We start from the raw sequence: 57,671 nt of genomic DNA, 5'->3' as shown, positions 1-57,671 counted from the left end.
CCGGCTGGTGCGGGTGGTCTCGACCCACACGGGCTGGCCCGGACTGGAACAGCAGATCCTGCAAGCGCCGCTGGCCTTTCTGGAACTGGGGCGTATGCCGGTGGACAGTTTCGATGCCTACGCCGTGACCGGCTATTTCGGCTATGAGATCGGCGGCGTCGAGATGGCACAGCGGATGGACGGCTGGCTGGACACCGCCGAAAAGATGGCCCGCGAGGCTGGAGAGGCAGAGGGGTTACAGCGCGTCGCCCTGCGCGAATACGTCCGTGAGCGGCGGTTTGACGGGGCGATTGCCCCGGTGGCGCAGGCGCTGTCGGACGGATCGGTGCGGCAGATCGTGACAGAGGTCTTTCCCTATCATGCGGGTGTGGCGCGCAAGAACAATCTGCGCCTGATCATGTACGAAGGCGGCACGCATCTTGTCGGCCACGGCGCGCGGGTCAACGATGAACGGCTGACCCATTTCTTCAACGCGTTCAGCTACACGCCCGAGATGGCCAAGCTGTATGAGCAGTTGTTGGCCGGATGGGTCGATGCAGGGGGCGTGTTGTTCAACGCCTTTGTGGACGTGGCCCCGGCGACCATGTGGGGCAGTTGGGGGGCCAAGCGGTATCTGGAGGATGAGAACCCCCGCTGGGACATGCTGATGGCCTTCAACGCCTCCGGCCCGAACGGGTGGGAACGGCGAGAGGCGCAGGCCTTTGATAACGGTATCCGGGTGCTGGATGGCGCGGGCCGCGTCGAGGGTACGCCGCAGGAGGATTACATCGTTACCGGCGATGGCGACGACGTGCTGGTCTCTGGCGGCGGCGCGGATGTGCTGGTCGGTGGACCGGGCCGGGATGTGGCGGTGCTGCCCGGAGCGCGGGACGCCTATGAAATCACGCAAGACAACGGTCGTCTGGTGGCCACCGGGCCGGATGGCACGGTGCGGATGACCGGGATAGAGGGGCTGATCTTTGCGGACGCCCCAGCGCTAGAGATCCCGACCGAGGGGCTTTGACCGGGGTTTGACGGGCGGGGGGCGGCGCGGGCTCAGGCGTCCGGGCCACGGTCCTTCAGACGCTCGATTTCCTCGACCAGTACCTCGGCCCCCAGCGAGGCGCGGAAATTCTCGACCACATGCGCGCGGCCTGCCTCGGACAGGCGCAGCAGGGCGTCCGGATCGTTCACCAGCGAACGGATCGTGCGGGTCAGTTGGCCGGGGTTCTTCGGCTCGACCAGATAGCCGGTAGAGCCGTCGGTGATCAGTTCGGCCACGCCGCCCGCGTCGGTGCCGATGGTCGGCACCCCCATTGCCATCGCCTCCATATAGGCGACGCCCAGCGGCTCATGCCATGAGGCCAGCACAAACAGATGCGCCTCTTCCAGCTTGGCCTTGACCGCGCCCGCGTCGATTGCGCCCAGCAATTTCACGTGATCCTGAAGGCGCAGCCGTTTCAGCGTGTCCTCTAGTTCCGCGCGATAGCCGGTGCCGCCTGCGTCGTCCTCTCCGGCGATTTCCAACCGCACGTCGACGCCCTGATCCAGCAATTGCCGGGTGGCGGCCATTAGATCCTGATGGCCCTTGACCACGTTCAGCCGCCCGCAGCTGAACAGGCGGATCGGGCGGCCATGTTCGGGCGGCACATAGGGCGCGGACCGTTTGAGCGCCTCTGTATCGACCCCCATCGGTCGGATCACGCGGCGGTCCGGCAGATAGCCGGCAATGCTCTGCTCGATCTCGTTCAGGATCTTGCGGGTGATGATGGTGGCAAAGCTGGCATGCCGCCACTTGACCCGCTGACCGGGTCCGTAATCCGACAGCGGTCCGTGCAGGGTCAGCGAATAGGTCGGCCCGCCCATGAGGTGGCAAAAGGTGGCGATCAGCGCCGCACGGCCGCAGGAATGGGCGTGGATGTGGTCCAGTCCGCGCGCCGCCGCCTCTTGCCGCAGCCGTTCGGCGGCGGCCAGCGTGACTAGCGCGTCCTTGGCGAAACCGGGCCCCTCGCGCAGCATCCACAGCGGCAGGCCCTTGGCCGACATCTTGCCCAGTGCGATGGCGGCGGGGATCGGATCGACCTTGCCCAGATAGGTGGTCCGGGCAATCGCCTCATTCGACCAGTCATGTGAAATCAGCTTGCGCGGGGGTTTGCGGGTCGAAAAAACGTGAACCTCATGACCCATCGCTTCCAGCGCCTGAATTTCGCGCCAGAAGAAAATATGTGTCTGTCCCGGGAATTGCGGGACGATATACCCGATACGCAAGCCTTGCGTCACCTGTTAGTCCTTGAGATGGCAGCCGCACCGCCGCTGGGGCGTTGGTCTCTTACAAACCTAAGTGATTCCACGCTTTGGCCACAGTTCCAGAGCAGTTTCCAGTGCGGGGCATGGTGTATTTTTTCAAGGTGTGGCCGCATGGGTACGGGTGTGGGCAAGAGATATGGATCAAGACTATCATTCGCGTGGCGCGGCGCTCTGTGTGATTGTGCCAGCCAGCAACGAGGCGGCGCTGATCGGTGGCTGCCTAGAGGCGTTACTGGCCTCTCGCGACTCTGGCCCTGTCGAGGTGATCGTGGTGGCCAATGGCTGCAAGGATGACACCGCATCGGTGGCGCGGTCCTACGCCGGACACGCCGCCGAACGGGGCTGGCATCTACAGGTGATCGACCGGGCGGAAGGTGGCAAGCCCGGTGCCCTGAACGCCGGGGATGCGGCGGCGCGGGCGGCGACCCGCGTCTATCTGGACGCCGATGTGACGGTGACGCCCGACCTGCTGGCGCAATTGGCCAAGGCGCTGGCTGTGCCGACCCCGCGTTATGCCAGCGGTCAGGTCGAGATCGCGGCCGCAACCCCGGTCAGCCGCGCCTATGCGCGGATTTGGCGGCGGGTGCCCTTCATGCGCGACGTAGTGCCGGGATGTGGCCTGTTTGCCGTGAACGCGGCGGGCCGCGCGCGCTGGGACCGCTTCCCCAAGATCATTTCGGACGACATCTATGTCCGTCTGCACTTTCGCCCCGAAGAACGCATTGGGGTGCCCGCCAGCTATCGCTGGCCGATTGCCGAAGGGGCGCGCAATCTGATCAAGGTGCGGCGGCGGCAGAACGCGGGCGTCGATGAAATTGCCGCGCTCTACCCGGACCTGATGCGCAACGATGACAAGCCGGACTTTCCGTTGCGCCGCAAGCTGCGTCTTGCCTTGGCCGACCCGCTGGGTTTTCTCGTCTACTCGGGCGTTGCGCTGGCGGTAAGACTGACGCCGCGCCGTCAACAGGATTGGAGCCGTGGGCGATGACCTCTCTTGCCGCGCTCCGAGGTGGGTCGATCACTGCGCGCGCCATGCGCTCATCCCTGCTTACGATGGGCAGTTTCGGGTTTGGCCAAGTGCTGCGGCTGGCCTCCAACCTGATCCTGACCCGCCTGCTGTTCCCAGAGGCCTTTGGCCTGATGGCGCTGGTCATGGTGTTCCTGATGGGTCTGGGACAGTTTTCCGACGTCGGTGTGACCCCGTCGATCATGCAATCCAAACGCGGCGACGACCAAAGGTTCCTCGACACCGCCTGGACCATTCAGGCATTTCGCGGCGTCGGGTTGTGGCTGGTGGCCTGCGGGTTGGCATGGCCGATGGCGCTGATTTACGACCAGCCCCTGCTCACGCAGATCCTGCCGGTTTCGGCGCTGACCTTGCTGATCACCGGCTTTCGCCCGACCCGGATGATCACCGCCAACCGGCATCTGATGCTGGGCCGGGTGACGATCCTCGACATCGGGACGCAGATGGCCGGTGTCGTGGCCGCCGTCCTTCTGGCGTGGTGGTGGGGGTCGGTCTGGGCGCTTGTGGTCTCTGGCGTGATCGGCGCCCTGATAGAGGTCGCGCTGAACTGGCGTTTTCTGCCCGGTCCGGGCAACCGCCTGCATTGGGAAAAGGCGGCTGCGAAAGAGTTGATCGGCTTTGGCAAATGGGTGTTTCTGGCCACGGTCTGCGGGTTCTTCTTTACCCAGGCCGACAAGATGCTGATTGGCAAGTTCATCGCGCTGGATGCCTTTGGCGTCTACAACATCGGGTTCTTCTGGGCGTCTTTTCCGCTGATGCTGGGCAATCTGGTGACGCATAAGATCCTGATCCCCGTCTACCGTGAGACGCCGCCGACCCAGAGCCGCGACAATTTCCTGAAGCTGCGCAAGATGCGGTTTGCGGTGTCTGCCCTGTTGATCGGGTTTGTGGCGGTCTTTGCACTGCTGGGAGTCTGGCTGGTCGAGGCGCTGTATGATGCCCGCTATGCGCAGGCCGGGGCGGTGGCCGTGGTGCTGGCCTGTGCGCAGATCCCGATGCTGATCGTGATGACCTATGATCAGGCGGCGCTCGCGGCGGGGGATTCGCGGCGGTATTTCTATCTGGCTTTTGCGCGGGCCGTTCTGATGGTCGGATGTGTTCTGATCGGATTGCAGATCGCAGGATTGATCGGCGCGTTGATCGGTCAGGCCGTGGCCTTTACGCTGGCCTATCCGGTGGTCGTCTGGCTGGCCCGGCGCATGGGGGCATGGGACGGGCTGCACGATGCGCTGTTTGCCGGGGTAGGTCTGGGACTGACCGCGCTGGCGATCTGGCTGAACTGGGAGCCGATTCTGCGCTTGTCCCAACAGGGCGGTTAGGCCCAAAATTCCCCGTTTGGAAACAATTCCGAAAGGATAGACAGATTGTCCGGACGTCTGGATGAATATCCTCATACCTTGTCCCAATTGGGGCAGAAACGGGCGAAAACACCTAAAAATTGCCGCAATCTCCGGGCAAATGTGACGGTGGGTGGCGGCGCAAACGCATTCGGAGTCAGAGATGACCGATGACGAAGCCCGCATTGGTGAAAACGATATCGCCATCGTGGGGATGGCGGCGCATTTGCCGGGGGCTGCGGATATCGCGGCCTACTGGCGGCATCTGCGCGACGGCGTGTCGTCGATCCGGCGTCTGAGCGAGGACGATCTGCGCGCGGCGGGCGAAGACCCCGGCCTGATGCGACATCGCGACTACGTGCCTTTCGCTGCCCCGCTGGAGGATTTTGACCACTTCGATGCCGAGTTCTTTGGGTTCTCTCCCAAAGAGGCGGCGATCATGGACCCGCAGCACCGGCAGTTTCTGGAATGCGCGTGGGAGGCGCTGGAAAACGCCGGTCATGTGCCCGACAGCTTTGACGGGCAGGTCGGTGTGTTTGCCGGTTGCGGGATGGGGTCGTATTTTTATTTCAACGTCTGCTCGAACCCCGATCTGGTTGAGAATACCGGCATGTTCCTGTTGCGCCACACCGGCAACGACAAGGATTTCATGACCACGCGGCTGAGCCATGTGCTGGATTTGCACGGGCCGTCGATCAACCTGCAAACCGCCTGTTCCACCTCGCTGGTCGCAACGCATTATGCCGCGCAGGCGCTGCTGAACGGCGAATGCGACATGGCGATTGCGGGTGGTGTGACCATCGAACTGCCGCAGGGGCGCGGGTATCTCTACAAAGAGAATGAAATCCTGTCGCCGGACGGCCAATGCCACGCCTTTGACCATCGCGCCGAAGGCACGGTGTTCGGGTCCGGCGCGGGGGTTGTGGTGCTGCGGCGGCTGGCGGACGCCATGGCCGATGGCGATCACATCTGGGCCGTCATCAAGGGCAGCGCGGTCAACAACGACGGCGCGCAAAAGGCCGGATACCTCGCGCCCAGCGTCGAGGGGCAGGCCATCGCCGTGGCAGAGGCGCAGGCGATTGCGGGCGTGACGGCGGACACCGTCGATTATGTCGAATGTCACGGCACCGGCACCTATCTGGGTGACCCGATCGAGGTGGCCGCGCTAACCCAGGCCTTTGCCGAGACTAGCACCGCCGTCGGCCATTGCCGCATCGGGTCGGTCAAGACCAATATCGGCCATCTGGATACGGCGGCGGGTGTCGCCTCGCTGATCAAGGCCTCGCTTGCCCTGCACAACCGCCAGATGCCGCCGTCATTGGGGTATGAAGCACCGAACCCGGCCATCGACTTTGACGGCTCTCCCTTTGCGGTGAACGACCGGCTGCGCGACTGGCCCCGCAGCGACCATCCGCGCCGGGCCGGGGTGAACTCTTTGGGCGTGGGCGGGACCAACGCGCATGTGGTTCTCGAAGAGGCGCCAGAGCGCGCGTCCAGCGCCGAGTCGGACTGGCCGTTCCAGATCCTGACGGTCTCTGCGCGCAGCAAACCGGCGCTGGATGGCAATGCCGAGCGGTTGGCCGCGCACCTGCGGGCGCACCCGGAACAGGATCTGGCGGATGTCGCATGGACCCTGAAAGAAGGACGGCGCGCGTTTGAAAAACGCCGTGTCGTCGTGGCGGGGTCGCACACAGAGGCGGCGCGCCTGCTGGACGGGGCCGAGGCGCGGCGGGTGTTCGACCACGTTGCGCTGGACCGGCCCGAGGTTGTCTTCATGTTTCCCGGTGGCGGCGCGCAGTACGCGGGCATGGCGCGCGATCTGTATGAGACAGAGCCGGTCTTTGCCGAATGGATGGACCGGGGGCTGGATCACCTTGAGCGGATCTCTGGCGGCACGGTCGAAGGGGGTATTTCAGCAAAGAAGAAGCCGGGGGTTCGCGCCCTCTGGCTGCCCGAGCGCGGGGCCGAGGCGGCGGCGGATGCAGCCCTTTTAACGCCGTCGCTGCAACTGCCGCTGATCATGATTTGCGAATATGCGCTGGCGCAGTTGTGGATGAGCTGGGGCATTCAGCCCGCCGCGTTGACCGGGCATTCGATGGGCGAGAACACCGCCGCCTGCGTGGCGGGTGTGATCGGCTTTGAGGATTGCATCGGCTTGGTGTATCTGCGCGGACGTCTGTTCGACACGGTGCCTCCGGGCGGGATGCTGTCGGTCGGTTTGCCAGCGGATGACCTGCGGCCCTTGCTGGGCGATGAGCTGGATCTGGGGGCGGTGAACGGGCCAGACCTGTCGGTGGCCTCTGGCCCGCAGGCGGCGCTGGATGTCTTGCAGGCAGAGTTGGAGCGGCGCGAGGTGCACTGCACCCGGATCGGGATCGACATCGCGGCGCATAGCCGGATGCTGGAGCCGATCCTTGCCGAATTCGGCCAGTACCTCCGGTCGATAGACCTGCACGCGCCGCACCTTCCCCTGACATCGAACCGCACTGGCGCGGTGATGACAGCGGAACAGGCGACGGACCCCGACTATTGGGTGGCGCACCTGCGCGGCACGGTGCTGTTCGCCGATTGCGTCGGGGCCTTGGCCACGGAAAACCGGGTCTTCCTTGAGGTCGGGCCGGGCAAGGCGTTGTCCTCTCTGGCGCGGCAGCACGCTGATGTTTCCGGCAATCAGGTGCTGTCGTCGCTGCGCCATCCCGATGAAGAGATCGCCGACGACCGGCATATGTTTGAGGTGCTGGGGCGGCTGTCCGCGCTGGGCGTGCAGATCGATTGGGATCAGATCTGGGGCGACGCGCGGCGCAATCGCGTGGTTCTGCCGACCTATGCCTTTCAGCGCAGCCCGTATTTCATCGCGCCGGGCAAGGCCGCGACAGACAGCGCGCCCAGTTTCCTGATGCGCAATGACGACCTGTCCGAATGGGGCTGGCAGTCGGTCTGGCGGCCCCGGTCCGCCCCGGTCGAGGTTGATGTGGTGGAGGGTCTGGACGACGCCGCGCCTCAGGTCTGGCTGATGTTCATGGATGAGGCCGGTGTGGCGAAACGCGCGGCGGCGCGGTTGCGCGGGGCTGCTCACACGGTGGTCGAGGTGCGCCCCGGCGATGCTTTTGCGCGCAGGGGTGAGGGCTATGTGCTGGCACCCGAACGCGGGCGCGAAGGCTATGACCTGTTGTTGCAGGACCTTGTTGCGCGCGGCATTGTCCCCACCCGGATCGGCCATTTCTGGCTGCTGACAGAGGGGGAGGGGCACCGCCCCGGTTCCTCCTTTTTCCACCGGGTGCAGGAGCAGGGGTTCTATGCCCTGATGTTCCTTGCACAGGCGTTGGAGGCTGAGGGACTGCCACGTCCGCTGCACCTGACGGTTGTCACCAATGGGGCCGCGCAGTTGCGGGATGAACCCCTGCCCTATCCCGAAAAGGCGACCATCGCGGGACCGGCGCGGGTGATCCCGCGCGAACTGCCGGGGGTGAGCGTCTCGACGCTGGACGTTGTTCTGCCCGGTCCGGTCGAGGCGTCCCTGTGGACGCGGGCCAAGGCGCAGGCGGCGCGCGAGGGCGCGATGGATGCGTTTTCATCGCGCGTGCTGGAGGAACTGCTGAGTGACCCCGGCGACCGGATCGCGGCGCTTCGCGGGGACCGGCGGTTTGAATGCGCGATGAAACCCGTCGCCCTGCCAGAGGTGCCGGCCACAGCAAACGGCGGGGTCATCCTGATCACCGGCGGGTTTGGCGGTATCGGGCTGACATTGGCGCGGGACTTTGCCATGCAGGGCGCAAAGCTGGTCCTTTTGGCCCGCAAAACGCTGCCTGACCGTTCGGAATGGCCCGACTACCTGCGCCGCCATGCGCCGCAGGACCGGATGGCACGGCGGATCAAATCGGTTCAGGCCCTGGAAGCGGCCGGGGCCGAGGTCATGGTTCTGGCGGCAGACGTCTGCAACCTTGGACAGATGCAGCAGGTGCGGCGCGCGGTCGAGGACCGGTGCGGCCCGATCACCGGCGTGATCCACGGCGCGGGTGTCATCGACGATGCGCCCTTGTTGTCCAAGACGCCCGCCAGTGTCGAGGATGTCTTTACGCCCAAGATCCACGGCGCGCAGGTATTGGCAGAGGTGTTCCCCGATGGCGCCCTGGAGTGGATGGCATTGTTCAGTTCCTCCTCCACCGTTACGGCCCCTGCCGGACAGGTGGACTACGTGGCCGCCAATGAATTCCTGAACGCCTTTGCCCGTGCCCGCACCGGCAAGACACGGGTTGTGGCGATCAACTGGGGGATCTGGAACGAGGTCGGCATGGCCGCCGAGGCGGTTGCCGCGCGCACTGGCGACCTGCCGAAACCGCCGGTGACCCCGGTGGTGCAGGAGATGTTGGCAGAGGCCACATTTGACGACCACGGCAACCGCATCTTTGGCGCGCGCTATTCCACCGACGACTGGTTCATCGACCAGCACCGCACCAAGGCGGGCGATGCGCTGTTGCCGGGCACCGGCTATCTGTCGCTTGCGGCGCAGGCGCTGCGCGCGCATGGCGAAAGCGGCCCGTTCGAGATCCGCGACCTGTCCTTCCTGCGCCCCCTGCGCGTGGCCGAGGGTGGCGCGCGGGATGTGCGGCTACGGCTGACGCGCTCTGACGAGGGCTATGGTTTTGACGTGCTGGCGGATGCCACGCTGAATGGTCGCCACGGCTTTGCCCTGACGGCGCAGGGCGCGCTGTCGCTGATGCCGATGGCGCGGCCCGCGCGGCTGGATCTGGATGCGATCCGGGCGCGATGCCCGGCCCATGTGGACGGCAACGGGGCCAAGCTGACCTCGGCCCAAGAGGTGCATCTGGCGTTTGGTGGCAGCTGGAAGGTGCTGGATGCCCGCGCGCTGGGAAAGGGGGAAGGGATTGCCGATCTGTCGCTGCCCGCGAATGCCTCTGCGCCCGAGACTCCGCTGCATCCGGCGCTGATGGATATAGCCACCGGATGGGCGATGGAGCTGATCGAAGGTTATCAGCCGACGCATCTGTGGGTGCCGGTGCGCTATGGTCTCGTGCGGGTACATGGGGCGCTGCCGGATCGCGTTGTGTCCTGGGTCCGCAATGCCGCCGAAAACCGCGCCGACCGTGAGACGGCGAGCTTTGACATCACGCTGTGCGACGCCGCAGGACAGGTGCTTGTCGAGGTCACGGGCTTTACCATCCGCAAACTGGCCACGGCGAATGTGCTGAAGGCCGCCCCGCCACTGACGGCTGCCGAACTGGAACTGGATGACACCGACAAACCGCATCCCCTGTCCGCCGCCGAAGAGCGTCTGGCCCATAACCTGAGCCAGGGCATCCTGCCCGACGAAGGGGTTGAGGCCTTTCATCGCGCTCTGGCGCTGGGCGCGCGGCAGGTGGTGGTGTCGTCGATGGATCTGGACGCGTTGACGCGGCAGGCGGCGGCCTCTGTCGCCGAGGCGACAGGCGGGCAGACCTTTGACCGGCCGCAACTGGACAGCGACTATGTCGCCCCCGAGGGGGAGATAGAACAGCGGCTGGCCGGTTTCTGGGAGGATCTCTTGGGCGTGCAGAACGTCGGGGCGGAAGACAGCTTTTTTGACCTTGGCGGGCACTCTCTGATTGCGGTGCGCCTGTTTGCGATGGTGAAAAAGGCGTTCCGCGTTGATTTCCCGATCTCTGTCCTGTTCGAGGCCCCGACCATCCGCACTTGCGCGTCCCTGATCGAGGCGCAGATTGGCCCCGTGACCGCAGAACCGGGCGCGCAACCGGTGCCAGAGCGGCGCTTTACCCATCTTGTGCCGATGCATGACGGCGACGGTGGCGCGCGGCGGCCATTCTTCCTGATCGCGGGGATGTTTGGCAACGTGCTGAACCTGCGTCATCTCGCGCATCTGTTGGGCGCAGACCGGCCGTTTTACGGTCTTCAGGCGCGTGGCTTGTATGGCGGCGAGGCCCCGCACGACAGCATCGAAGAGGCGGCGCGCGACTACATTGCCGAAATGCGGCAGGTGCAGCCGCAGGGCCCCTACATGCTGGGCGGGTTCTCTGGCGGGGGCATCACCGCCTATGAGGTCGCCCGCCAGCTAGAGGTTATGGGCGAAGAGGTCTCGCTTGTGGTCTTGCTGGACACGCCATTGCCGCAGCGGCGGGCTTTGTCCCGGCGCGACCGGCTGATCATCCAATGGCATCAGGCGCGCGAAACGGGGCCGCTGTATCCCTTCATCTGGCTGAAGAACCGCATCAAATGGGAGATCGCCAAACGGCGGCAGATCGCGGCCACCGGACCCGAACTCGGTTTCCACAACGCCGAGATCGAGGCGGCGTTCTACCGTGCCATCGCAGGGTACACCCTGCGGCCTTGGGATGGGCGCGTGGTGCTGTGCCGTCCGCCGCTGGTGGGCAAATGGACGGTCTCGAACGGTGCGCTGGTGAACTCGGAACGGACCTACGTGACCCATGACAACGACTGGGGCCGGATGGTGCCGGGGGTCGAGGTGCATGAGGTGCCCGGCGACCATGACAGCATGGTGCTGGAGCCGAACGTGCGGGTGCTGGCCGCGCTCATGCGTGAGGCGATTGAGGGCGCAGAGGCCGCGTCCAGCGGCAATGGCGAAGTGGTGGCCTTTCCCAGCCACGCGGCGGAGTGACGGCGATGGCGCGGGTTCTGGTGGTATCGCTGAACTACAAGACCGCAGAGATGACGCTGCGGTCGGTTCGCGCCGCGCTGCGTGCGATGGACGGGATGGATGCGGAACTGGTGATCGTCGACAACGCCTCTGGTGATGGCTCGTATCAGCGGATCAGGCAGGCCGTGGCGTCCGAGGATTGGGCGCAGGGCGCACCGATCCGGGTGGTGCAATCGGGGGAAAACGGCGGGTTCGGCGCGGGCAACAATGTCGGCATTCGGGCGACGATGGCAGACGGAAGCGCGCCGGATTATGTCTACCTGCTCAACTCCGATGCCTTTCCCGCGCCCGATGCGATCCGGCGGTTGCATGACCATCTGGAAACCCACCCAGAGGCGGCCTTTGCGGGCAGCTATATCCACGGCGAAGAGGGCGACGCGCATGTGACGGCGTTCCGGTTCCCGTCGATCTGGTCGGAACTTGAGGGGGCAATGCGGTTCGGCCCGGTGTCACGCCTGCTAAAGGGCAAATCGGTGCCCATCGGCGTGCCGGAGGCGACTCAGCGGGTCGATTGGCTGGCGGGCGCGTCGATCATGATGCGGCAGGACGTGCTGGACCGGATCGGCCTCTTTGATGAAGGCTTTTTCCTCTATTTTGAGGAAACGGACCTCTGCCTGCGTGCTGCGCGGGCGGGGTTCGAGACGCATTATGTGCGCGAAAGCGCGGTGGCTCACATCGGGTCGGTCTCAACCGGCATGAAGAAATGGACGCGCATTCCGGGGTTCTGGCTGGACAGCCGCTGGCACTATTTCTCCAAGAATCACGGTCGGGCCTATGCCGTCTTGGCGACCCTGATGCACGCGCTTGGCGGGGCGTTCTGGCGGCTGCGGGTCTTGCTGCAAGGCAAGGCACCGGCGGACCCGCCGCATTTTCTGCGTGATTTGCTGGTACATGACATCAAGGCACTGTTCCGGCCCCCGCCGGGAAAGCGCAAAGCGGCCCCACAGGCGGTGCGGGTCGCGGCTGAACTGGAAGCGGAGTAAGCAAGATGGGATTTTCCTGCGTCGTCTGGGGCAATGAATCGCTGCTGGTGCAATGCGCCGAGATGGCGCGCGCCCGTGGCAACACCATCCTTGCGGTTGTGACCGACAGCGCCGATGTGCGTCTCTGGGCCGAGGGCGCAGGCCTGCGGGTCGAGGCACCGGGGCGCGAACTGGCGGCGCGGCTGCCGGGTGGCTTTGACTGGCTTTTGTCCATCGCGAACCTGTCGATCATTCCCGGTGATGTGCTGGCGCTGCCCGCCAAGGGTGCAGTGAATTTCCACGACGGACCCCTGCCGCGCCACGCCGGGTTGAATGCCCCGGTCTGGGCGCTGATCGACGGAGAGGCACGGCACGGCGTCACCTGGCACCTGATCGAGGGCGGCGTCGATGAGGGCGACATTCTGGAACAGGTCGGGTTCGACGTGACGGCGCAGGACACCGCGCTGACCCTGAACACCAAGGCCTATGAGGCGGCGATGGAGTCGTTTCCGGCGCTGCTGGATCAACTGGAAAGCGGTCACTTGCGCCGGGTGAAACAGGACCTGACGCTGCGCAGTTATCATGCCTTGGCCAAGCGACCATCGGGGTCTGGGCTGCTGGATTTCACCTGTCCGGCGGTTGAGTTGGAGCGTCTGGTGCGTGCGCTGGATCACGGACCCTATTGGAACCCGCTGTGCGCGGCAAAGATCTCCGCGCGGGGGGCCGTCTGGCGGGTCGGCCATGCGCGCCTGACAGAGGCGCACGCCGCGTCCGGCGCAGTTTTGGAGGTTGGCGCGGATCACCTGACGGTCGCCTGCGGCGCACACGCGCTGGTGCTGTCGGGGCTGACGCGCATCTGCGGCGCGCCGGTGGCTGCGGATCAGATCGCGGCCACGGGCGAGGTGTTGGACCTGCCAGATGCCGACACCCGCGCACTGATCGACGCGGAGATAGCCAAGGTTGCCAAGCATGAACGACGGATGCGCGCCGCCATGGCGGCGCTGCACCCCATCGAACTATCCGGGGTACAGGCGGGGGAATGCGCGCTTCAATCACGCACGCTGCATCTGCCGCGTGGCGATGACGGAATCGCTTTGGTCGCGCGCTGGGCAGAGCGGTTGGCGGGGCAGGGGGCCGACCTTGCATGGGCCGATGGCACGCTGGCAAAAATGGCCTCTCGCGGATTGACCCTGCCTTGGGCACCGCTGTCCGCGCCGATGCCGGTGGCGGCGGATCTCTTTGTGCGCGCACCAGAGTTGACCTGGCCCGAGGTGCCTCAGATCGGCGTGGCCGTGGACGGGGCCGGTCATGTGCCGGGAACCGTGGTGACGGTGATCTTTGGCGAGGACGTGCAGTTCAGCTATGACACCGGGCCGCTGTCGCCCGCGATGGCGGAACTTTTGGCCGCGCGGCTGGAACTGATGGCCGTCGCGCCGGAACAGATACTGCCGGACGATGAACGGGACATGGTTCTGAACCGTTGGAACGCCACGGCGGTCGAGCATGACCAAGCCCAGACCATGCACCGCGCCTTTGAACGCCAAGTGGCGATGACCCCCGAGGCTGTGGCGCTGATCTTTGAGAACCAGAGCCTCACCTACGCCGAGTTGAACGCCCGCGCCAACCGTGCCGCGCATCTGCTGCGGGACATGGGTGTGACAAAGGGGCAGGTGGTGGGCCTGTGCTGTCGCCGCTCGGTCGATCTGATGGTCGGCGCGCTGGCAATCCTCAAGGCCGGTGGGGCCTATCTGCCGATGGACCCCAGCTATCCGGCGGACCGCTTGCAGCATTTTGTCGAGGACAGCGGCGCGTCGGTGATCGTGACGCAGGCGGCGGTGGACCCCGCGCTGCCGCGCCATGATGCGCAACTGCTGGTGCTGGACGCAGAGCCGCGCCTGACAGCCCAGCCAGACGAAAACCTGCCCGACACCAGCGACCCCGAAGACCTTGCCTACCTGATCTATACCAGCGGATCGACCGGCAAGCCCAAGGGCGTGATGGTCGAGCATCGCAATGTCTGCAATTTTTACACCGGGATGGACGCCCATATTCCGCACGATGGCGGGACGTGGCTGGCGGTGACCTCGCTGTCGTTCGATATTTCTGTGCTGGAACTGTTCTGGACCACCGCGCGCGGGCTGACCGTGGTGCTGACGGGCGATGAGGACCGGGGCCTGATTTCCAACGGGCCGATGCCGAGCGGCAACGGTATGGAATTCTCGCTGTATTACTGGGGCAATGACGACGGCGCGGGGCGCGACAAATATGCACTGCTGCTGGAGGGCGCGCAATTTGCCGATGAGAACGGCTTTGTCGCGGTCTGGACACCTGAGAGGCACTTTCACGCCTTTGGTGGCCCCTATCCAAACCCCTCGGTGACCGGCGCGGCGGTGGCTGGCGTGACCAAGAACATCGGCGTTCGGGGCGGGTCCGTGGTTGCACCGCTGCACCACCCGGCGCGCATCGCCGAGGAATGGGCGGTGATCGACAACCTGACAAACGGGCGCGCGGGCATGGCGATTGCCAGCGGCTGGCAGCCGGACGATTTTGTCCTGCGCCCCGAAAACACCCCGCCCGAGAATAAGCCCGCCATGATGCGCGACCTTGAGATCGTGCGAAAGCTGTGGCGCGGCGAGGCGGTTGCGTTCCCCCGTCAGGATGGCACCTTGCATGAGGTGGTGACACAGCCGCGCCCGGTGTCCAGGGAACTGCCCGTTTGGGTCACGACCGCTGGCAACCCCAAGACGTGGCAAGAGGCAGGCAGCGCCGGGTGCAACGTGCTGACCCACCTGCTGGGCCAGACGGTCGAAGAGGTTGGCGAGAAGATCAAGCTGTACCACGCCGCGCTGCGTGAGGCGGGCCATGATCCGGCCGATTTCACTGTCACCCTGATGCTGCACACCTTCCTGAGCGACAGCCGCGACCACGCCCGCGAAATCGCCCGCGAACCGATGAAGGACTACCTGCGCTCTGCCGCCGGACTGATCAAGCAATACGCCTGGGCCTTTCCAGCGTTCAAACGGCCCGAGGGTGCCTCGAACGCCTTTGACCTGCAACTGGACGGGCTGGAGCCGGATGAGCTGGAGGCCATCCTCGACTTCGCGTTTGAGCGGTATTTCAACGACAGCGGGCTGTTCGGTACGGTTGAGGACGCACTGAAGCGAACCGAAGACGTGCAGGCCATCGGTGTAACGGAAATCGCCTGCCTGATTGACTATGGCATCGACCGGGAAACGGTCATGGCCGGACTGCGGCCCTTGGCCGAGGTGGTTTCCCAGACCAGTGGCGCACCGGAGCTGGCGCAGGACGATTTCAGCATCGCGGCGCAGATTGTCCGTCACGGGGTGACGCATCTGCAATGCACGCCGTCGATGGCGCGCATGATCGCGATGAACGACGAGGCCCGCTTTGCGCTGAAGGGTGTACACCATGTGTACCTAGGAGGAGAGCCGCTGCCCGGTGCCTTGGTCGAGGATTTTGCCCGGATCACTGACGCCACCGTGACCAACATGTATGGCCCGACAGAAACGACGATCTGGTCGTCCTGCACGCGGGCCGCACCGGGTGAGGCGGTGGTCAACATCGGGATGCCGCTGGCGAACCAGCAGCTTTACGTTCTGGACGCGGACCGGCAACCGGTCGGCGTGGGGCAAGAAGGCGAGTTGTGGATCGGCGGTCAGGGTGTCACGCGCGGCTATTGGCAGCGCCCGGACCTGACGGCAGATAAATTCACCGACAACCCGTTCCATCCGGGCCGGATGTACAGCACCGGCGATCTGGTGCGGCGGCGCGTGGACGGGGCGATCGACTTTGTGGGCCGGGTGGATCATCAGGTCAAACTGCGCGGCCACCGGATCGAACTGGGCGAGATCGAAGCCTGCCTTGGGGCGCTTGCGGGCGTTGTGCAGGGTGTGGTGATCGCGCGCGAGGATGTGCCGGGCGACGTGCGGCTGGTGGGGTACTACACCGGCGCGGTGCAGCCAGAGGCGGCGCTCAAATCCGCAATGGCGCGTGATCTGCCGGGGTTCATGGTGCCGGGGCGGTTTGTGCATCTGGACGCCTTCCCGCTGACCCCCAACAAAAAGGTGGACCGCAAGGCGCTGCCTGCGCCGCAAGCGGTGCAGGTGGACCCCGTGGCTGTTCCGGTGGTCGCATCCGCGGGCACCGGGGGTGCGCAACAGGTCGAGGCCGCGATTGCCGCAATCTGGCAACGCACGCTGGGGGTCAGCGCCACCGGGCGCGACAATTTCTTTGACCTTGGCGGGCATTCGCTGCTGGCCGTTCAGGCGCACCGCGCGATCCGCGAAGAACTGGGGGCGGCGAAACTGTCGATCACCGATATCTTCCGCTTCCCGGTGCTGGCGGATCTGGCTGGGCGGGTCGCCGCGCTGGTCGATGGGCCGGTGGCGACGGTCCCTGCCGTGGCGGCCCCTGTTGAGCCCTCCACCCGCGCCCAGTCCCGCAGCGATGCCATGGCGCGCCGCCGCGAAATGCGCGCACGGCGCAGGGCCTGACGTGATGCGGGCCGCGCAGCTTGATCTGTTGATCCGCCGGATCGGTCCGCCCCGAGCGATGGCTTGGGGCGTGGCGGACATTGGCGAAGAGGACCTTTTCCCCGAAGAAGCCGCCGCGATGACCCGCGCGCGCCCCGCCCGCGTGGCAGAGTTCGCCGGCGGGCGTCTGGCAGCCCGCCGGGCCATGGCGCGTCTGGGTCTGGACCGCGCGCCGATCCCGATGGGGGCGGACCGAGCGCCGATCTGGCCCGATGGAATCGTCGGCAGCATCAGCCACGCGCAGGGGCTGTGCCTTGCGGTTGTGGCGCGGGTGCAGGATTTTCTCAGCCTTGGCATAGACGTCGAAGGCGACGCGCCTTTGGCCGCAGACCTGATCCCCGAGATTTGCCTGCCCGAAGAACTGGCACCGCTGCCAAAGTCCGCCCGCCCGGCCCTTGCCAAGCGATTGTTTTCCGCCAAGGAAGCCGCCTACAAGGCGCATTACCCCTTGGCGAGCCATGTCTTTGGGTTTCACGGGTTGGCGGTCGACCTGACCGAGGGCCGCGCGCGGTTCACCGACCACCCAGAAGTCGCCGCAATTCCGCCCGAATCGCGTACCGATTTGCCGATGCGGCAGGCGGTCGGCGGCGGGTTGATCCTGTCGCTTAGTGCCTCACCGGTGCGCCCCCTCCCCCTGTAAGCCGCAAACTTGCCACAATTGCCCGGTGCACACCTGTATCCTGCTGAGAATAAGGCAAAAATATGTCCTTGGTTCGCAACTGGGACACGCATTGTTTCCAGCATTTACGCGGCAAGCACGTGGCAAAATTTAGGCAACTTCGTTAGATTGAGGCCAGAAGATGGCGCTGGTTGCCCGAGGGGTCCGATGTGTCGTCTCCGCGCCGGGGGCGGTTTTGCGGGAGATTTGATATGACGCAGTTTCAGTCGATTGGCGAAGTTTTCGCGGCGCTTCGGCGTCGGGCGCTTTTGATCCTTGTGGTGACTTTTCTGGGGTGCCTTGCCTCGCTGTATTACGCGCTGGGCCAGTCCAAGGTCTATGAGGCCACAGCCGTTGTGCAGATCGAGGACGCGCAGGTGCCGGACCAACTGGCCGGGGCGCTGGCCACCAACACCGACGCCGCCCGCCGTATCCGGCTGATCGAGCAACGGCTGATGGCGCGCGACAACCTTGTGCGGGTGATGGAAAAACACACCCTGTTTGCCGACAATCCGGCGATGACCATGACAGAGCGTGTGGGATGGATGCGCGACGCCGTGCGCATTCAGCAACTTGTCAGTCAGGCGCAGACCTTTGCTCCGGGCGGCAACGCGCCCTCGGGTCTGATGATCACCGTGCAACTGGACGATCCGCAAAAGGCGGCGGATGTGGCCAACGATCTGATGCAGCTTGTGATTGACCAGTCGCGCACGCGCAGCGTCAGCCGCGCACGCGACACTTTTGACTTTTTCGCCGCCGAAGACCTGCGCGTCGGGGCAGAGATCGAGGCGCTGGAAGGCCGCATTGCCGAGTTCAAGCGCAACAATGCCGAACAACTGCCCTCTGGTGTGGCGGACCTGCGCACGCAGCTTGCCACGTTGCGGGCCACCGATCTGGATCTGGACCAACAGATCCTGACCATCGAAACCTCCAGCGACCGGACGCGGGATGATGTGCGGCGGCGGCAGATTGGGGCCTTGCAGGAGCAAAAGGCGCTGATCGCCTCACGTATCACTGAGATCGAGACGCTGATTCAGGGCGCGCCAGAGGTCGAGCGAGAGTTCAATCGGCTGGAACGCGAAATGACCAAGCTGCAAGAGCAGTATGAGGTGATCACCCGGCGCAAGGCCGAGGCGGAGCTGGGTCAGATGCTGGAGGACCGTCAGGCGACCGACCGGTTCGAGGCGCTGGAGACAGCCCTGCCGCCGGAATTCTCGGTTTCGCGCAGCCGCAAGAAACTGGCCTTGATGGGCGGGGTTGCCAGCCTGCTGGCCGGACTTGCGGCCGCCTTTCTGGCCGAGACGATGAACCCGGTGATCCGCACGGCAGCCCAAATGGAACGGGTGCTGGGCATTCAGCCGGTGGTGGCAATTCCGGTGGTCGCGACCCGTCAGGATCGCAGCCGTGGCGGACTGAAACTGATGGCCAAGCTGCTGGCGATCTTTGCCCTTGCCGGGCTGGGGCTGCGGCTGATCTGGGAACGCTCACCAGTGCTGGCTGGCTTCGCCGAGCGGTTCCTGCCCCGCGCAATTCGCCACTGACTTCGCCGCTGAGCGGGTCTCGAACGCGACCGGCTCAGTAGGTGTACCGGCCGATGTCGGTGCCTTCGGCCTTGTTCAACACCATGCCCAGTATCGGCATCGAGTCGCCCAGACGGCGCTCCACCTCCGAGACTTCGCTTTCGGTTGTCAGGCCGCCGCCGATCACCAGAAGCACACCGTCGAACAGTGGACGGGCGGCGATCACATCGTCGTAGAACAGCGCGGGCGGCAGATCGAACAGCACCACATCCGGGGCATAGTGATCCTCGATGGCGCGCAGCGTCTCGATGCTGCGCGGGTCCTGCAACAGTTCCGAGGCATAGGGCTCGGCGCGGTCATTCAGCGCAAAGGCGATGTTGCGCCCGGCGTTGACCGGGTTGCGGCCCATGCGGCGCAAATGCACCTCTGGCGGGGTTATCCCGCGCAGCATGTCGCCCACAGATCCCGGTTCATCAATGCCCAGAACCTTGTGCAGGCTAGGGCGGCGCATATCCAGATCCATCAAGAGCGTGCGGCAGTTTTCCTGCCGTGACAGGCTGATCGCAAGGTTGGCGGCGGTAAACGTCTTGCCGCAGTCCTTGCCGGGCGAGGTGATCGCGACACGCCGCCAGCCGTTTTCAGACAGCGCCTGCAACAACCGGGTGCGCAAGACGTCAAATGCGCCGTGGGCCGGGTCCTCACGCGAGGCGGTGATGATCCGGTTGCGCGCAAGATGCGCCGTTTCGACGGTCAATTCGGGCAGCGCGGCCCAAGCGGTATCGACATCCTCGACGGGCTTTTCCGCGGGAGTCGTGGTGGCAGCAGGAGGGTCCGGTTGGCGCGTGACGGGAACCATGTCGGTCAGCGGCAACACGGGAACGGCGGCCTCGGCCTTGCGGCGGGCCGCCTCTTCGGCGCGGCGCTGCTCTTCCAAGCGGCGCGCTTCGGCGGCGCGTGCCTCGGCCTCGATGCGGCGCTGTTCGGCCTGACGGGTTTCTTCGGCCTGACGCGCCGCTTCGGCAATGCGCGCGTTCTCTGCCTCGGCAGCGCGGTTCTGTTCATCGGCAATTCTGGCGGCGTCGGCCTCTTCGGCGCGGCGTTTCTTATCGGCCTCGCGCCGGGCGGCTTCGGCGCGCTCTGCGGCGTGGCGCTTGGCTTGTTCACGTCTGGCCGCCGCTTCCGCCATGCGTTTGTCGGCCTCCAGACGTTGTGCCTCGGCATGTCGGGCCGCCTCTGCGGCCTCTTGACGGAGGCGGACCTCTTCGGCCTCTTGCCGTTCGGCATCTTCGCGGGCTTTGGCGGCGTCGGCCTCACGTTGCGCACGCGCCGCCTTGACCCGGCGCAGGGCCTCGGCCCGTGCGCGTTCCTCAAGGTCCGCTTTGCGGCGTGCTTTTTCCTCGGCCTTGGCCAATGCGGCAGCCTCGGCGATGCGAAGCGCCTCTGCCTCGGCGCGGGCCTGCTCTGCCGCTGCTTCGCGAACCCGCGCAACCTCTTGCGCCGCGTCTTCGAGGGGAGGGACAGGCAACGGCGAGTCAGCCGCCGGACGTGGGGCGGAGGCCGAGGTGCGTTTGCGCCTGAATTTGGGGCTGTCCATCATGTTCATGCCCTTTGCTCCGCGACATACCAGTCCGCGCCGCCGCCCCACGTCGCTGACCGACCTGTTCTCTTGTCCCGGTTCATGACCCGATCCGACCCTATCAACACAGTCGAAAGTCCCGAATGGACCCTGACGTTGCGGCCTTTAAACCAGCCAAATTTGACCAGAATAAGGTGGATTTTCCAGTATTGTTCACCAAATGCACGGGCTGTCGCCGCCGTGCCCTAGAAACCAAAGAGATTGGCCTTTGTGATCGCGTTTTCAACAAAGCGCTGTTTGTCGGGCTCCGGTTGCCAGCCGAGTACCTGCTTGGGGAGGCTGTTCACGAAGGGTGAGAAATGCGCCCGGCTTTGCCAGTCGGCCCGCGACGGTCGGATGACGCCCGGTTTGCGCAGGGCGTATTTCTTCAGAAGGTATTTCACCGCGTCCGAGGCATAAAATGCGTTCAGATTACCGGGAACAACGCGGATTTTCGCGCCCAGCGCCTCGTGGATGGCGTTGAAATACCCACGCGCCGACAGCATCGGTTCGCCCACAAGGTTAAAGCTTTGCCCGACCACTGGCGCGTCGATCATGCGCACCAGACCGTCGACCACGTCGTCGATCAGCACAAAGGGCAGGATGTTGCGCCCGTGACCCCAGATCCGCACCGCCCCCGCGCCGTGCCAGCGCCCGATGCCCCAGTGTTGCAGCGGGCCGCCATGGCCGACGACGATGCCCGGTCGCGCGATGACCAGCGGCAGACCACGGCTGCGGTGCAGTTCCATCAGCTTGCGCTCGCATTCTGCCTTGGACCGGGCATAGAGGTTGCGGTCGGTCATATCCTCGGCAAAGCCGGTGTCCTCGGTGATCTGAACATTCGGATCGGACATGTCATAGCTGGCGATGGTGCCTGTGTAGATCAGCCGTTTCACGCCCGCCTGCTCAGCGGCCATGGCGATGCGCAGCGCCACGCCGACGTCGTTTTTCAGGCAGTCGGCCCATGTGTCGTCCAGCGACTTGGCAAGGTTGAACACCACCTCGATGCCCTGCATCGCCGCAGTCAGCGCGTCGAGATCATGGAGCGAGGCGCTGACCGTTTCCACATTGTCGGGCAGGTCGGGGAAGGGGCCGGATTTGCCCCGTGACAGCACGCGCACGTCGCGCCCGTCCGCCACCAGCCGCCGGGTCAGCGCCCGCCCAATGAACCCGGTGCCGCCGATGACCAGAGCGGTCGGTTTCGGAGCGCGTGTCTGCACGGCGGGGGCGGCGGTTTGCAGCACCTCGGCAGGCAGTTTCGCAATCATCGCGTCAATGGTGCGCATGACAGCAACGGCACTTTGGCCGGAGAACCGGGGGTCCTGCGGCCCGCCATTGGCCAGCGCGCCGTAGATGGCCGCGTTCATGCCGCGAAAGCTGCGTCCATAGGGGTTCAGGGTGTTCAGCGATCTCAACTGGGTCAGGGCGTTGGACAGGCCCACGCGCCGGTGCTGGCGCGACAGTTCCAGCTGTTTCTTCAGCGGGTTCGCCACCAGATCGGCGGCGTTCTCACGTTCCACCACCAGCACGTCCTGCGCATAGTCCAGCCGCGCGCGGGCAGAGGACCCGCGCAAGCTGACGGACCTGTCGTCGACCGTCTCGACCATGGCGATGGCAAAGGTGATCTCGACATGGCCCGCGCGGGCGAGGATGCGAAAGCTTTGCGGGCGCGGATCGTCCCCCGGCAGGGCGACGGGATGCGCGGCCTGCGCGTGCAGGATCTCCACCTCGCCAAACAGGTCATGGGCAAAGGCGACCAGATGCGGTCCCAGCTCCAGCAACAGGTTTTTCGGCTGGCGCAGCAGCCACAGATTGAACGGACCGGAGCGCAAAGGCGACAAGGGCAGCGCCCATGTGATCTCGGCGCTGGAGATGCGGCCATAGTCGCCGGCCAGCATCGCGGCCTTCATCCGTTCGTAGGACGGGAGGCCCAGAAAGTTGTGACCGGGGTGGAATCGGCGGCCCGCGGAGTCGGCTGCGGCAAGGATTTCGGCGGCCTCGTCTCCGGATTCAGCCACAGGCTTTTCCACAAGCACGTGCAATCCATCCACAAGGCACTGAGTCGCGATATCCTTATGTATATTTGGGGGTGTCAAGATATGGACAGCGTCGCAGGCCTTCGAATCGATCAACTGCTGCACAGTTGTGAACACCCTCGCGCCAAGCGGATCGGCAAGGGCGCGGGCGGCGGAATCGTTCAGATCGCAGACGGCGGTGATCTGGACTCCGGGTGTGGCCTTTAGCGCCTCGGCGTGCCAGTCGGCGATGTATCCGGCCCCGATCAGACCGACGCGAATGGGGGTGGGCATCTCTAAGACCTCATTTATATTCGATAATGCGCATGTCGGCGCCAGAGAGGCGTCGGGCGTGGAATTTCGCCATGCCGATCAGGTTCGGGAATTTGGACAGGGACAAAAGGACGGCAAGTTTGCGGGCACGGTCCCGCGACAGCCCATCGTCGCGCAGCGCCCGGATCGACCGCAGGTGACTGACGACGTAAAGCGCCACAACCGCAAGGCTCAGCAGCGGTGTGACAATCAGGCCGCACAGGAACAGTATCGGCAGGACAAGACCAAAGAGCAGCACGCGGCGGCGTTCGCTGCGAAAATACTCCGGGTGCAGGTGCCCGACCTGCGCAAAGCCATGCCCGGTACGTACCGCGCGCCGCCACCACTGGCCAAAACGCAGCATGGCGGCGTCATGGCGTGACATGTCCAGCGGCAGGCGCTCCAACTGCCACCCGGCCTTGCGCAGGCGGGTGCAAAATTCATCGTCCTCGGCGGCGATGACCTGCGGGTTCATGCCGCCGATTCCGGCCCATGCCTCTGCGCGCACCATCATGTCGCCGCCGCAGGCGAGGATGAGACCGGCGGGGCGATGCCATTCCCAGTCACACAGCACGTTATAGACGCTGACCTCGGGATGGATTTCCGCGCGCCATCCGGTCACCATCCCCAGGTCCGGGTGCGCCTCCAGATGGGCGCGGGCCGCATCCAGATAGCCGGGCACAAGGCTGCAATCGCCATCCAGAAACTGCACGATCTGCGGGTCGTCCAGAGCGTCAAATCCGGCGTTGCGCGCGCGTGCGGCGGTAAACGGGATGGACATGTCCAGTTCGACCACCATTGCGCCGCTCTTGCGGGCCGCGGCGACGCTGTCATCGGTAGAGCCGGAGTCGACATAGACCACCTGCCGCGCCCGCCCCTGCACAGAGTCCAGCGCCGCCACCAGCCTTGCGCCCTCATTGCGCCCGATCAGGACAACATCGACGGGTGTGCCGGTCATAGCCGTGTCCACCGGGGTTGCAGTCCTGCGGTGTATTCCTCAAACAACCATGACAGTTTCTTTGCCTCGGTTGCGATGTCGAAATCGGCCTTTACGGTTTCCCGCCCGGCCGCGCCCATTTTGCTTCGCAGGTCGGGGTCGCTCACCAGTGTTTCGATCGCGGCGCGCAGGGCCGTTGCATTGCCCGGCGGCACCAGCAAACCGTTGTGGCCGTGGGTCACCAGTTCCGGCACCCCGGCGATGCGGGTGGTGATCACCGGCACCCCGGCGGCCATCGCCTCCATCAACACGACGGGCAGCCCCTCGGCAAAGCTGGGCAGGACAAAGAGATCGGCCTTTGACAGGATTTCGGCCACCTCGGACTGGCTGCGGTAGCCGGTGAAGGTGACTGGCAGCCCCTCTGCCTGTTGTTCCAGCGCGGCGCGGTCCGGGCCGTCGCCGACGATGGTCAGGTGTATGGCGGGCGGGTCGTCAAAGGCGCGTTGGGGGTCGTCGGTGACGGGCGGCTGCAACAAGCGGCGCATGGCGTCCAGCAGCAGCGGCACGCCCTTGACGCCCGCCAGACGCCCGACAAAGACCAGCTCTGTCACCCATTTCTCTGTCTCGTGGTCGGCGGGTGTGTAGCGGTCAGGCTCTACCCCGCAATGAACGATGTGAAAGCGGTGCCAATGCGCCTGATCGGCGAAACACATCAGTTGTGATCGGCAGAAATCGCTGATGCAGGCGACAAACGCGGCGCGCGCGGCCTTTTCGTCGATCCGCCAGTGGTGCGGCTCAAAGAAGATGTCCGGCCCGTGGATGGTAAAGCTGAAGGGGACGTCCGCCAGTTCACTGGCCAGCATGGCAACCGTACAGGACGCCTTGGCAATGTGGTTGTGCAGGTGGTCGACCTCATTGTCGACCAGATGCGCCGCCAGCACCCCGGCCTCAAGGAAATAGATCAGGTTGTACAGCCGTCCCCTGAGGCCCTTCGGGGCCGTGGTCCATGCCAGTTTCAGGGCGCTCAGATAGCGCCGCGGCTTGCGCATCCACCGCAGGTGGGCGCGGATCAGGGTCGCGGGACGTTTGGCGGCCTCCAGCACCTTGAAGGTGTTGGCATGTTCGGCGCGCTGTTCCGGGCCGACAAGGTGTTCCGCGCCGGTGGTGCGGATCGAACAGGTCTTTACCTCATGGCCCAGAGCGCGCAGGGCGGCGACCTCACGCTGAATAAAGGTGTCAGAGGCGCGGGGGTATTCGCCAGTCAAATAGGCCAGTTTCGGCAGGATCATTGGGGGCCCCCCAATGAGCGGGTGAGCATGCCCTCAAACGTGTCGGTATCCTCACCGCCCAGCGTGCTGCGCAGCGCCGTGTTGGGCCATGTCAGCGGCATCAGGCGGGCGCGGACAACAGGTTCGCGACACAGACCGGGGAGGTTTGCGGACAGCGGTTTTAGCAGGCGGACAAGGGTGATCCAGACCGCGTAGGGAATGGGCAGGCTCAGCTTTGGCCAGCCGGTCATCCGCCTGTGGGCGCGCAGAAAACGGGCGCGGGTGGGGCGGTCATCGTCCAGCACGTTCAGGACCGGCGTGCCGTGCGGCGCGCGGGTTGCCGCCTTGACCAGCGCCCAAGCAGTGTGGGTCACATGGGTCAGGGGCAGTTCGCCCTCGGAATTGATCTGGACATGCAGTCTGGAGGCCCGGAACCCCAGCAGCGCGTGCCATGTCCGCCCCGGACCCCAGACCGCGCCCGGCCGCAATATCCACAGCGGCAGTCCCGCGGCGCGGCACATCTGTTCCTGTCGCAGCTTGGCGGCGGCATAGCCATCGCGGGCGTGGTCCGCGTCTTCCAGCGGCGCGGTTTCAATCAGCGCCGCGCCGGGGGCCACCTGCATCGTGTCATAAACCGCGATGGAGGAGACAAGGACCAACCGCGCGCCGCCGCTGGTCATTGCATCCAGCAGGGTTTGTGTGCCGCGCAGCGTGTCCTGCGCGTGGCTGGCCGCGTCGCCCCCAAGGTGCGCGGCGGCGTGGATCACCGCCTGCACTCCGGACATGGCATTGCCCAGCACCGCCGCTGTGGCGGGGTCGGACAGGTCGGCCTGCAAGGGGTGGATGCCGGGGTCCGAGGCCCACTCTGCCACGGGTGCACGGCGGTACAGTGCCGTCACCTCTATTCCGCGCGCGCGTGCCTCGGCCACGCAGGCGCTGCCGACAAAGCCATTGGCCCCGGTGATCAGGATGCGGGTTACATCGCCCATGGCACATGCTCCGGTTTCACTTCGCCAGCTTCATATGGCTCCGGTTTCACTTCGCCCATGGCATCGGCTCCATCGGACCACATGTGGTGGTCATACGCTGCGCGCCGCCGGTCTCGCCCGCGTTCTGGATCGCCAGTGTCACCTCTGTCAGGTGCAGGGCAAAATCGTTCGACATCCGGCAAGGGCGGCCGTCACGCAGCGCCTCCAGCACCTCGGCCGGGCCAAGCATGAAATTCATCGCCGCCGCCCCCCAGCGTTTGACCTTTGGATGGGTGGGCTGTTTCAGGCGGATCGTTCGCGGAAACGGGTGTTCCATCAACCGGCGGCGCAGGGTGATCCGACGGGCAAAGCGGACCTTGGCGGCGTTGTCCCACGCGGCCTTGCAACTCAGCACGCCCTTGTCCCCGACGATGCGGATGCCGTGATCGTGCGGGGCCACGATGGAACAGGTCAGACGGGTCACCGGACCTGTTTCGAAAAACAGTGTGGCGGTAGAGAAATCCGGCGCAAAGGGGCCGGTGCCCGTCTTGTCGGGGATCGTCTCTGCCGAGGCGGCAACAACCGTGCGCACCGGCCCGAACCATGAGATCAGCCATGTCAGGTAATAGCCCGCGTGTTCCAGCGTACAGCCGACGCGGAATTCATCCTCATAGGGCCAGGGCGCGCCGGACTCCGTCAGCCATTTGTCATAGGCCGCCTGCGGGATAAACCCGTCGTCAAGCTCGGCATAGATCAGGCGGGGCGTGCCCGCGATGCCGCTGCGCAAGGCGTGTCCAAGGGTCTGCGCCGCCTCGCCCAGCGCCGAACAAGGGGCGGAGGCAAGGATCAGCCCCTTGTCCGCCGCCAGCGCGTGCAGGGTCTTGGCGTCGTCCAGCGTCAGCGCCAGCGGTTTTTCCGAATAGACGTGCCGCCCCGCCTCAAGACAGGCTTTTGAGGTCTCGAAATGGGCGGCGGGGTTGGTCAGGTTCAGGACCAGCGCATCGGGGGCCTGCGCCAGCAGCGATTGCAGCCCGTCGCGGGCGGGAACATTCCAATGGCTGCAAAAGGCGGCAAGCCGCGCGGCATCGCTGTCCCAGACGCCTGCAACCCCGATCCCCGGCATGGCCTGCAACGCGCGCATGTACAGGTCCGCGACAAAGCCGCAGCCCAGCAGAACAATCTGTCCTGCCGCGCCTGTGCCCGCCCCGGCCGCTGCCTGTGCGTTGATCGGTTTCACTGTGCCACCCATGGCCCACCTTTGGTTCCCCGATCCCTAGCAGGAAATCATGGCCGGAATTCGACGTGGACCGCGAAATTGCGGCAGCGCGGCACCAGTCGTTTCGAAACTTGCGATGTGTGCTGTAAAGGGCACTGAAAGGGTGTTGGTTTCACGCTATGGCGGAAAGGGGGGCAAGGTGTTCACATGGATTTTCGAATAGGCGATGACACGATCACCGTGAACGTGCCGACCTGGGCCGTGCTTGAGGCCCGCGTGCGTGAACGGTTTGCCCGGCGCAGCGGCTTTGCGCTGGCAACGATCAATCTGGATCATATCGTCAAGCTGCACGGATCAGAGGCGTTTCGCGAAATCTATGCGGCGCAGGATTTCGTGGTGGCCGATGGTTATCCTATCGTCTGGATGTCGCGGCTGGCGGGGCGGCCCGTCTCTTTGATCCCCGGTTCAGAGGCGATACTGCCGCTGGCGCGGCTTGCGGCGGCCCAAGGGGTTACTGTGGCGCTGTTTGGCTCGCAAGCGCCCGTTCTGGCGGCAGCGGCAGAGTATCTGGAGCGTGAGGTGCGCGATCTGGAGGTGGTCTGTCAGATCGCCCCGCCGATGGGGTTTGATCCTGCCGGGCCAGAGGCGCAGGACATGCTGCGCAAGATTGCAGCCTCTGGCGCGCGGCTGTGTTTCGTGGCGCTGGGCGCGCCCAAACAGGAAAGCTTTGCCGCCACCGGGCGCAGGATCACGCCGGATATCGGCTTTGCCTCGATCGGGGCGGGGTTGGATTTCTTTGCCGGGACGCAGCAGCGCGCGCCCAACTGGGTGCGCCGTATCGCGATGGAGTGGCTGTGGCGCATGATGCTGGACCCAAGGCGGCTGGCCGGGCGATATGCCAAATGCGCCCTTGTCCTTCCCGGTTTGGCGCTGCGGTCGCTGTTGTTGCGGCTGCGCGACCGGCGCGACTGATCACAGGGGTGATTACAGGCGGCGCGGTTTGGGGCGGCGCAACAGCAGGGCATCCTTCAGCTTTGACTTGAGGCCGCGCGGCGGCAGCAGTTCCATGTCACGCTCAAAAATGGTGCCGTTCAGGCCCGCGTCGCGCATCAGGGCCAGTTTCACACCCCAACGTGCGGCCACTTCGGGTGGCAGGCCATCGGGAATGCCCATGCCCGTCGCCAGCGCGCCGGGAAGCCAGTCACTGATCACGATGCCGGGAAAGCGGTCAAACAAATCGGCGATCAGTGCGCGCGTCAGGATGCGCTGCGCGCCTTTTGACACCGAATAGGCCGCCGAGGCGGGCAGGGGCGCAAAGTCGGCATAACTGGCGACGTTCAGGATACGGCCCGTGCCGCGCGGGGCCATGTCCTGCAAAGCCGCCCAGGAACAGGCGTAGACCCCTCCAAGGTTGATTTTCAGGCTGTGCCAAAAGCGGTCCGGCGTCTCATCGAGCACATCGCGTTTGGGATAGACGGCGGCGTTGTTGACCAGCAGCGCAAGCGGTCCGTGGCGGCGCGTCATTCCGGCAAAGCCCGCTGTCACGGCGTCGAAATCGGACACGTCCAGCGGCACCGCGTCAAAACGGCCCCCGCACAGCGCGGCGGTTTCCTCCAGCGCCTCGGCCCGGCGTCCGGTGCCGACCACGGTGAACCTCTCTGCGCACAGTTGCTGCGCCAATGCGCGGCCAAGGCCGGACCCGGCCCCTGTGACCACGGCAAAGCCGTCCTTTGGCGTGATTTGCGTCATGTGCCATCTTTCAGGATCTGGTCCGCCACGCGCAGGGCGTTGGCGGCGATGGTCAGGCTGGGGTTCACTCCCATGGAGGTCGGCATGAAACTGGCATCCGCGACCCAGAGGTTGGACACGTCATGCGCCCGCCCGTCTGCGCGCGTGACCGATGTCGCCGGATCATGCCCGAACCGCAGCGTGCCGCAGGGATGACCCCAGTTCAATTCCGGCGTCATCGACAGGAACATGTGCCGGTGCCCGCGCAACCCATGCCTCAACGCCTTGCGAAAGGCGCGGCGACGGGCGCGCAATTCATCCGTCAGGGTGTAGGTGACGGAGAGTTTCTCTGGCTGCGCCGGATCGAACAGCACGCGGTTTTGGGCGTAGGGAAAATCCTCCATCAACCCGACGAACAGATGCGCATGACCCAGCAGAACCTGCGCAACGCCCGCCATGGGCCGCGACAGCGCGCGCAGGCGCGGCTGCCCGCGCAGGTCGAACATCCGGTTGAGAAAATGCACCATCTCGCCATACGAGGCGCGGATGCCCATGGCCTGCACCGATCCCAGCCGCATGTCCTCACGGTGGTAAAAGTCGCGGAAGGAAATCGCCTTGGTCGCGCCGCTGTCCGGCGTGCCGCGCTTGAGCCAGAGGGCAAAGCGTTCATCGACATGCAGCATCAGGTTGCCCCCGACCATGCTGGACCGATTGGCCAGCCCTTTGGGCCAGTCCTCAGACGCAGAGGCCAGCAGCAGGCGCGGCGAATGCAGCGCCCCGGCGGCCAGAATGAATCGATGCGCCCGCAACTGCCGGGTTTCGCCATCAATCCGCACCTCGGCATGGGTGATGCGGTTTTCCGACGTGTGCAGGCGGGTGACAACCGCGCTGGTGAGCAAATGCGCATTGCCCGTCGCCAGCGCCGGTTCCACCCCGGCAGAGCGGCCATCCATCTTGCAGACCTTGGGGCATTTGCGGCCAAGACAGTTCTCACACCCCTCGATATGGGCGATGCCGGTATGGGTGCGATAGGGATGCAGGCCCGCCGCGCGCAGGCTGTCGGTCAGCGCGGCCTCGGCCCGGTGCAGGGGTGGCGGGGTCTCCAGCGGCATCGAGGGCTCGGGCGACAGCGGATCGGCGGTGCCGTGGACGCGGAATTGCAGGGCGGCCCTGTCGTACCACGGTGCCATGGCGTCATAGCCCACCGGCCAGCCGCCGGTCGGATGGGGTTGTCCGGGCAGGTCGTCCAGATCGTGCCGTTCCGGGCGTTCCAGCGTGGCGGCATAAAACACCGAACTGCCGCCCGGCCCGCTGCCCAGAGGCGCGAAAAAGCTGGTCTGCACCCCGTCGAGCGTGACATGCAGCGGGTCGGGCCACAGGCCACGGGCGGCGCGCGCCTCTGGCACAAACACCTCTGTCAGGCCGTTGCGTTCGCTGCGCAGGCCCGGCGCGCCTTTTTCGACAAACAGCACCTTTTGTCCGGCCTCGGCCAGCGCGCGGCCCAGCGTACCGCCGCCCATGCCCGCGCCGATGACGATGGCATCCCAATGCGTGTCAAAGACCGAGGTCATCCGTCAGAGGCCCCGTTCATGGAAACCTCACCCGCCAGCGGCGTAAAGATCGGGCCCAACACCTCGCGGATGCGGATGGCGGCGCTGTTGGTCAGGTGGTTGTTGTCAAAATACTGCCCCTGCCCTTGCTGGACAGCGGAACACAGCCCATCCGTGCAGAAATAGGGCCATGTGTCCAGAAACGTGATCCTGCCCGCCGTGGCCAACGGCAGCCAAGGCGCGTCGGACAGGATTGCGCGCAGCACGATGGCCGCCGCCGGAACGGTGTCTTGGGTCTGACCGGGCGCGGCGAGCGGCAGATCGGCATGGGCTGCCTCTCGCGCGGCGAAGCGGCTGTTGTAAAACGGAATTTCCGGAGGTTGGCGCAGCACGAACACGCGGGGAATGTGCTGACCCAGTTCCTCGACCGTGGCGCGCGCGGCCTCGGCCAGCAGTTGCGGTTGCAGCGTATCGGTCGAGGCGGGGCGATCCGTGGGAAACAGGGCAATCCGGTCATCGGCATTCAGGCCGACCCCCTCGCCGGTGGCATAATAGCTCCACCGACCGATCAGCAGCACGGACTGAAGACCGTCGAGCGCGGGCAGCGCCTGCCGGATCTGTTTGTTGGCTTGGGTGCAGGCGGTATCCTGCGCCGGGGTGGCGGCGCTTTCGACCTTGCGCAGGCCAAACAGCGGCGCACATCCCGCGCGCCAGATCAGGATCGCGGGCACCCCTGCCTCATGCGCGGCGACATCCAGCCCCTCTTTCATCGCGCGCACATGGCTGTCGCCCCAGACCAGCAGGCGCGGCGGGCCGTCCGGTCCGATCGGACAGACCTCCAACCCGTCAAGCGGTCCGCTGTCGGCGATGCGGCACCGGCTCCAGTCCTGAAGGAAGTCGCCGGAGGCGGCGATATGCACCCGCGCCTGCGTGCCAAAGCGTTCTGGCAGCCCGTCGCGGGCAAATAGGGCGTACCCCACGGCCAAAGCGGATATCGAGGCCAGCGCCATCCCGCCAAACACCGCCCGTCCGGTCAGGCGGCGGCTGTGGCGCACGGGCTGTTCGACAAATCGCCACGACAGCCAGCCCAGACCGACCGACAGCGCCATCCAGACCAGCGATTCCGGCAGGCCCATTTCTCCGCGCAGCGAAGTGGCCAGTGTGAAGACCGGCCAGTGCCAGAGGTAGAGCGAATAGGACATCAGCCCGAAAAACCGCATCACCGGCATGGTCAGCATGCGGTTGACCGGATTTGCACCCGTACCGGACGACAACAGCAAGAGCGTTCCCAGAACCGGCGGCACCGCCAGCAGACCGGGGAACAATGGCCCCGCCGGGGTAAACCAGATCGACGCGCCGACCATGACGATCCCGACCGATGACAGCGCCGGGTGGCCGCGCCACTTGCCACCCCGTTGATGTCCCCAGATCGCCAACAGGACGCCGGACAACAGCTCCCACGCGCGGAAAGGGAACAGGAAGAAGGTCGCGGTATGTGACACCGGTGTCAGCAGAACGCAGGCGACCAGTGAGGCCGCCCAACAGGCCACCAGCGTGCCGATCAGCCCCCAGCGCCAGCGCGCCAGCAGGATCAGCAGCAGCGGCAGGAAGATGTAAAACTGCTCTTCCACGGCCAGCGACCATGTGTGCAGCAGCGGTTTGTCCTCGGACGCGGTATCGAAATACCCCGCCTGACGAAAAAACAGCACGTTGGACAGGTAGACCGTCGAGGCGATCACCGCCTTGCCGTATTCCCGAAACTCGAACGGCAGCAGGATCACCCAGCCAAAGGCGGTTGTGACCAGCAGCATGGTGAAAAAGGCGGGCGCGAGGCGGCGGAACCGGCGGATGTAGAAAGTCCGCAGGTTGATGCGGCCCGTGGCATCGTATTCGCGCCAGAGGATGCCGCCGATCAGGAAGCCGGAGATGACAAAGAAGATATCGACGCCGACGAACCCACCCAAAAGCGGCAGGCCGAAATGGTAGAGCACCACGGACAACACGGCGACAGCGCGCAGCCCGTCGATATCGCCCCTGTAAGGGGGCGGGGTATGCGCCTGTGCGCTCATGACAGGCTGTGTCCTCGTCCGTCGGGCGCGAGCGTCATTTCTGTCCTTCCGGGTTCTCCGGAGATGTCCGGCGGTCTGCCGTGGGGCAGTCTGCGCTCAGAGTGTTGCCATATCCCTTAGGATACCGCATTTCAGGGCAGGAATATGGCAGATCACAGGCTTTGGTGCGGACATGGCGGAAACGGGCATATCGGCACAGGTGCCAGACTGGTCGCGGGAGCGGGTCGAGCGTTTCTGGGAACCGGGCAAAAAGATGATCCGAGCGGTGCGTCGCTATCAGGCGTGCCGGGCGCGCGGGGTGCCGGGCCGGATCATGGCGCGCTACTGGGTGCTGAACCATTGGTTCTGGTCGCTGATGTGCCAGAGCGAACTGCACCTGACGACCGACATCGGCGGCGGGCTGCGGCTGACCCATCCGACCGGGATCATCGTACATCCGGACGCGAAGATCGGCGTGAACTGCATGATCTTTCATCAGGTCACATTGGCCGGGCCGGTGGTGCTGGGCGGGCATGTGGACATTGGCGCGGGGGCCAAGCTGATCGGGCCGCTGACGGTGGGTGACCATGCGGTGATCGGTGCCAATGCGGTTGTGACGCGGGATGTGCCCGCCGGGGCCACCGTGGCCGGGGTTCCGGCGCGGGTGATTTCGGGCGGGTGAATTCGAAGTCCGGGGCGCATCAGCACTTGGGGTGGACACCTTTGTATGGCGCAAGCGTGAACCTGCGCATGCCGTCCTGCGTGTCCGGCTGATCTTCGCTGAAACCGGCCTTGAACAACACGCGGGCTGAAGCCGGGTTATCGACCGTCACACCGGCGTGCAGAGATAGCGGCGGGCCGGTGCGCAAATGTGCGACGAGGCCCTGGACCAGTTCAGAGGCATAGCCCTGTCCCCAATACGCCTCACCCAGCAAGTAGCCAAGGTGCCGCGCCTCTTCGCCTTCGGGTGCAAAGAGAAAGAGGAGGCCGATCAGCTCCGCGTCTTGTTCTATTAGGCTGACCTGCGCCTTTTCGCGGCGAACGTCGATCCATTGGGCCATGCCCTGCGGGCCGCATTCCGGGCCAAAGCCAGGCGGCAGGTGTTCCAGCACAGCGGGCGTCAACAGCGATTTGAGATGCGCCTCCAGCGCGCCGCGTGTGTCGGCGTTGTCCAGAGCCATCTCCCACGGGCGAACCGTAAGGCGTGCCGTCGTGAACGCCGTCAATAGCCCAACCCGGTCAGCGGCGCGCCAGAGAGCAGCGCGCCATACACGGCAAGCGTCTTTTCGCCTTTGCGCGCCCATGGGAAATAGTCGTCGGCATAGGTCTTTGCCCGTGCGGCGGTTTGGGCCACGTTGGCCGGTGTCTCGACGCAGGCCTCCATCTCGAGGCGGAAACCTTCGACCATGGCGTCGAACCTCGCCATGTCGACCCGCGCGCCGCGTCCTTCGGCGGCCAGATCCCCCGGTGCCCCGTAGTTGGCGACGATGACCTGACAGCCGCAGGCCATCGCCTCGATCACCACGCCCGCGCCCAGTTCGCGGATCGAGGGAAAGACAAAGGCGTCAGAGGCGCGCATCATCTCGGCGACCTCGGCCTGCGATTTGCGACCGTGCATCGTCACGCAATCCTGTAACCCGTGTTCGGCGATCAACGCCTCCATCCTTGGGCGTTCCGGTCCGTCGCCCGCGATGTGCAGGTGATGGCGGCGCAGGGTGTCCGAGGCCGCAAAGGCGCGCAGCGGCAATTCGGGCAGTTTGTAGGGAACAAGGCGACCGGCGTAGAGAAAGTTCAACCGCCCCTCGCCACGACTGCCCGCCGGGGCGGTCCCTTTTGCATGAAAGATGGCCGGGTCAAACCCGATCTCGGGAAAGGAGACGATGCGCGCGTCCTCGACCCTCGGCAGGTCGGCGCGGGTGTGGGAAAAGGCGCAGAGCACGGCGGCGGCGTCATCATAGGTGCTGCGGGCATAGGGCAGATAGCGGTAGAAATTGCGCAGCTTGCGCAACCCTTCCTTTTCGCGCGCCTGTTCGGCGGCAAAGGCGCGCGGCCAGTCAAGGTTGCCGTTCAGCGGCCCGATCACAAAGGGCTGCGGCACCTTGTGCGCCAGCCAACTGGGCAGCGTCGGCGACATCGGCGTGATCCGGTGCACGATGTCAAACCCGCCCGACGTCAGCGGGTTGCGAAACTGCCGCCAGACCCCGTGTTCGAAGGCCAGATAAGGCAGATAGTTGAAGATCATCGAGGTCGACCATCCGACCTCATCGCCGCCCCGGATCAACCGGGCCAGCCGGTACATCGGCGAGGCGATCCATTCGTTGTCGATATAGACAAAGGGGATGCCCGGCGCGGCCTTTTCGATGTTCTCGCGGTTGCGCACATGGGTGGCGACGGTCACATCCGCCAGCTTGGCGATTTCCAGCGCGTATTTGTAGCCGACGATGGGCAGGGACGGCCATTCGGGGTTGCACTCATCCGCCACCAGAAGCACGCGAAGCCTTTGGGTCATGAACAGCCTTTCTACATCACCGTGCGCCGCCGAACCCCGGCGGTGTGGGTGGCATGGCCATGGCGACGGGTCGGCGCGGCCTGACGGAGTTTCTCGGCATAGCCGGTCAGCGCCCCGGCCAGCAGCCATGTGAGCGGGGTCAGCGTGGCATTGGGGATCATGTCGCTGACGTTGATGGCCAGCAGCAGGGACATCGGCCCGACAAACGGGGAAATCGCGTCGTTTCGGTGGTGCCCCATCGCCCGCCAGATCAAGGCCAGAGGCAACAGCAGGGTTCCGAACTGGGCAAGAAACCCGATCCAGCCATAGGTGCCGATGGAGATGATCCAGAACCCGTCCGTCACGGTCAGGATGGCGCCGCTATAGGGGTCAAGGATGTGGTTGCGCCCCCAGCTGCCCCAGCCGAAGACCGGCTTGATATAGGCCCGCTCCAGCAGCCTGTCCTCGTTCTGAAAGCGAAAGCGCAGGGACCCGGCGCGGTCCGGGTCGATCTTGGCGGCTTGTTCCAGCATCCGTTCCTGCGGCACCAGATCGGCCCCCTTGAGCAGCGGATAGGCCAGCGCCACCGCGCCGATCAACACCGCGATGCGCACCTGCGTGCGTGGAGTCATCACCACCACCAGCGGCACCAGAAGCACCACAAAGATCAAAGATCCCAGTGATTTGGCCAAGACAAGGATCAGCGTGAGAAAGAGCGCCGCGCCCAGCAGCTTGATCCGGCCGCCGCCCTTGTGCCAGCGCCAGAGCGCATAGGCCGAGACGACAGAAGTCATCAAGAAAAAGGCGACCCAGATGCCGTGGTACAAAAACACGATCGGGCGATAACCGCCAAAGCGGATTGTCTGGGCAAAGTAGTGCTGAAAATAACCGTAGACCCAGTTGTTCAGCTGCGGTGACAGCCGGATCTCGATCATCATGAGGGGGGCGTAGACCAGCCCGCCGATCATCAGCGCGCGCAAAAGCTCTTTCTGCGCGCCGCCGGTGGCAAGGTGCTGGCGCGCCAGCAGGAACGGCAGGACCTGTAGGAATTGTTCCAGCACCAGGGCTGCCGCATCCTTCAGACCCAGCGCGGGCAGGCCGACGAGGCCGAAAAAGACCGGCTCACCATTGTTGATCACCGTCATGATCGGCGAAAAGACAAAGGTCAGCACAAGGACCTTGCCCAGAACGGAATCCGGCAGCAAAGAGCCAGTGGGCGCGCGCCGCGTCATGAGTATGGCAAAGACCATCAGCGCCGGGATATTGTGCTTGTCCAGCGGCGGCATCATCGGAAAATCAAAGACGGCGGGCGGTTCGGGCAGGAACAGATAGCACAGCATCATCGACCAGATGAAGGCACGCTCCACCGACAGCCGCGACATCATCACGGCCACGAAGATCGGGCTTGCCGCCAGTGCAAGGAAGGCGATCTGGTTGGGCATGGTCGCTTTGCGTTTGGGGCGCGCGGGGGCGCCGGGTCCGTTTGTCCTATCAATCGGCAATGGCAAAGTCGCGGCTGCATTGCAGCAAAACCGTGAAATCGGTGGCGGCGCGCTACCGGAGGACGTTAACCCGGAAAGGTCGAGGCTTGGCCGCAAAATTGCCGGTTTGTGTTACCATGTCGGGGCAAACCCGAACAACCGGGAGAAGGAATGAGTCTGGAACCGCTTCGCATTGCCTATCTGTGTGACATGTCCCCGCTGGACCGGACCCTGTACTCTGGCGGCAACGCGCGGATCTTTGACGCGCTGCGCCGACACGCGGGTGAAGTGACGATCCTGCCGCAGACCTGGGCGCTGGCCGAACCTGTTCGGCGGTTGATCCAAGCGATGCCAGAGGCGGTCAACCTGCGGGCGCGGTGGCGGGCACATTACGCGCTGCGCGGGGTGATCACCCGCAAGGTCGAGGCAGAGCTGCGGCGCGGCGGGTACGATGTCCTGTTCGGGGCCTATGCGTTGCATGCGCTGGCCGGGGTGCAAACGCCCGGCACCATGGTCACGGCCTTTACCTCGGACGCGACGCAGACCGTCTATCGCCTGTCGGAGGTGGGGCAGGCGCACAAGCGGCGCTTTGCATTGGGCCACCTGCTGGACAATTGGGTCGAGCGACGAGAGCGGGCGGCGCTGGCGCAGGCGGACCTGTTGTTGTGGCCGTCGCTCTGGCTGAAAGACGCGGTGGACGCGCGCTATGGCATTGATGCGGGGCGCAGCCATCTGGTGCCTTGGGGGGCGAATATCGCGGCCCCGCCGCCGCCCATGCCGACCGCGCTGCGGCGCGGCGCGCCGGTCCGCCTGCTGGTGATCGGGCGGGACTGGTTCGCCAAGGGCGGGCCAGAGGCGTTTGACACGATGATGGCCCTGCGCGCGCAAGGCGTGGACGCCCGGTTGACGGTGATCGGCTGTCAGCCGCCCGAGTGTCATCGCAATGCATATGTCACCGTGCATCCGCATCTGAACAAGGCGGTGCCCGCCGAACTGGCGCTGTTCGATGCCGCTCTGGCAGAGGCGCATTTCATGGTGATGCCTTCGTTCGAATCCTACGGTTTCGCCTTCTGCGAGGCGGCGGCGTACGGGTTGCCCGCGCTCTGCCTGCGGGTCGGCGGCGTGCCGGTCCGCGATGGACTCACCGGACATGCCTTGCCGCTCGGGGCCAAAGCGACCGACTTTGCGCAGACAATCCTCCACTATCTCGACAACCCGGAGGCCTATGCCCGCCTCAGCCAGTCCGCACGTGAGGAATTTGAGACGCGCCTGAACTGGGACGCCTGGGGGCGGACAACCGCCGGTTTGCTGCGCGATGCGGTTGCGCATAAGCGCGCGGGGCTGTCGGCCTCGGCCGCCTGAAAACAGCGCCGTCGGCGTTGTCCTGCATGCTGCGACGCGGCGTCGCAGTCTGCGGTTGACGGAGCGGAAATGCCCGTGCCTACTGATGCTGTGTTCGCACAAATCCGTTCTGCAAATTCGGCCCTTGGCGGCAATTCGTTTTTTTCTGGGAGGAGAAACGAGATGAATCAATCTTTCAAACCCGACCCGACATTCCATCCGACAGCAAAAATGGCGATGGAGGCCCCGGTCGAAACGCTGGCCTTTACGCTGATGCTCAGTCCCGACTTCTCACAGCCCGATGGGCTGGCGGTTGTCGACGTGGACCCGTCCTCGGACAGTTACGGCCAGATTCTCCATACCCTGATGATGCCCTACAAGGGGGATGAGTTTCACCACTTCGGCTGGAACGCCTGTTCCTCGGCGCTGTCGCCGCTGACCGGTCACGCCTTTCTGGAACGGCGCTATCTGATCATTCCCGGCATCCGGTCCAGCCGGATCTACATCATCGACGTCAAGGAGCCGCTGAAGGCCAAGATCCACAAGATCATCGAACCCGAAGAGGTTTTTGCCAAGACCGGCTATTCGCGCCCGCACACGATCCACTGCGGCCCCGAGGGGATTTATGTCAGCACTCTGGGCGGCGGCGGCAAGGACGGCACCGACGGCCCTCCGGGCATCTTCATCCTCGACTGCGAGACCTTCGAGATCCTCGGCCGCTATGAGATGGATCGCGGCAAGCAGGACAAGCACTATGATTTCTGGTGGAACCTGCCGCGCGACTACATGGTCAGCAGCGAATGGGGCCTGCCGCCGCAGTTCGAAAACGGCATCGTCGCCGAGGACCTGTTGTCCAACAAATACGGCCATTCGATCCACTTCTGGAACCTGCGCCAGCGCAAGAACGTGCAGACCATCGACCTGGGTGAAAATCACCAGATGGCGCTGGAAATCCGCCCCGCCCATGATCCGGCCAAGAAACACGGCTTTTGCGGCGTGGTGGTGGACACCACCAACCTGCAAGGCGCGATCTTTACATGGTGGCAAAAGGACGATGGCACCTTTGAGGCCAAGAAAACCATCACCATCGACCCGCAGCCTGCGGATGCCGACGATTTGCCCGATCTGCTGAAGGGGTTCGGCGCGGTGCCTGCACTGGTGACGGACATCGACCTGAGTCTGGACGACCGGTTCCTCTATGTCGCGTGCTGGGGACAGGGGGAAATGCACCAATACGATGTGTCGGACCCGATGAACCCCAAATTGGCCGGCAAGGTCGAGATTGGCGGCATCGTCCGCAAGACCCCGCATCCCAGCGGCAAGCCCTTTGGCTATGGTCCGCAAATGGTCGAGATCAGCCGCGACGGCAAACGCGTGTACTGGACCAACTCGCTGTATTCCACATGGGACGACCAGTTCTATCCCGGAGACCGTGGCGCGGCGATGGTCATGGCGCATGTGGGGGAAAACGGCGGGCTGACGCTGGACGAAAACTTCTGCGTCGACTTCCCCAAGGGCTATCGCAGCCACCAGATCCGGCTGGAAGGCGGCGACTGTTCGACCGACAGTTTCTGCTATCCCAACGTTTGAGCAGAAAAGACACGCGCCCCGGGCCTGAGCCGGGGCCTTCTTGTCGCTGGCACAAAGCCTCGGGTCAGGCACGGGGCGCGGACACTCCGGGATACCGGACATGATCCCCCCGGACCTCGCGCTGTGGGGGGCGGTGCTGCTGGCCGGGGTCTATCACGGGGTGAATCCGGGGATGGGCTGGCCGCTGGCGGTGTCCGCCGCACTGATGGAGCGCAAGCCAACAGCGTTGTGGCGGGCGCTGGGCCTGTTGGCGGCGGGGCATTTTGTGGCGATGGCCGCGATCCTGCTGCCGTTCACGGCGATGGTGTCGCTGGTGACGTGGGAACGTGAGATCCGCATCGGTGCGGGGCTTCTGGTCATGGCGATGGGCGTCTATCTGCTGATCAACCGGCGGCATCCCCGGATGCTGGCCCGCGTTCCGCCGGGGCGGCTGGCGCTTTGGTCGTTTCTGGCGGCGCTGGCGCATGGCGCGGGGCTGATGCTGGTGCCGATCTATCTGGGTCTGTGTGATCTGGACACGATGGACGCCGGACATGTGGCCGCGACCGAGTTGATGGCCACGCACGCGGGCACCGCGCTGGCCGTGGCGTTGGCACATACAGCGGCGATGGCCGTCGCGGGCGGGGTGTTGGCGCTGGCGATTTACCACTGGGTCGGGCTGAAGTTCCTGACCCGCGGCTGGTTCAATCTGGACGTTCTCTGGGCGGTCAGTCTGGTCCTTGTCGGCGGAATCGGGGTCTGGACGGCGCTGTAGATGGGCGCGGGTGGCCCTTTCACCGTGGTCATGCTACGGCGCAGCGAACCCTTTTGATGCCGAGAATCGGCCGGAGCCCGACATGTCCCCCCTCACTGACCACGGCGCTGCCGTGCAATCCCGCCTGAGCCAGAACTATGGCCTCAGCCCTGACGCCGTTCAATCCATGATGGACGCCGTGTCGCGCGGCGGCGGTTCGCAGGCGCAGTTCAACATTCCCGAACTGGGCGGCATGGGGCAATGGCAGTCCGGTGGCATGACCATGGTCGGCGACATGTTCAACAACGGGCTGAAAAACACCGTCAACAACCTGTGTGGCGAGATCGCCAACGCCTATTTTCAGGGTTCGTTTTACGCGCCTAAACCCCAGCCGCAGGGCAATTGGCAGGGCCAGCAGCAGGGCGGCGCGTCGATGACCTTCTCCGGTGGCAGCTTTGGTTCGTGGTGGCCGTCCGATCTGGGTCAGCCGTCTTCGCAAGGCTCGCAGAACAACCTCAGCTACGCGATTTTTCCGCAGTCGCGGCGTCTGGCCGTGAACCTGAACGGTCAGGTCACGGTTTATGACACCGGCGATCACCTGATCGGTGGCGTGGGTCAGCAACAATCGGGTGACGCCAGCTGGACCTTTACCAGCCAGTTTGGCACCGTCTACCTGAACCAGTTGCCGATAGTTTCCGGGCAAAACTCTGGTGCATCAACGCCCGAGCCATCGTTCACCACCCAGCCCGAACCGACCTTTGTCGAACCGGAGCCCATCCAGCAGCCAGAGCCGATGCGGGTGGAGCAAAGCCCGGCCCCGGCGCAGCAGGGCGGAAATTCGGACCAGATTTTTGCCGCGCTGGAAAAGCTGGGCAGCCTGCGGGACATGGGCATTCTCAGCGAGGATGAGTTCGCGGCTAAGAAGTCCGAACTGCTGTCGCGGCTGTAAACCCGCCCTGGCCTTAACCGGCCCTTTCAACTGGCCCTATCCGGCGGCGTATGCCGCCGGTAGATTGCCCCAAAACCGTCGGCGCTGATGGCCGGCGCCTTTGCTTGGGGAACGCGGCCTATGAGAATGACCACCGAAGAAGCCTTTGTGAAGGTGCTGCAGCGCCACGGGATCGAACATGCGTTCGGGATCATCGGCTCTGCCATGATGCCGATTTCCGATCTGTTTCCGCAGGCGGGGATCAAGTTCTGGGACTGCGCCCATGAGGGCAGCGCCGGGATGATGTCCGACGGCTACACCCGCGCCACCGGCAAGATGTCGATGATGATCGCCCAGAACGGCCCCGGTATCACCAATTTCGTCACCGCCGTCAAAACCGCCTTCTGGAACCATACGCCGCTGCTGTTGGTCACGCCGCAGGCCGCGAACAAGACCATCGGGCAGGGCGGTTTCCAAGAGGTCGAGCAGATGAAACTGTTCGAGGACATGGTCGCCTATCAGGAAGAGGTCCGTGACCCGACCCGCGTGGCCGAGGTGCTGACCCGCGTGATCGCACAGGCCAAGCGCGCCAGCGGTCCGGCGCAGTTGAACATCCCCCGCGATTTCTGGACGCAGGTGATCGACATCGAAATCCCCGAGCCGATCGACTTTGAACGCTCCTCCGGCGGTGAGAACTCTGTCGCGCAGGCGGCGGCGCTGCTGTCCGACGCAAAGAACCCGGTGATCCTGAACGGCGCGGGCGTGGTGCTGTCGGCGGGCGGGATCGCCGCATCGATGGCGCTGGCCGAACGGCTGGATGCGCCGGTCTGCGTCGGTTACCAGCACAATGACGCCTTTCCCGGCGGGCACCCGCTGTTTGCCGGGCCGCTGGGTTACAACGGCTCCAAGGCGGCGATGGAGTTGATCAAGGACGCCGACGTGGTGCTGGCCCTTGGCACCCGCCTCAACCCGTTCTCGACGCTGCCGGGCTATGGCATGGAGTACTGGCCCGCGAACGCCAAGGTCATTCAGGTCGACATCAACCCCGACCGCATCGGCCTGACCAAGAAGGTCAGCGTCGGGATCGTTGGGGACGCGGCCAAGGTGGCGCGCGGCATCCTTGGCCAACTGTCCGACACGGCGGGTGACGAGGGCCGCGCAGCACGCAAGGCGAAAATCTCAGAGACCAAGTCGCGCTGGGCGCAGCAACTGACCGAAATGACCCATGAGGACGACGATCCGGGCACCACATGGAACCAGCGCGCCCGCGCCGACAAACCGGATTGGATGAGCCCCCGCATGGCATGGCGTGCGATCCAGAGCGCGCTGCCACGCGAGGCGATCATCAGTTCCGACATTGGCAACAACTGCGCCATCGGCAACGCCTATCCGTCGTTTGACGAGGGGCGCAAGTACCTTGCGCCCGGCCTGTTCGGCCCCTGTGGCTATGGCTTGCCGTCCATCGTCGGGGCCAAGATCGGTTGCCCGGATGTGCCGGTGGTGGGCTTTGCCGGGGACGGCGCATTCGGCATCGCGGTAAACGAACTGACCGCCATCGGGCGCGGTGACTGGCCCGCGATCACGCAAGTGGTGTTCCGCAACTACCAGTGGGGTGCGGAAAAGCGGAACTCGACCCTCTGGTTCGACGACAACTTTGTCGGCACCGAACTGGATGAGCAGGTCAGCTATGCCGGGATCGCCAAGGCCTGCGGGTTGAAAGGTGTCGTTGCGCGCACGATGGACGAGTTGACCGAGGCGCTGAACACCGCGATCAAGGACCAGATGGAACACGGCACAACCACCCTGATCGAGGCGATGATCAATCAGGAACTGGGTGAACCGTTCCGCCGCGACGCGATGAAGAAACCGGTCTCTGTCGCGGGCATCAATGCCGCTGATATGGTTCCGCAACAGCCTGCAAAGGCTGCGGAATAATCCATGCGTGACCCGACGAGTGGTGACGTCCTTGTCCTGAACGTCGGGTCGTCATCGATCAAATGCGCGGTCTTTGATGGCACGCTGCGCGAGGTGTTGCGCGGCGGGGTCGAGGGGTTGGGGTCGCAGGCTCAGTTGCGCCTTGGTGCGGTGCGCAGGGAGGTGGCGGCCTGCGACCATCGCGCGGCTCTGGCGGCGCTGCTGGGCGCGCTGGACGCGCAGGGGGTGCTGCTGGCCAACCTGCGCGTGGTGGGGCACCGCGTCGTGCATGGCGGTCCGCGCTTGACACAGCCGGTGCGGATCACGCCGCAGGTCCGGGACGAGATTGCCCTGTGCACGCCACTGGCCCCTTTGCACAATCCTCATCACCTTGCCGCCATGGATGCGCTGGCCGCCTTGGCCCCCGATCTGCCGCAGGTGGCCTGTTTCGACACCGGATTTCACGCGACCAACCCAGAGGTTGCGCTGCGCTATGCCTTGCCGCAGGAACTGGCCGACAACGGCCTGCGACGCTACGGGTTTCACGGGCTCAGCTATGCCGGTCTGGTCGAGCGGCTGGAAACGCTTGCCGGTGAACTGCCCGACCGCGTGCTGGCCTTTCACCTTGGCAACGGGGCCTCGGCCTGCGCCATTCAAGGCGGGCACAGCGTGGCAACGACGATGGGCTATTCGCCCACTGACGGGCTGACCATGGGCACACGATGCGGCAGCATCGACCCCAATGTGGTGCTGCGGCTGGCCGAAGAACGCGGCATAGACGGTGCGCGGCACGTGCTGGACCACGGGTCCGGGTTGGCGGGTCTGTCGGGCGGGGTATCCGATATGCGCACGCTAGAGGCCCGTGACGACCCCGCCAGCCGGTTTGCCATCGACCATTTCATCTATTGGGCGCGTCGCCATGCCGGCAGCCTGATCGCCGCGATGCAGGGGCTGGATGCAGTCGTCTTCACCGGTGGGATTGGCGAGAACTCGGCCACGATCCGCGCGGGTATTCTCGATGGGCTGGCATGGGCCGGTGCGCGCTACGACGCGGCAAAAAACGCGCGGCACGCCCCGCGCCTGCACGACGACGGCGCGCCAGTCACGGCTTGGGTGCTGCCCGCCGAAGAGGAACGCGTGATTGCGCGGGCCGCGCGCGCTCTGGTGGTCACGGCATGACCGTTCAGCCCAGCGCCAACGTGACCGCCGTGGCGGCGACAATATCATCGACCGTGGTGCCGCGCGACAGGTCGCAGACCGGGCGACGGAAGCCTTGCAGGATCGGCCCCAACGCCTGCGCCCCGGCCAGTTCCTGCGTCAACTTGTACGCGATATTGCCTGAATCGAGGTCCGGGAAGACCAGCACATTGGCATCCCCCGCGCCCAACCCCTTTTTTGCGGCAATCACCGGATTCAACGCCGCATCCGCCTGCAATGGTCCGGCAAAGCCCGTGACCTCTGCCGCCCGGCGCACCCGGTCGACGCTGTCGCCCGCGCCGCTGGTGCCGGTGGAAAACGACAGTAAGGCGACTTGCGCCCGGCCCAGTAGCGCCTTGGCCGTGGTCTCTGACGCGCGCGCAATGGCGGCCAGCCCGGCAGCATTCGGGGACACGTTCACCGCGCAATCGGCAAAGACCAATTCGCGCCCATCCGGCAGGATCATCAGGAAAAACGACGACGGCAGCGTGACCCCCTCCGCCAGACCGATGCCGATGGCGGCCGCCTCGATCACCCGCCGCGTGGGCGCGTCGGCCCCGGCCACCATGGCCTCTGCCTCTCCCACCGCGACCATGGCGGCGGCGCGGTACAGCGGCCGCTCCAGCATCCGCCGCGCCACCGGTTCTTTCAGGCCGCGCCCCTCGACCAGCGCGGCAACCATCGCCTCTGTCGGGGCGATCAACCCGACCGGCTCGGCCAGTCCGTCGGCCTTGAGGCGTGCACAGGCCTCTGCCACGCGCGGCTCTGCCATCTCGGGAAACACCACGCGGGCGCGCCGTGCCTTTGCCCGTACATACACCCGCTCCAGAATTCCCATGCGCGGTCCTCTTCCTCTCCCGGTTCGGGAGAGAGTGGCGGACCAATGGGGCAATGATCAAGCAGATCGGGCAGGCGCACCAAATACCCGGATTTCCGCCCTATTTGGGAAAATGACTTTGGTTTTTTGCAGAAACCGAAACGGATCGGGCGATACTTGCAGATCGGCGGAATTGATATACGAATGATGTATGATCCGGTGCGCGGCAGCCCGGTGCCCGGCGAGAGGGGAGATGAGAGCGGACATGGCGCAGCCTAAGGTTGACACATCACCCAAGGTGTCGGACGAGATCCGCAAGACCACCTGCTACATGTGCGCCTGCCGCTGCGGCATCAACGTGCACATGAAGGGCGGCAAGGTCGCCTATATCGAGGGCAACCGCGACCACCCGATCAACAAGGGTGTGCTCTGTGCCAAGGGCAGCGCAGGCATCATGCAGCACAACGCGCCCTCGCGTCTGCGCGCACCCTTGCGCCGGGTCGGACCGCGCGGATCGGGTGAGTTTGAGGAAATCAGCTGGGACGAGGCGCTGGAAACCGCTGTCTCATGGCTGAAACCGCTGCGCGAAACCGCCCCGGAAAAGCTGGCCTTCTTCACTGGACGCGACCAATCGCAGAGCTTCACCGGCTGGTGGGCACAGGCATACGGCACGCCGAACTTTGCCGCGCACGGCGGCTTTTGCTCGGTCAATATGGCCACGGCGGGCATCTACACCATGGGCGGCGCGTTCTGGGAGTTCGGCTCTCCCGACTGGGAGCACGCCAAGCTGTTCCTGCTGTTCGGCGTGGCCGAGGATCACGACAGCAACCCGATCAAGATGGGCATTGGACGGCTCAAAGAACGCGGGGCCAAGATCGTCGGCGTGAATCCGATCCGCTCCGGCTATAACGCGGTCGCGGACGACTGGATCGGGATAACGCCGGGCACCGACGGGCTGTTGATCCTGTCGCTGATCCACTGCCTGCTGAAGGCGGGCAAGATCGACCTCGATTACCTCGCGCAGTTCACCAATGCCCCGGTGCTGCTGAACAGCGATCCGAAATCACCGGACTTCGGCCTGTTCCTGCGCGATGAGGATGGCAAACCGCAGGTGATCGACCGCCGGACGGGCAAGCTGGTGGCATGGGACACACCCGGTGTGCGCCCCGACCTCACCGGCCACATCCGCCGGGCCGGGATCACCCATACCTCTGTCATGCACCGGATCGCAGACCGCTATCTGACGGAAGACTACGCCCCCGAGGCGGTGGCAGACCGCTGCGGCCTGACGCCCGACCGCATCCATGCGCTTGCGGCGGAACTGGCCCGCGTCGCCTTTGACGAGGCAATCACCCTCGACCGCCCTTGGACCGATTTCCGCGGCGAACGGCATGAGACGATGATCGGACGCCCGGTGGCGATCCACGCCATGCGCGGCATCTCGGCCCATGCCAACGGGTTCCAGACGGCGCGCGCGCTGCATGTGCTGCAAATCCTTCTGGGGGCGGTCGAAACGCCGGGCGGGATGCGCTTCAAGCCACCCTACCCAAAACCGGCAGAGGCACACCCCCGCCCGCACGCCAAGGCGACCCCCGGCAAGCCGCTGAACGGCCCGCACCTTGGCTATCCGCAGGGACCACAGGATCTGGCGTTGGACGCCGACGGCACCCCGCTGCGCATCGACAAGGCGTTTACTTGGGAAAACCCCATGTCCGCGCACGGGCTGATGCATATGGTGATCTCCAACGCCCATGCCGGGGACCCCTACAAGATCGACACGCTGTTTCTCTATATGGCGAACATGGCGTGGAATTCCTCAATGAACTCCAGCGGCGTGATGGAGATGCTGACCGACACGGATGAGAACGGCGATTACGTCATCCCCAACATCATCTACTCGGACGCCTATTCCTCGGAAATGGTTGCTTACGCTGACCTGATCCTGCCCGATTCCACTTATCTGGAACGGCACGACTGTATCTCGCTGCTGGACCGCCCGATCTCGGAACCCGACGCCGCCGCCGATGCAATCCGCTGGCCGGTGGTGGAACCGGACCGCGACGTGCGCGGCTTTCAGTCTGTCATGCTGGACCTCGGCGCGCGGCTTGGCCTGCCCGGCATGGTTGATGAGATCGGCGCGCCAAAATATGCCGACTACGCCGACTACATCATAAACCACGAACGCAAACCGGGCATCGGCCCCCTTGCAGGCTGGCGCCTGTCAGACACGGGCCTGACCCATGGACGCGGCGCGCCCAACGCGGCGCAGATCGACAGCTATATCGCAAACGGCGGCTTCAACGCGATCCATATCCCGACCGAGGCCAGCTATTACAAACCGTGGAACATGGCCTATCAGGACTGGGCGGTGCACACCGGCCTCTTCGATGCCGCCACGCCCTATATCTTCCAGCTATACGTCGAACCCCTGCGCCGGTTCCAGCGCGCCGGTGAGGGCAAGGGCGACATCCTGCCCCCGGAACACCTGCGCGCGCAAATCGCCCACAAACTCGACCCGTTGCCAATCTGGTACGCGCCAGATACCGACGACCCGGACAGCTACCCCATCCACGCGCTCACCCAGCGCCCGATGGCCATGTACCACAGTTGGGGCGGTCAGAACGCTTGGCTGCGGCAGTTGCACGGGCGCAACCCGATGTACCTGCCCACACGGCTGATGCGCGACCACGCCCTGCAAGACGGCGACTGGGCGCGCATCACCTCGCCACATGGGACCATCACCGTGCCGGTGGCGGAAATGGCCGCCCTCAACCCCGACACGATCTGGACATGGAACGCCATCGGCAAACGCAAAGGCGCATGGGCACTGAAACCAGACGCGCCTGAGGCGACCAAAGGCTTCCTGCTCAATCACATTATCCATGAATTGCTGCCACCCAAAGGCGACGGGCTCAGGTGGTCCAATTCCGATCCGGTCACCGGGCAGGCCGCCTGGTTCGACCTGCGCGTCCGCATCGAAAAAACCGCCCCTCCGGCAGAGGCGCAACCCGCCTTCGACGCGCTCACCTCGCCCGTCGGCCAAGGCCCGGACCAACTGGCATGGAAGACACCGTCCTGATGTTTCTTCTGTCCAGAAATATCTCGGGGGAGTCGACCGCAGGGAGACGGGGGCAGCGCCCCCTCACACCAAAACCTGTGCCGCGTCAGCGGCTCCGCTGGATCACCGGGGGCACGCGATGACCAACCTTCCCGAAACCACCGACCGCAAACTCGGCCTTGTGATCGATCTGGATACCTGCGTCGGGTGTCATGCCTGCGTGATCTCCTGCAAAGGCTGGAACACCGAAAACTACGGCGCGCCCCTGTCGGATCAGGACCCCTACGGGGCCGACCCCTCGGGCACCTTCCTCAACCGCGTCCACAGCTATGAGGTCCAGCCGCAGGATACCCCCGCCCAACTGATCCACTTCCCCAAATCCTGCCTGCACTGTGAGGACGCGCCCTGCGTCACCGTCTGCCCGACCGGGGCCAGCTACAAGCGCACAGAGGACGGCATCGTTTTGGTGAATGAGACCGATTGCATCGGCTGCGGTTTATGTGCGTGGGCCTGCCCCTATGGCGCGCGGGAACTGGATCTGGCCGCTGGCGTCATGAAGAAATGCACCCTCTGCGTCGACCGCATCTACAACGAAAACCTGCCAGAGGTGGACCGCACCCCGGCCTGCGTGCGCACCTGCCCGGCGGGCGCGCGGCATTTCGGTGATCTGGGCGACCCCGACAGCGCCGTCAGCCAGTTGGTCGCCGAACGCGGCGGTATGGACCTGATGCCCGAACAGGGCACCAAGCCCGTCAACAAATACCTGCCGCCGCGCCCCAAGGACACATGGCAGGGAGAGGTCGATGTGCTGGCCCCCTTCCTCGAACCCGTGGCCGAGGAACCCAAAGGCTTTCTCGCCTGGATCGACAAGACGCTGGAGAAACTCTGATGCACCCGGCGCCGTCCATCATCGCCTTCACCACCTTGTCGGGTCTCGGGCTAGGCCTGCTGTTCTGGCTGGGGATTGACCCGACCGCGCCCACCGGCTGGGTCGCTTTTGCCTTTTTCGCCATCGGCTACCTGCTGGCGGTGGGTGGGCTGATGGCCTCTGCCCTGCACCTTGGCCGCCCGGAACGCGCGCTCAAGGCGTTTACCCAGTGGCGGTCAAGCTGGCTGTCGCGTGAGGCGTGGATGGCCTTGGCGGCGCTGACCGTCATGGGCATTTACGCCGCACTGCTGGTGTTCTTCGGCCTGCAAATCATCGTTTTGGGCTGGCTGGGCGCGGCGCTCTGTCTGGCCACCGTTTTCACAACCTCGATGATTTATACCCAGCTCAAGACCGTACCGCGCTGGCACCACTGGTCGACGCCGGTGCTGTTCCAACTCTACGCGCTGGGGGGCGGGGCGCTGGTGTCGGGGCGTGTCACCACCGGCCTTGTGCTGATCGGTCTGGCCGCACTGGCGCAGGCGGGCTGGTGGCTGGCGGGCGACCGGCGGTTGGCGGACTCCGGCACCAGCATCGAGACCGCCACCGGCCTCGGCCACATCGGCAAGGTCCGCGCGTTTGAACCACCGCACACCGGCTCCAACTACCTGCTGCGCGAGATGGTCTTTGTCGTCGGGCGCAAGCACGGGCAAAAGCTGCGCCTGATCGCGCTGGTCCTGATGGCGGTCCTGCCGGCAATCCTGTTGCTGCTGCCCTTCGGGCATCTGCTGGCCGTGGTCGCGGTGCTGTCCCATGTGGCGGGCGTGCTGGTGTCGCGCTGGCTGTTCTTTGCACAGGCCGAACATGTGGTCGGCCTGTATTACGGCAAACGCTGACGGGGTTATTTCGACCGTCCGAACAGCCCCTTGATGCGGTCGCCGCCCTCATCCAGCTTGTCACCCGCCGATTCCAGCACCGGGTCCACCCGGTTGGACCAGAACCGCCGCCAGCGTACCCGCAGCGCCCAGAACAGCGCCACAAGCGTACCCAGAAGGATGATGTTCAGCCACGGGATGATTGTCACGTCCGGCCCGTCCACCGCGCGGATCGACACCGCGTTGGGGTAGATCGAGATAAATTCGTTGCGCCAGCCATAGTGCCGGATGACCGCCCATTTCGGATTGTCCGAGGTCGACCGCAGGTCCGCCGCCTCGGCTTGCAGGTTCGAGGTGTCGAACTTGAAATAGGGCGGCCAGCCCCATCCGGTGTCCTCGTTCCGATAGACCATGATCGAATCGTTGGCGCGCCGGGTCTGGATAAAGAACACGTCGCGCGGGGCCAGAGGATCGTCGCCGGTATCTGCCTGTGTCCAGAACCAGCGGTTCTCACCGGGATTCACGCGGGTTTCATAGGTATCGGTGATCCGCACCACGTCATGTTGCGGCAGCGTGTAGTGCAAAAACCCCGCCACAAGCGTCCAGAACAGAACGATCAGGGTCCATTTCACATATTTCATGCGTGCCGCGCCTCTTAGTTGAAGTTGGTCAGATACACGATGAGGGTCACAAGGCAAAGAGGCACGATGTAGACCAGCAGCACAAGCATCCGATGCCGCCGCTTGTCGTGGTCTTCCAGACCGTCGCGCACGTAATCGTCCAGACTGCGGGTCTCGGACGGGTCGGCGGCCCAGTCGATTTCCAGCAGATCGCGCCGCCGCGACCGCAGGTAGAACCACAGCGATCCATAGACCACCGTAAGCACGACCGCCGCCATGATCAGGAACCGCGCCAGTGCGAACATGCCCCACCTCCTGTATGTGACGTGATACGGGTGGCGGCAAAAATCAACGGGGAATGCGCCCGGACCCGCCGCGCGTGCCGGACTGGCGCAGACAGGTCACCAAACGGCGGTTTTCCAGCGGCGCGGCGCGGTGCTGACCACCAGCAGCAGGATCGGCGCCCAGATCAGCGCGGCACGGCCTCCCAGCCGCAGGAAATGCCCCGCAGAGGCGGTGGGCGCATCCGCCAGCAGCGTCAGAACCCGCGCGTCCTCTTGCACATACAGCAGGGCAAACCCGGCCGAGGCCAGTCCCCAGCACAGCAGCGCCGAGACCGCCGCCATCATGGCAAGGCCCGCCAGCGTTTCCGGCACCAAGACCTCGACCCCGCGGGCCACAAGGACGGCCAGCAGCATCAGGCCAAAGGCGGGCAATAGGAGATCTGCGATCATGTCCTGAATCATGGGGATTGATGGCCGCCAGTGCAACGGCGCGGGGAAAACCCGACCTTGCCTAGACGCGGATGGGTCTGACAGGATGGCCACAGACATTCGAAACAGGGAGATTTCCGTGACCCGCATTCTAGCCGTTCTGATGTTGTCCACGCTGGCCCTGCCAGCGCAGGCCGACGATGTAACCGACCTGATGGACTCCGCGCTCAAGGCCTATCGGGATGGCGACATCCAATACGCTCTTGATGAGCTGGACATGGCGCGCCGCGCGCTGCTGGAGATGAAGACCGCCAGCCTTGGCAGCTATCTGCCCGAGGCCCCCGACGGCTGGACCCGCGCGGTCAACACCGAGATGAACACCGGGCTGGCGATGATGGGCGGCGGTGTCGGCGCAGAAGCGACTTATACCGACGCGGGCGGCGAACGGGTCAAGATCACCCTGTTGGCGGACAATCCGATGGTGATGAGCATGTCCGGCATGATCGCCAATGCCGCCGTCATGGGCATGAAGACAGAGCGCATCCAGCGCCAGAAATTCGCCATTCAGGACAAGCAGATGATGGCGCTGGTCGCCAACCGCATCCTTGTCCAGACCGAAGGCGACCCGGACAAGACGCGCCCCTTGCTGGAGGCGATGGATTTCGCCGAAATGGCGAATTTCGGGCTGTAACGTTGGGCGGTTGTCGGCGCGCCCGGTGGCGGTGGGTTGAAAACCCACCCTACACCCACCCGCGCCGACGGTGGCGGACCTAGCCGACCACGTTGAACTCTGGCCCGTAGGGGTAGCCGGTGATGTTTTCGTTGCCGTCTTCGGTAATGACCAGAATGTCATGTTCGCGGTAGCCACCGGCCCCCGGTTGCCCCTCGGGGATCGTCAGCATCGGTTCCATGCTGATCACCATGCCCGGTTCCAGCACCGTGTCGATATCCTCGCGCAGTTCCAGACCGGCCTCCCGCCCGTAGTAGTGCGACAGCACGCCGAAGGAGTGACCATAGCCGAAGGTGCGATATTGCAGCAGGTCACGTTCCGCGAAAAAGGTGTTGATCTGCTCTGTCACCCCGGCGCAGGAGACGCCCGGTTTCAGCAGGCTCATGCCGTATTCATGGGCAGCCACGTTGGCCTCCCAGATGGCGCGGCTGGCGTCATCGACCTCTTGCACAAACAGCGTGCGTTCCAGCGCGGTGTAATAGCCGGAAATCATCGGGAAGGTGTTGAGGCTCAGGATATCGCCGCGCTGCAATTGGCGTGATGTGACCGGATTATGGGCGCCGTCGGTGTTGATGCCGGACTGGAACCAGACCCATGTGTCGCGGTATTCCGCATCGGGAAAGCGTTTGGCGATTTCCAGTTCCATCGCGTCGCGGCCCGCCATGGCCACGTCGATTTCCCGCGCGCCAGGGCGGATCGCCTCGCGGATCGCATAGCCCCCCACATCGGCCACCTGCGCGCCGTGGCGGATCAGGTCGATCTCGGCGGCGGATTTGTGCATCCGCTGGCGCATGGTGGCCGGGGCCACGTCGATGGCGCGGGTGGGGCGCAGGAAATCGTCCAGCAGCGCCTTTTGCGCCAGTGTCATGTGATCGGCCTCATACCCCAGCGCCTTGTCCGGGCCGGTGACAGAGGCAATCGCCCGCCAGTAATTGTTCCGCTCCCAATCGGTGTAGGTGATGTTATCCCCGTGCCCGCGCCGCCACGGCTGCGCGGCGTCGATGCCCGCGCTGATCGTCACGCTGCCGGTGGGCGTCACGACGAGGGCATAGGGTCGCCCGAAGGCGCAGTAGAGAAAACCGGAGTAATAGGCGATGTTGTGCATCGAGGTCAGCACAACCGCGTCCAGCCCCGATTGCGCCATGGCCTGACGCAGGCCGCCCAGCCGGGCGTCATATTCTTCAGGCGCAAAAGGCAGCACGCGCTGGCCCTGATGAAAGCGGTGGAATTGCGGACGTTCCATGATGATCCTCCTGAGGCGCGGCAAATCTTCCCTCGCCGCGCTGGCAAAGTTAGATCCCGGCGTTCAGGACGGAATTGGAGGCACAATAGTGGCGACGCCATCGCCGGCCCGCGCGCAGAGTGTCGTGATGCGGGCGCGGGTGCAAGTCTGTCAGCGGCGCGCCTGTGTCGTTTTCAGGAGCGAGAGGCCAGCCCCTCGCGCTCCCCGGGATATTTTCAGACAGAAGAAATTGAAAAGAAGAGAAGATTTGTCGGTCGCCGGGCGGCGGGTCTAGCTGCCTGCTGTCCTGAGCCAGATCTTGTAGTGCAGAACCGCCCCGTCCCGGCGCGCCGAGCCCAGTTTCCGTTGCAAGAGTGCATAGGCCCGTTGAGGATCGCGGTGGTCGTCCCAGTTGGCGCCTTCGGGATCGTCGCCCAGGATTTCCCAGGACACGTCACGGGGCGGTTCCCGGAAGCGGGGGGCGATGGCCTCCATCATGTGGACGCCTTCGCCGAATTTCAGCGCATAGCGGGCCAGCGCATCGGCCTGCGCCGCCTTGAGCCAGGGCGATCCTTCGCCCCGGCGGGCGTCCTCGCGCCAGGCCGCAAGATCGTGTTGCGACGGGCCGCTGTCGGGCGCGAGGAGGCTGGTCATCACACGCTCATGCAGATGTATTTCATCTCAAGGTAGTCTTCGATGCCGTGGTGACTGCCTTCGCGGCCAAGGCCGGACTGCTTGACGCCACCAAAGGGCGCGACCTCTGACGAGATGATGCCGGTGTTGACCCCGACGATGCCGTATTCCAGCGCCTCGGCCACTTTGTAGACGCGGCTGAGGTCGCGGGCATAGAAATAGGACGCAAGGCCAAAGATGGTGTCATTGGCCATCCCGATCACCTCGTCCTCATCCTTGAACCGGAACAGCGGCGCCATCGGTCCGAAGGTTTCCTCTTGCGCGACCTTCATGTCCTGCGTGACGCCGGTCAGGATCGCGGGGGTGATAAAGGTGCCCTCCTGCACCTCTCCGCCGCACAGCAGGGTGCCGCCATGCGAGGTGACATCGGCGATATGTTCGCGCACCTTGTCGACAGCGCTCTGATTGATCAGCGGCCCCAGATCGATGCCCGCGTCCAGTCCGTCGCCAACCTTGAGCTTGCTCACGGCGGCGGCGAGTTTCTCGGCGAAGGCGTCATAAATTCCGTCCTGCACGTAGATCCGGTTGGCGCAGACGCAGGTCTGGCCGTTGTTGCGGAACTTGCACTGGATCGCGCCCTGAACGGCGGCATCCAGATCGGCGTCGTCAAACACGATAAAGGGCGCGTTGCCGCCCAGTTCCATCGAGCATTTCATCACCTGATCCGCGGCCTGACGCAGCAGGATGCGCCCCACCTCGGTCGAGCCGGTGAAGGTCAGCTTGCGGACCTTGGGGTTTTCGCAGAACTCCTTGCCCACCTCCGAGGAGCGTGACGAGGTCACGATGTTGAACACCCCCGCCGGGATGCCCGCCCGGTCCGCCAGCACCGCCAGCGCCGTCGCCGACAGCGGGGTTTCCGCCGCCGGGCGCCCGACAAAGGCACAGCCCGCCGCCAGCGCCGGGGCGGCCTTGCGGGTGATCATGGCGTTGGGAAAGTTCCACGGCGTGATGCTGGCCGCGACGCCGATGGGCTGCTTCAGGACGGTGATGCGCTTGTCGCGCTGGTGGCCGGGGATCGTCTCACCGTAAATGCGCTTGGCCTCTTCGCCGAAGAATTCGATATAGCTGGCCCCATAGGCGATTTCACCCTTGGCCTCGGCCAGCGGTTTGCCCTGTTCGGCGGTCATGATGGTGGCAAGGTCGTCCTGATGTTCCATCATCAGCTCGAACCATGTGCGCAGGACGGCGGCGCGCTCCTTGCCGGTCCATTTGGCCCAGTCCTTTTGCGCGGCATAGGCGGCGTCAACGGCGCGCGCCACCTCCTCACGGCTCAGGTCCGCGACCTCGGCGATCACATCGCCACGGGCCGGGTTGGTGACGTCAAAAGTGGCATCGCCGTTCAGCCATGTGCCGTTGACGTAGGCCCGCGGCTCCAACAAGCCGGGATCCTTCAGAAGGCTCTTGAGATTGGTCGCATCGTCACGCATTTGAAAATTCCTCCGTCCAGGTCTTGCCCAAGGCAAAACACCCGTTGCAATGGAAGTATAGGGCCAAAATGGAGAAAGTGATGGACCTCACAGACGCATACGCCATTGGGGCCCATATCCCGGATGGTGACGCCTATCCCCCGCGCTGGGCCGCCACCGCCGGAACCTATCGCAAGCGGCTGTCGGTCGCGGGGCGGGCGCGTCTTGGGCTGATGTACGGTCATGGAACGCGCTGCGCGCTGGATTTGTTCCTTCCGGATGCACGCCCCAAAGGGTTGGTGGTCTTTGTCCACGGTGGCTATTGGCTGCGGTTTGATCGCTCCAGCTGGTCGCATCTGGCCGAAGGCGCGCGGGTGCAAGGCTGGGCGGTGGCGATGCCGTCTTATGACCTTTGTCCAAGGGTGCGCATTTCCGACATCACCCGGCAGGTCGCCAATGCGGTGACGGTGGCGGCATCAGAAATACCGGGGCCGGTGCGGCTGACGGGCCATTCGGCGGGCGGGCACCTGGTGGCGCGCATGGCAGCGGCGCTGGAGCCGGAGGTGGCCGCGCGGCTGGCCCATATCCTGCCGATCTCGCCGCTGTCGGACCTGCGGCCCCTGATGCAAACCGAAATGAATGCCGATCTGCGCATCGACGCGGCAGAGGCACGGGCCGAAAGCCCGATTTTCTCGCCGCCGCCTGCCTGTCCGGTGACGGTCTGGGTCGGGGCCGATGAACGCCCCGCCTTGCTGGATCAGGCGCGCAAACTGTCCAGGGTCTGGGAGTGCGGGCTGGTGGTGGAGGCGGACAAACATCATTTCGATGTGATCGACGCACTTGCAGACCCGGACAGCGAGATGGTGGCGCGGCTGTTGTCCGACTGAGCCGCGCCCGGCGGCGTCGCTTTGGGTATTTGTCCCAGAGAAGAAACACGCGAAAGCGCCCTGGCTTCTTCTCTGGGAAAAATACCCACAAAATAACTTTTGCGTCCCGCCAGCGACCCACAGGCGGGGCGAGGTCAAAAAAACCTGGTAAGGTATCCAAGGATTGCGCCATGGGCTGCGTCTCACTCATGTGATGCGCATGGAAGTCAGCGACGAATCCCTTGCCCGCGCGGCAGCGAGTGGTGACCGGCAGGCCTTTGCCCTGCTGGTGGGCCGGGTTTACGACCGTGTCTATGGTTATGCGGTAAAACTCACCGGCAGCCGGACAGAGGCCGAGGATCTGGCGCAGGACATCTGCGCCGCCCTGCCCGCCAAGCTGCAAAGCTATCGGGGAGAGGCCAAGCTGACCACATGGCTCTATCGCATCACGGTGAATGCTGCCCGGGACCGGTTCCGGCGCCACAGCACCCATGCCCGCGCCGCCGATGGCTGGGGTGACTGGGAACTGGCGCGCCGGGCCGAAATCTCGGAGACGGCAGAGCGGATCGACTGGTTGATGGAGGCGATGAAACGTCTCACGGTCGATCTGCGCGAAACCGTGGCGCTGGTTCTGGATGGGGTGACCCATGCAGAGGCGGCGCAGATCCTTGAGGTGTCCGAGGGGACCGTCAGCTGGCGGATCTCGGAGGCCAAGAAGAAACTGAAGGCGATGCAGGAGGCCGAGGCATGAGCGACGATCTGGACGATCTCAAGCGCGCATTCGACGCGGGCCTGCCGGGCCCCGATCCGGATAAACGTGCCGCCGCCATCGCGCTGGCGATGAAAAATTTCGACCGCGCCCAAGAAACGGCTGATCTGGCGCGTCAGACCTCTGAGCCCACCGAAAAGGCGGGCATTTTCAGAGGAGCCAAACTGATGTTTGCCAAGATTTCAAACCGCGGACTTCTGACCGCAACCACGGCCATTGCCGCCGTCGCCATGGTGGCGTTAATCCCTGTATTGCAGAACAGCCAACCGCCCGAGATTGACGTGATCCCGGTCAGCAAGCCGGACGCCAAGCCCGTCGTCGAACCCGTCGCCAAACCTGACGTCAAAGCTGACGACCGTGTTGTCGTTGCCCCCGCACAGACCCCGGTGGAGCCCGAAGCGCTGGAGGAAACGCTGGACCTTGCCTTTGATGCGCCGGTTGTGATGAACAGACGCGCCGCCGATCCCGGTGCGGCCAAGGTCGGGCGTCCGATGGCTGCGCCGTCGCCGCAGCCCATGGCGCCAGCCGGGGCATCGCGTATGCGCGCCCCGGCGCCCGCCTCACCGGGGGCGGCCCCGTCGGTCAGCCTTGAAACCGGGGTGTTCAACTTTGAGGGCGGCATGCCTGCAACCCGGCCCCTGCCGATCCCCGTCCCCGATCAAATCGTCCGCCCCGACCCCGACACAGAGGCCTTC

At 64.9% G+C, this 57,671-nt stretch carries 43 protein-coding genes (2 of these 43 cut by a window edge); 23 read left to right on the top strand and 20 right to left on the bottom strand.

The annotated features are described in order from the left end of the window. Positions 1-1,003 carry the final stretch of a calcium-binding protein gene (locus ACN0S5_RS02860; RefSeq protein WP_417205774.1) on the top strand. The gene continues 1,910 nt to the left of window position 1, outside the view, so only the last 1,003 of its 2,913 coding nucleotides appear in the window; the start codon falls outside the window, past its left edge; its stop codon occupies positions 1,001-1,003. A gap of 32 nt (positions 1,004-1,035) precedes the next feature. Here the strand turns inward: ACN0S5_RS02860 and epsE are convergent, their stop codons facing one another. Then, entirely contained in the window at positions 1,036-2,259 is a 1,224-nt protein-coding gene (gene epsE, locus ACN0S5_RS02855) for an exopolysaccharide biosynthesis GT4 family glycosyltransferase EpsE (protein WP_417205772.1), read from the bottom strand. Positions 2,260-2,422: 163 nt separating this feature from the next. On the opposite strand from epsE, the gene ACN0S5_RS02850 reads away from it, so the two are divergent. From ACN0S5_RS02850 to ACN0S5_RS02820, 7 genes are all read left to right on the top strand, one after another. Then, positions 2,423-3,274 carry a glycosyltransferase gene (locus ACN0S5_RS02850; RefSeq protein ID WP_417205770.1) on the top strand — a complete coding sequence of 284 codons (852 nt, stop codon included), beginning with the start codon at positions 2,423-2,425 and terminating at the stop codon, positions 3,272-3,274. Next, the gene (locus tag ACN0S5_RS02845) at positions 3,271-4,632 is read left to right on the top strand and encodes an oligosaccharide flippase family protein (protein WP_417205768.1); all 1,362 of its coding nucleotides are present in this window, start codon (positions 3,271-3,273) and stop codon (positions 4,630-4,632) included. The genes ACN0S5_RS02850 and ACN0S5_RS02845 overlap by 4 nt, the downstream gene beginning before the upstream one ends. A 181-nt stretch (positions 4,633-4,813) precedes the next feature. Further along, positions 4,814-11,281, top strand: coding sequence for a type I polyketide synthase (locus ACN0S5_RS02840; protein ID WP_417205766.1), 6,468 nt, complete (start codon positions 4,814-4,816; stop codon positions 11,279-11,281). A gap of 5 nt (positions 11,282-11,286) precedes the next feature. Then, positions 11,287-12,303, top strand: a complete 1,017-nt coding sequence (locus tag ACN0S5_RS02835) for a glycosyltransferase family 2 protein (protein ID WP_417205764.1) — start codon at positions 11,287-11,289, stop codon at positions 12,301-12,303. A 5-nt stretch (positions 12,304-12,308) separates the two neighbouring features. Next, positions 12,309-16,796, top strand: a complete 4,488-nt coding sequence (locus ACN0S5_RS02830) for a MupA/Atu3671 family FMN-dependent luciferase-like monooxygenase (RefSeq protein WP_417205762.1) — start codon at positions 12,309-12,311, stop codon at positions 16,794-16,796. A 4-nt stretch (positions 16,797-16,800) separates the two neighbouring features. Continuing rightward, on the top strand, positions 16,801-17,475 hold the full coding sequence (locus tag ACN0S5_RS02825) for a 4'-phosphopantetheinyl transferase family protein (protein WP_417205760.1): 675 nt from the start codon (positions 16,801-16,803) through the stop codon (positions 17,473-17,475). Between the two features lie 230 nt (positions 17,476-17,705). Beyond that, positions 17,706-19,034, top strand: coding sequence for a Wzz/FepE/Etk N-terminal domain-containing protein (locus tag ACN0S5_RS02820; RefSeq protein ID WP_417205758.1), 1,329 nt, complete (start codon positions 17,706-17,708; stop codon positions 19,032-19,034). Between the two features lie 34 nt (positions 19,035-19,068). On the opposite strand, the gene ACN0S5_RS02815 is transcribed toward ACN0S5_RS02820, so the two are convergent. The 6 genes from ACN0S5_RS02815 to ACN0S5_RS02790 form a co-directional block, all read right to left on the bottom strand. Next, positions 19,069-20,616, bottom strand: coding sequence for an exopolysaccharide biosynthesis protein (locus ACN0S5_RS02815; protein ID WP_417205756.1), 1,548 nt, complete (start codon positions 20,614-20,616; stop codon positions 19,069-19,071). Positions 20,617-20,834: 218 nt separating this feature from the next. Next, the gene (locus ACN0S5_RS02810; protein WP_417205754.1) at positions 20,835-22,937 is read right to left on the bottom strand and encodes an NAD-dependent epimerase/dehydratase family protein; all 2,103 of its coding nucleotides are present in this window, start codon (positions 22,935-22,937) and stop codon (positions 20,835-20,837) included. 10 nt (positions 22,938-22,947) lie between these two features. Then, positions 22,948-23,913: a glycosyltransferase gene (locus tag ACN0S5_RS02805; protein ID WP_417205752.1), complete on the bottom strand. Its 966-nt coding sequence runs from the start codon at positions 23,911-23,913 to the stop codon at positions 22,948-22,950. Beyond that, positions 23,910-25,181: a glycosyltransferase family 4 protein gene (locus tag ACN0S5_RS02800; protein WP_417205750.1), complete on the bottom strand. Its 1,272-nt coding sequence runs from the start codon at positions 25,179-25,181 to the stop codon at positions 23,910-23,912. The genes ACN0S5_RS02805 and ACN0S5_RS02800 overlap by 4 nt, the downstream gene beginning before the upstream one ends. Continuing rightward, entirely contained in the window at positions 25,178-26,149 is a 972-nt protein-coding gene (locus ACN0S5_RS02795; protein ID WP_417205748.1) for an NAD-dependent epimerase/dehydratase family protein, read from the bottom strand. The genes ACN0S5_RS02800 and ACN0S5_RS02795 overlap by 4 nt, the downstream gene beginning before the upstream one ends. A 46-nt stretch (positions 26,150-26,195) precedes the next feature. Then, complete coding sequence (locus ACN0S5_RS02790; protein WP_417205746.1) at positions 26,196-27,377, bottom strand: Gfo/Idh/MocA family protein; 1,182 nt, start codon at positions 27,375-27,377, stop codon at positions 26,196-26,198. Between the two features lie 174 nt (positions 27,378-27,551). On the opposite strand from ACN0S5_RS02790, the gene ACN0S5_RS02785 reads away from it, so the two are divergent. Then, positions 27,552-28,316: a WecB/TagA/CpsF family glycosyltransferase gene (locus tag ACN0S5_RS02785; RefSeq protein WP_417205744.1), complete on the top strand. Its 765-nt coding sequence runs from the start codon at positions 27,552-27,554 to the stop codon at positions 28,314-28,316. 12 nt (positions 28,317-28,328) lie between these two features. Here the strand turns inward: ACN0S5_RS02785 and ACN0S5_RS02780 are convergent, their stop codons facing one another. The 3 genes from ACN0S5_RS02780 to ACN0S5_RS02770 are packed head-to-tail and all read right to left on the bottom strand — an operon-like array spanning position 28,329 to position 32,691. After that, positions 28,329-29,093 carry an SDR family oxidoreductase gene (locus tag ACN0S5_RS02780; RefSeq protein WP_417205742.1) on the bottom strand — a complete coding sequence of 255 codons (765 nt, stop codon included), beginning with the start codon at positions 29,091-29,093 and terminating at the stop codon, positions 28,329-28,331. Next, positions 29,090-30,643, bottom strand: coding sequence for a GMC oxidoreductase (locus tag ACN0S5_RS02775; protein WP_417205740.1), 1,554 nt, complete (start codon positions 30,641-30,643; stop codon positions 29,090-29,092). The genes ACN0S5_RS02780 and ACN0S5_RS02775 overlap by 4 nt, the downstream gene beginning before the upstream one ends. Further along, positions 30,640-32,691: an acyltransferase family protein gene (locus ACN0S5_RS02770; protein WP_417205738.1), complete on the bottom strand. Its 2,052-nt coding sequence runs from the start codon at positions 32,689-32,691 to the stop codon at positions 30,640-30,642. The genes ACN0S5_RS02775 and ACN0S5_RS02770 overlap by 4 nt, the downstream gene beginning before the upstream one ends. Positions 32,692-32,863: 172 nt before the next feature. On the opposite strand from ACN0S5_RS02770, the gene ACN0S5_RS02765 reads away from it, so the two are divergent. Next, a complete protein-coding gene (locus ACN0S5_RS02765; RefSeq protein ID WP_417205736.1) occupies positions 32,864-33,352 on the top strand; it encodes a serine O-acetyltransferase in 489 nt (162 codons plus the stop codon). Between the two features lie 19 nt (positions 33,353-33,371). On the opposite strand, the gene ACN0S5_RS02760 is transcribed toward ACN0S5_RS02765, so the two are convergent. From ACN0S5_RS02760 to ACN0S5_RS02750, 3 genes are read right to left on the bottom strand one after another with little or no spacing between them, the layout of a single operon-like run. Continuing rightward, positions 33,372-33,851: a GNAT family N-acetyltransferase gene (locus ACN0S5_RS02760; RefSeq protein ID WP_417205734.1), complete on the bottom strand. Its 480-nt coding sequence runs from the start codon at positions 33,849-33,851 to the stop codon at positions 33,372-33,374. 41 nt (positions 33,852-33,892) lie between these two features. Continuing rightward, positions 33,893-35,179, bottom strand: a complete 1,287-nt coding sequence (locus ACN0S5_RS02755; protein ID WP_417205732.1) for a glycosyltransferase — start codon at positions 35,177-35,179, stop codon at positions 33,893-33,895. An 11-nt stretch (positions 35,180-35,190) separates the two neighbouring features. Beyond that, complete coding sequence (locus ACN0S5_RS02750; protein ID WP_417205730.1) at positions 35,191-36,600, bottom strand: hypothetical protein; 1,410 nt, start codon at positions 36,598-36,600, stop codon at positions 35,191-35,193. 210 nt (positions 36,601-36,810) lie between these two features. Between ACN0S5_RS02750 and ACN0S5_RS02745 the strand changes: the two genes are divergently transcribed. The 6 genes from ACN0S5_RS02745 (at position 36,811) to ACN0S5_RS02720 (ending at position 44,324) form a co-directional block, all read left to right on the top strand. Beyond that, a complete protein-coding gene (locus tag ACN0S5_RS02745) occupies positions 36,811-38,001 on the top strand; it encodes a glycosyltransferase family 4 protein (protein WP_417205728.1) in 1,191 nt (396 codons plus the stop codon). Between the two features lie 162 nt (positions 38,002-38,163). Beyond that, positions 38,164-39,570, top strand: a complete 1,407-nt coding sequence (locus tag ACN0S5_RS02740) for a selenium-binding protein SBP56-related protein (protein WP_417205726.1) — start codon at positions 38,164-38,166, stop codon at positions 39,568-39,570. Between the two features lie 100 nt (positions 39,571-39,670). Next, positions 39,671-40,324: a hypothetical protein gene (locus tag ACN0S5_RS02735; protein WP_417205724.1), complete on the top strand. Its 654-nt coding sequence runs from the start codon at positions 39,671-39,673 to the stop codon at positions 40,322-40,324. A gap of 82 nt (positions 40,325-40,406) precedes the next feature. Next, the gene (locus ACN0S5_RS02730) at positions 40,407-41,252 is read left to right on the top strand and encodes an SHOCT domain-containing protein (RefSeq protein WP_417205722.1); all 846 of its coding nucleotides are present in this window, start codon (positions 40,407-40,409) and stop codon (positions 41,250-41,252) included. A gap of 120 nt (positions 41,253-41,372) precedes the next feature. Next, positions 41,373-43,166, top strand: a complete 1,794-nt coding sequence (gene xsc / locus ACN0S5_RS02725; RefSeq protein WP_417205721.1) for a sulfoacetaldehyde acetyltransferase — start codon at positions 41,373-41,375, stop codon at positions 43,164-43,166. A 3-nt stretch (positions 43,167-43,169) separates the two neighbouring features. Then, on the top strand, positions 43,170-44,324 hold the full coding sequence (locus ACN0S5_RS02720) for an acetate/propionate family kinase (RefSeq protein ID WP_417205719.1): 1,155 nt from the start codon (positions 43,170-43,172) through the stop codon (positions 44,322-44,324). Positions 44,325-44,328: 4 nt separating this feature from the next. On the opposite strand, the gene ACN0S5_RS02715 is transcribed toward ACN0S5_RS02720, so the two are convergent. Beyond that, entirely contained in the window at positions 44,329-45,180 is an 852-nt protein-coding gene (locus ACN0S5_RS02715) for a phosphate acyltransferase (protein ID WP_417205717.1), read from the bottom strand. 244 nt (positions 45,181-45,424) lie between these two features. On the opposite strand from ACN0S5_RS02715, the gene ACN0S5_RS02710 reads away from it, so the two are divergent. The 3 genes from ACN0S5_RS02710 to ACN0S5_RS02700 all read left to right on the top strand — a co-directional run bounded on the left by ACN0S5_RS02710 (position 45,425) and on the right by ACN0S5_RS02700 (position 49,978). After that, positions 45,425-48,238: a molybdopterin oxidoreductase family protein gene (locus ACN0S5_RS02710; RefSeq protein ID WP_417205716.1), complete on the top strand. Its 2,814-nt coding sequence runs from the start codon at positions 45,425-45,427 to the stop codon at positions 48,236-48,238. Positions 48,239-48,356: 118 nt separating this feature from the next. Then, complete coding sequence (locus ACN0S5_RS02705; RefSeq protein ID WP_417205714.1) at positions 48,357-49,106, top strand: 4Fe-4S dicluster domain-containing protein; 750 nt, start codon at positions 48,357-48,359, stop codon at positions 49,104-49,106. Continuing rightward, the gene (locus ACN0S5_RS02700; protein ID WP_417205712.1) at positions 49,106-49,978 is read left to right on the top strand and encodes a dimethyl sulfoxide reductase anchor subunit family protein; all 873 of its coding nucleotides are present in this window, start codon (positions 49,106-49,108) and stop codon (positions 49,976-49,978) included. Before ACN0S5_RS02705 ends, ACN0S5_RS02700 begins: the two co-directional genes overlap by 1 nt. Positions 49,979-49,983: 5 nt before the next feature. Here ACN0S5_RS02700 and ACN0S5_RS02695 read toward each other — a convergent pair whose 3' ends face one another. From ACN0S5_RS02695 to ACN0S5_RS02685, 3 genes are all read right to left on the bottom strand, one after another. Continuing rightward, a complete protein-coding gene (locus ACN0S5_RS02695) occupies positions 49,984-50,598 on the bottom strand; it encodes a DUF1523 family protein (protein WP_417205710.1) in 615 nt (204 codons plus the stop codon). A 14-nt stretch (positions 50,599-50,612) separates the two neighbouring features. Continuing rightward, positions 50,613-50,882, bottom strand: coding sequence for a hypothetical protein (locus ACN0S5_RS02690; protein WP_417205708.1), 270 nt, complete (start codon positions 50,880-50,882; stop codon positions 50,613-50,615). 96 nt (positions 50,883-50,978) lie between these two features. Beyond that, on the bottom strand, positions 50,979-51,311 hold the full coding sequence (locus tag ACN0S5_RS02685; protein ID WP_417205706.1) for a hypothetical protein: 333 nt from the start codon (positions 51,309-51,311) through the stop codon (positions 50,979-50,981). A 118-nt stretch (positions 51,312-51,429) separates the two neighbouring features. On the opposite strand from ACN0S5_RS02685, the gene ACN0S5_RS02680 reads away from it, so the two are divergent. After that, positions 51,430-51,981 (top strand): hypothetical protein, encoded by a 552-nt coding sequence (locus ACN0S5_RS02680; RefSeq protein WP_417205705.1) that lies wholly within the window; start codon positions 51,430-51,432, stop codon positions 51,979-51,981. A gap of 79 nt (positions 51,982-52,060) precedes the next feature. Here the strand turns inward: ACN0S5_RS02680 and ACN0S5_RS02675 are convergent, their stop codons facing one another. The 3 genes from ACN0S5_RS02675 to ACN0S5_RS02665 form a co-directional block, all read right to left on the bottom strand. Further along, complete coding sequence (locus ACN0S5_RS02675) at positions 52,061-53,263, bottom strand: M24 family metallopeptidase (RefSeq protein ID WP_417205703.1); 1,203 nt, start codon at positions 53,261-53,263, stop codon at positions 52,061-52,063. A gap of 270 nt (positions 53,264-53,533) precedes the next feature. Continuing rightward, a complete protein-coding gene (locus ACN0S5_RS02670; protein WP_417205701.1) occupies positions 53,534-53,896 on the bottom strand; it encodes a hypothetical protein in 363 nt (120 codons plus the stop codon). After that, the gene (locus tag ACN0S5_RS02665) at positions 53,896-55,362 is read right to left on the bottom strand and encodes an NAD-dependent succinate-semialdehyde dehydrogenase (RefSeq protein WP_417205700.1); all 1,467 of its coding nucleotides are present in this window, start codon (positions 55,360-55,362) and stop codon (positions 53,896-53,898) included. Before ACN0S5_RS02665 ends, ACN0S5_RS02670 begins: the two co-directional genes overlap by 1 nt. Before the next feature lie 80 nt (positions 55,363-55,442). Here ACN0S5_RS02665 and ACN0S5_RS02660 point away from each other — a divergent pair, with 80 nt between their 5' ends. The 3 genes from ACN0S5_RS02660 to ACN0S5_RS02650 form a co-directional block, all read left to right on the top strand. Continuing rightward, the gene (locus ACN0S5_RS02660) at positions 55,443-56,228 is read left to right on the top strand and encodes an alpha/beta hydrolase (protein WP_417205698.1); all 786 of its coding nucleotides are present in this window, start codon (positions 55,443-55,445) and stop codon (positions 56,226-56,228) included. 199 nt (positions 56,229-56,427) lie between these two features. Further along, a complete protein-coding gene (locus ACN0S5_RS02655) occupies positions 56,428-56,958 on the top strand; it encodes an RNA polymerase sigma factor (protein WP_417205696.1) in 531 nt (176 codons plus the stop codon). Further along, positions 56,955-57,671: the 5' portion of a YfbK domain-containing protein gene (locus ACN0S5_RS02650; protein ID WP_417205694.1), read on the top strand. It continues 1,386 nt past the right edge of the window; 717 of the gene's 2,103 nt are visible here — the first part of the coding sequence; its start codon is at positions 56,955-56,957; its stop codon lies beyond the right edge, outside the window. Before ACN0S5_RS02655 ends, ACN0S5_RS02650 begins: the two co-directional genes overlap by 4 nt.

Source organism: Antarctobacter sp., assembly GCF_048262615.1.
Classification (GTDB): Bacteria; Pseudomonadota; Alphaproteobacteria; order Rhodobacterales; family Rhodobacteraceae; genus Antarctobacter.
The sequence above is the reverse complement of the archived record's forward strand: the minus strand, read 5'-3'. Positions and strand labels throughout refer to the sequence as shown.

What these genes read in the sequence shown, in the direction of transcription:
- ACN0S5_RS02830 (WP_417205762.1), top strand. Translation starts at nt 12,309, where the DNA reads ATGGGATTTTCCTGCGTCGTCTGGGGCAATGAATCGCTGCTGGTGCAA.
- ACN0S5_RS02675 (WP_417205703.1), bottom strand. Translation starts at nt 53,263, where the DNA reads ATGGAACGTCCGCAATTCCACCGCTTTCATCAGGGCCAGCGCGTGCTG.
- ACN0S5_RS02770 (WP_417205738.1), bottom strand. Translation starts at nt 32,691, where the DNA reads ATGAGCGCACAGGCGCATACCCCGCCCCCTTACAGGGGCGATATCGAC.
- ACN0S5_RS02670 (WP_417205701.1), bottom strand. Translation starts at nt 53,896, where the DNA reads ATGACCAGCCTCCTCGCGCCCGACAGCGGCCCGTCGCAACACGATCTT.
- ACN0S5_RS02845 (WP_417205768.1), top strand. Translation starts at nt 3,271, where the DNA reads ATGACCTCTCTTGCCGCGCTCCGAGGTGGGTCGATCACTGCGCGCGCC.
- ACN0S5_RS02815 (WP_417205756.1), bottom strand. Translation starts at nt 20,616, where the DNA reads ATGAACATGATGGACAGCCCCAAATTCAGGCGCAAACGCACCTCGGCC.
- ACN0S5_RS02825 (WP_417205760.1), top strand. Translation starts at nt 16,801, where the DNA reads ATGCGGGCCGCGCAGCTTGATCTGTTGATCCGCCGGATCGGTCCGCCC.
- ACN0S5_RS02780 (WP_417205742.1), bottom strand. Translation starts at nt 29,093, where the DNA reads ATGACGCAAATCACGCCAAAGGACGGCTTTGCCGTGGTCACAGGGGCC.
- ACN0S5_RS02660 (WP_417205698.1), top strand. Translation starts at nt 55,443, where the DNA reads ATGGACCTCACAGACGCATACGCCATTGGGGCCCATATCCCGGATGGT.
- ACN0S5_RS02700 (WP_417205712.1), top strand. Translation starts at nt 49,106, where the DNA reads ATGCACCCGGCGCCGTCCATCATCGCCTTCACCACCTTGTCGGGTCTC.
- ACN0S5_RS02695 (WP_417205710.1), bottom strand. Translation starts at nt 50,598, where the DNA reads ATGAAATATGTGAAATGGACCCTGATCGTTCTGTTCTGGACGCTTGTG.
- ACN0S5_RS02755 (WP_417205732.1), bottom strand. Translation starts at nt 35,179, where the DNA reads ATGACCCAAAGGCTTCGCGTGCTTCTGGTGGCGGATGAGTGCAACCCC.
- ACN0S5_RS02800 (WP_417205750.1), bottom strand. Translation starts at nt 25,181, where the DNA reads ATGATCCTGCCGAAACTGGCCTATTTGACTGGCGAATACCCCCGCGCC.
- ACN0S5_RS02760 (WP_417205734.1), bottom strand. Translation starts at nt 33,851, where the DNA reads ATGGCTCTGGACAACGCCGACACACGCGGCGCGCTGGAGGCGCATCTC.
- xsc (WP_417205721.1), top strand. Translation starts at nt 41,373, where the DNA reads ATGAGAATGACCACCGAAGAAGCCTTTGTGAAGGTGCTGCAGCGCCAC.
- ACN0S5_RS02765 (WP_417205736.1), top strand. Translation starts at nt 32,864, where the DNA reads ATGGCGGAAACGGGCATATCGGCACAGGTGCCAGACTGGTCGCGGGAG.
- ACN0S5_RS02690 (WP_417205708.1), bottom strand. Translation starts at nt 50,882, where the DNA reads ATGTTCGCACTGGCGCGGTTCCTGATCATGGCGGCGGTCGTGCTTACG.
- ACN0S5_RS02720 (WP_417205719.1), top strand. Translation starts at nt 43,170, where the DNA reads ATGCGTGACCCGACGAGTGGTGACGTCCTTGTCCTGAACGTCGGGTCG.
- ACN0S5_RS02805 (WP_417205752.1), bottom strand. Translation starts at nt 23,913, where the DNA reads ATGACCGGCACACCCGTCGATGTTGTCCTGATCGGGCGCAATGAGGGC.
- ACN0S5_RS02835 (WP_417205764.1), top strand. Translation starts at nt 11,287, where the DNA reads ATGGCGCGGGTTCTGGTGGTATCGCTGAACTACAAGACCGCAGAGATG.
- ACN0S5_RS02705 (WP_417205714.1), top strand. Translation starts at nt 48,357, where the DNA reads ATGACCAACCTTCCCGAAACCACCGACCGCAAACTCGGCCTTGTGATC.
- ACN0S5_RS02655 (WP_417205696.1), top strand. Translation starts at nt 56,428, where the DNA reads ATGGAAGTCAGCGACGAATCCCTTGCCCGCGCGGCAGCGAGTGGTGAC.
- ACN0S5_RS02840 (WP_417205766.1), top strand. Translation starts at nt 4,814, where the DNA reads ATGACCGATGACGAAGCCCGCATTGGTGAAAACGATATCGCCATCGTG.
- ACN0S5_RS02785 (WP_417205744.1), top strand. Translation starts at nt 27,552, where the DNA reads ATGGATTTTCGAATAGGCGATGACACGATCACCGTGAACGTGCCGACC.
- ACN0S5_RS02775 (WP_417205740.1), bottom strand. Translation starts at nt 30,643, where the DNA reads ATGACCTCGGTCTTTGACACGCATTGGGATGCCATCGTCATCGGCGCG.
- ACN0S5_RS02665 (WP_417205700.1), bottom strand. Translation starts at nt 55,362, where the DNA reads ATGCGTGACGATGCGACCAATCTCAAGAGCCTTCTGAAGGATCCCGGC.
- ACN0S5_RS02735 (WP_417205724.1), top strand. Translation starts at nt 39,671, where the DNA reads ATGATCCCCCCGGACCTCGCGCTGTGGGGGGCGGTGCTGCTGGCCGGG.
- ACN0S5_RS02750 (WP_417205730.1), bottom strand. Translation starts at nt 36,600, where the DNA reads ATGCCCAACCAGATCGCCTTCCTTGCACTGGCGGCAAGCCCGATCTTC.
- ACN0S5_RS02745 (WP_417205728.1), top strand. Translation starts at nt 36,811, where the DNA reads ATGAGTCTGGAACCGCTTCGCATTGCCTATCTGTGTGACATGTCCCCG.
- ACN0S5_RS02810 (WP_417205754.1), bottom strand. Translation starts at nt 22,937, where the DNA reads ATGCCCACCCCCATTCGCGTCGGTCTGATCGGGGCCGGATACATCGCC.
- ACN0S5_RS02740 (WP_417205726.1), top strand. Translation starts at nt 38,164, where the DNA reads ATGAATCAATCTTTCAAACCCGACCCGACATTCCATCCGACAGCAAAA.
- ACN0S5_RS02710 (WP_417205716.1), top strand. Translation starts at nt 45,425, where the DNA reads ATGGCGCAGCCTAAGGTTGACACATCACCCAAGGTGTCGGACGAGATC.
- ACN0S5_RS02820 (WP_417205758.1), top strand. Translation starts at nt 17,706, where the DNA reads ATGACGCAGTTTCAGTCGATTGGCGAAGTTTTCGCGGCGCTTCGGCGT.
- ACN0S5_RS02790 (WP_417205746.1), bottom strand. Translation starts at nt 27,377, where the DNA reads ATGGGTGGCACAGTGAAACCGATCAACGCACAGGCAGCGGCCGGGGCG.
- ACN0S5_RS02850 (WP_417205770.1), top strand. Translation starts at nt 2,423, where the DNA reads ATGGATCAAGACTATCATTCGCGTGGCGCGGCGCTCTGTGTGATTGTG.
- ACN0S5_RS02715 (WP_417205717.1), bottom strand. Translation starts at nt 45,180, where the DNA reads ATGGGAATTCTGGAGCGGGTGTATGTACGGGCAAAGGCACGGCGCGCC.
- ACN0S5_RS02730 (WP_417205722.1), top strand. Translation starts at nt 40,407, where the DNA reads ATGTCCCCCCTCACTGACCACGGCGCTGCCGTGCAATCCCGCCTGAGC.
- ACN0S5_RS02685 (WP_417205706.1), bottom strand. Translation starts at nt 51,311, where the DNA reads ATGATCGCAGATCTCCTATTGCCCGCCTTTGGCCTGATGCTGCTGGCC.
- ACN0S5_RS02795 (WP_417205748.1), bottom strand. Translation starts at nt 26,149, where the DNA reads ATGGGCGATGTAACCCGCATCCTGATCACCGGGGCCAATGGCTTTGTC.